This window comes from Sphingopyxis microcysteis, assembly GCF_012274265.1.
GTDB classification, from domain to species: domain Bacteria; phylum Pseudomonadota; class Alphaproteobacteria; order Sphingomonadales; family Sphingomonadaceae; genus Sphingopyxis; species Sphingopyxis microcysteis.
On sequence record NZ_JAANYY010000004.1, the window covers coordinates 334,243 to 390,706 of the forward strand.

At 65.4% G+C, this 56,464-nt stretch carries 56 protein-coding genes (2 of these 56 running past the window's edge); 36 read left to right on the forward strand and 20 right to left on the reverse strand.

What is annotated here, in order from left to right; translation table 11 throughout:
- A protein-coding gene (locus tag G9408_RS13015) for a sensor histidine kinase (RefSeq protein WP_168454414.1) crosses the window boundary here: on the forward strand, positions 1–536 show its end. It extends 736 nt beyond the left edge of the window; 536 of the gene's 1,272 nt are visible here — the last part of the coding sequence; the start codon falls outside the window, past its left edge; its stop codon occupies positions 534–536.
- 33 nt (positions 537–569) lie between these two features.
- On the forward strand, positions 570–2,870 hold the full coding sequence (locus G9408_RS13020) for an FdhF/YdeP family oxidoreductase (RefSeq protein WP_168454415.1): 2,301 nt from the start codon (positions 570–572) through the stop codon (positions 2,868–2,870).
- 122 nt (positions 2,871–2,992) lie between these two features.
- On the opposite strand, the gene mobA is transcribed toward G9408_RS13020, so the two are convergent.
- From mobA to G9408_RS13035, 3 genes are all read right to left on the reverse strand, one after another.
- Positions 2,993–3,508, reverse strand: coding sequence for a molybdenum cofactor guanylyltransferase (gene mobA / locus G9408_RS13025; RefSeq protein ID WP_168454416.1), 516 nt, complete (start codon positions 3,506–3,508; stop codon positions 2,993–2,995).
- Complete coding sequence (fdhD, locus tag G9408_RS13030) at positions 3,505–4,335, reverse strand: formate dehydrogenase accessory sulfurtransferase FdhD (protein WP_408021877.1); 831 nt, start codon at positions 4,333–4,335, stop codon at positions 3,505–3,507. Before fdhD ends, mobA begins: the two co-directional genes overlap by 4 nt.
- Before the next feature lie 121 nt (positions 4,336–4,456).
- Positions 4,457–4,699: a thioredoxin family protein gene (locus G9408_RS13035; RefSeq protein ID WP_168454417.1), complete on the reverse strand. Its 243-nt coding sequence runs from the start codon at positions 4,697–4,699 to the stop codon at positions 4,457–4,459.
- 100 nt (positions 4,700–4,799) lie between these two features.
- Between G9408_RS13035 and G9408_RS13040 the strand changes: the two genes are divergently transcribed.
- Both G9408_RS13040 and G9408_RS13045 read left to right on the forward strand, forming a co-directional pair.
- Positions 4,800–5,348, forward strand: coding sequence for a MarR family winged helix-turn-helix transcriptional regulator (locus G9408_RS13040; protein WP_168454418.1), 549 nt, complete (start codon positions 4,800–4,802; stop codon positions 5,346–5,348).
- A complete protein-coding gene (locus tag G9408_RS13045) occupies positions 5,345–6,007 on the forward strand; it encodes an MOSC domain-containing protein (RefSeq protein WP_168454419.1) in 663 nt (220 codons plus the stop codon). The genes G9408_RS13040 and G9408_RS13045 overlap by 4 nt, the downstream gene beginning before the upstream one ends.
- Here G9408_RS13045 and glpD read toward each other — a convergent pair.
- Complete coding sequence (glpD, locus tag G9408_RS13050; RefSeq protein ID WP_168454420.1) at positions 6,004–7,512, reverse strand: glycerol-3-phosphate dehydrogenase; 1,509 nt, start codon at positions 7,510–7,512, stop codon at positions 6,004–6,006. The genes G9408_RS13045 and glpD overlap by 4 nt on opposite strands.
- 131 nt (positions 7,513–7,643) lie before the next feature.
- On the opposite strand from glpD, the gene G9408_RS13055 reads away from it, so the two are divergent.
- The 15 genes from G9408_RS13055 to G9408_RS13125 all read left to right on the forward strand — a co-directional run bounded on the left by G9408_RS13055 (position 7,644) and on the right by G9408_RS13125 (position 28,088).
- The gene (locus tag G9408_RS13055; protein ID WP_168454421.1) at positions 7,644–9,182 is read left to right on the forward strand and encodes a M20/M25/M40 family metallo-hydrolase; all 1,539 of its coding nucleotides are present in this window, start codon (positions 7,644–7,646) and stop codon (positions 9,180–9,182) included.
- 78 nt (positions 9,183–9,260) lie between these two features.
- A complete protein-coding gene (locus G9408_RS13060) occupies positions 9,261–9,770 on the forward strand; it encodes a MarR family winged helix-turn-helix transcriptional regulator (protein ID WP_168454422.1) in 510 nt (169 codons plus the stop codon).
- A complete protein-coding gene (locus tag G9408_RS13065; RefSeq protein WP_168454423.1) occupies positions 9,767–11,098 on the forward strand; it encodes a S41 family peptidase in 1,332 nt (443 codons plus the stop codon). Before G9408_RS13060 ends, G9408_RS13065 begins: the two co-directional genes overlap by 4 nt.
- Positions 11,099–11,267: 169 nt before the next feature.
- Positions 11,268–12,671 (forward strand): glucose-6-phosphate dehydrogenase, encoded by a 1,404-nt coding sequence (gene zwf / locus G9408_RS13070; RefSeq protein WP_235957827.1) that lies wholly within the window; start codon positions 11,268–11,270, stop codon positions 12,669–12,671.
- Between the two features lie 207 nt (positions 12,672–12,878).
- Entirely contained in the window at positions 12,879–14,723 is a 1,845-nt protein-coding gene (edd, locus tag G9408_RS13075) for a phosphogluconate dehydratase (protein WP_168454425.1), read from the forward strand.
- 122 nt (positions 14,724–14,845) lie between these two features.
- Positions 14,846–15,466 carry a bifunctional 4-hydroxy-2-oxoglutarate aldolase/2-dehydro-3-deoxy-phosphogluconate aldolase gene (gene eda, locus G9408_RS13080; protein WP_168454426.1) on the forward strand — a complete coding sequence of 207 codons (621 nt, stop codon included), beginning with the start codon at positions 14,846–14,848 and terminating at the stop codon, positions 15,464–15,466.
- A gap of 178 nt (positions 15,467–15,644) precedes the next feature.
- Positions 15,645–17,258: an HAD-IB family hydrolase gene (locus G9408_RS13085; protein ID WP_168454427.1), complete on the forward strand. Its 1,614-nt coding sequence runs from the start codon at positions 15,645–15,647 to the stop codon at positions 17,256–17,258.
- A 112-nt stretch (positions 17,259–17,370) separates the two neighbouring features.
- On the forward strand, positions 17,371–19,713 hold the full coding sequence (locus tag G9408_RS13090; protein ID WP_168454428.1) for a glycerol-3-phosphate 1-O-acyltransferase: 2,343 nt from the start codon (positions 17,371–17,373) through the stop codon (positions 19,711–19,713).
- A 113-nt stretch (positions 19,714–19,826) separates the two neighbouring features.
- Positions 19,827–21,398, forward strand: a complete 1,572-nt coding sequence (locus tag G9408_RS13095) for a wax ester/triacylglycerol synthase family O-acyltransferase (protein ID WP_168454429.1) — start codon at positions 19,827–19,829, stop codon at positions 21,396–21,398.
- Between the two features lie 147 nt (positions 21,399–21,545).
- Positions 21,546–22,997, forward strand: coding sequence for a DUF3336 domain-containing protein (locus G9408_RS13100; RefSeq protein WP_168454430.1), 1,452 nt, complete (start codon positions 21,546–21,548; stop codon positions 22,995–22,997).
- Between the two features lie 134 nt (positions 22,998–23,131).
- The gene (locus G9408_RS13105; RefSeq protein WP_168454431.1) at positions 23,132–24,001 is read left to right on the forward strand and encodes an alpha/beta hydrolase; all 870 of its coding nucleotides are present in this window, start codon (positions 23,132–23,134) and stop codon (positions 23,999–24,001) included.
- Positions 24,002–24,113: 112 nt separating this feature from the next.
- Complete coding sequence (locus tag G9408_RS13110) at positions 24,114–25,382, forward strand: hypothetical protein (protein ID WP_168454432.1); 1,269 nt, start codon at positions 24,114–24,116, stop codon at positions 25,380–25,382.
- Between the two features lie 17 nt (positions 25,383–25,399).
- The gene (locus tag G9408_RS13115) at positions 25,400–26,335 is read left to right on the forward strand and encodes an alpha/beta fold hydrolase (protein WP_168454433.1); all 936 of its coding nucleotides are present in this window, start codon (positions 25,400–25,402) and stop codon (positions 26,333–26,335) included.
- 150 nt (positions 26,336–26,485) lie between these two features.
- Positions 26,486–27,487 carry an NAD(P)H-dependent glycerol-3-phosphate dehydrogenase gene (locus tag G9408_RS13120; RefSeq protein ID WP_168454434.1) on the forward strand — a complete coding sequence of 334 codons (1,002 nt, stop codon included), beginning with the start codon at positions 26,486–26,488 and terminating at the stop codon, positions 27,485–27,487.
- 262 nt (positions 27,488–27,749) lie between these two features.
- Entirely contained in the window at positions 27,750–28,088 is a 339-nt protein-coding gene (locus tag G9408_RS13125) for a hypothetical protein (RefSeq protein WP_168454435.1), read from the forward strand.
- A gap of 169 nt (positions 28,089–28,257) precedes the next feature.
- Here G9408_RS13125 and G9408_RS13130 read toward each other — a convergent pair whose 3' ends face one another.
- Positions 28,258–28,881 carry a TlpA family protein disulfide reductase gene (locus tag G9408_RS13130; RefSeq protein ID WP_168454436.1) on the reverse strand — a complete coding sequence of 208 codons (624 nt, stop codon included), beginning with the start codon at positions 28,879–28,881 and terminating at the stop codon, positions 28,258–28,260.
- On the opposite strand from G9408_RS13130, the gene argH reads away from it, so the two are divergent.
- The 4 genes from argH to G9408_RS13150 all read left to right on the forward strand — a co-directional run bounded on the left by argH (position 28,853) and on the right by G9408_RS13150 (position 32,867).
- The gene (argH, locus tag G9408_RS13135) at positions 28,853–30,256 is read left to right on the forward strand and encodes an argininosuccinate lyase (RefSeq protein WP_408021878.1); all 1,404 of its coding nucleotides are present in this window, start codon (positions 28,853–28,855) and stop codon (positions 30,254–30,256) included. The two genes, G9408_RS13130 and argH, sit on opposite strands and share 29 nt — an antisense overlap.
- Complete coding sequence (locus G9408_RS13140; protein ID WP_168454437.1) at positions 30,256–30,507, forward strand: hypothetical protein; 252 nt, start codon at positions 30,256–30,258, stop codon at positions 30,505–30,507. Before argH ends, G9408_RS13140 begins: the two co-directional genes overlap by 1 nt.
- A 179-nt stretch (positions 30,508–30,686) precedes the next feature.
- Positions 30,687–31,946: a diaminopimelate decarboxylase gene (lysA, locus tag G9408_RS13145; RefSeq protein ID WP_168454438.1), complete on the forward strand. Its 1,260-nt coding sequence runs from the start codon at positions 30,687–30,689 to the stop codon at positions 31,944–31,946.
- 141 nt (positions 31,947–32,087) lie between these two features.
- Complete coding sequence (locus G9408_RS13150; RefSeq protein ID WP_168454580.1) at positions 32,088–32,867, forward strand: precorrin-2 dehydrogenase/sirohydrochlorin ferrochelatase family protein; 780 nt, start codon at positions 32,088–32,090, stop codon at positions 32,865–32,867.
- A 20-nt stretch (positions 32,868–32,887) separates the two neighbouring features.
- Here G9408_RS13150 and G9408_RS13155 read toward each other — a convergent pair whose 3' ends face one another.
- Positions 32,888–33,040 carry a hypothetical protein gene (locus G9408_RS13155; protein ID WP_168454439.1) on the reverse strand — a complete coding sequence of 51 codons (153 nt, stop codon included), beginning with the start codon at positions 33,038–33,040 and terminating at the stop codon, positions 32,888–32,890.
- Between the two features lie 97 nt (positions 33,041–33,137).
- The gene (locus G9408_RS13160; RefSeq protein ID WP_168454440.1) at positions 33,138–34,088 is read right to left on the reverse strand and encodes a WD40 repeat domain-containing protein; all 951 of its coding nucleotides are present in this window, start codon (positions 34,086–34,088) and stop codon (positions 33,138–33,140) included.
- A 164-nt stretch (positions 34,089–34,252) separates the two neighbouring features.
- On the opposite strand from G9408_RS13160, the gene G9408_RS13165 reads away from it, so the two are divergent.
- The 3 genes from G9408_RS13165 (at position 34,253) to G9408_RS13175 (ending at position 36,469) form a co-directional block, all read left to right on the forward strand.
- Positions 34,253–34,399 carry a hypothetical protein gene (locus tag G9408_RS13165; protein WP_168454441.1) on the forward strand — a complete coding sequence of 49 codons (147 nt, stop codon included), beginning with the start codon at positions 34,253–34,255 and terminating at the stop codon, positions 34,397–34,399.
- Between the two features lie 70 nt (positions 34,400–34,469).
- The gene (locus G9408_RS13170) at positions 34,470–35,582 is read left to right on the forward strand and encodes a HEAT repeat domain-containing protein (protein WP_168454442.1); all 1,113 of its coding nucleotides are present in this window, start codon (positions 34,470–34,472) and stop codon (positions 35,580–35,582) included.
- Complete coding sequence (locus G9408_RS13175) at positions 35,567–36,469, forward strand: transposase (protein WP_210423362.1); 903 nt, start codon at positions 35,567–35,569, stop codon at positions 36,467–36,469. Before G9408_RS13170 ends, G9408_RS13175 begins: the two co-directional genes overlap by 16 nt.
- 97 nt (positions 36,470–36,566) lie before the next feature.
- Here the strand turns inward: G9408_RS13175 and G9408_RS13180 are convergent, their stop codons facing one another.
- Positions 36,567–39,860: a type ISP restriction/modification enzyme gene (locus G9408_RS13180; protein ID WP_235957790.1), complete on the reverse strand. Its 3,294-nt coding sequence runs from the start codon at positions 39,858–39,860 to the stop codon at positions 36,567–36,569.
- Positions 39,861–39,927: 67 nt separating this feature from the next.
- On the opposite strand from G9408_RS13180, the gene G9408_RS13185 reads away from it, so the two are divergent.
- From G9408_RS13185 to G9408_RS13195, 3 genes are all read left to right on the forward strand, one after another.
- On the forward strand, positions 39,928–40,230 hold the full coding sequence (locus tag G9408_RS13185) for a hypothetical protein (protein WP_168454443.1): 303 nt from the start codon (positions 39,928–39,930) through the stop codon (positions 40,228–40,230).
- A 356-nt stretch (positions 40,231–40,586) separates the two neighbouring features.
- Positions 40,587–42,410 (forward strand): translation elongation factor 4, encoded by a 1,824-nt coding sequence (gene lepA / locus G9408_RS13190; RefSeq protein ID WP_168454444.1) that lies wholly within the window; start codon positions 40,587–40,589, stop codon positions 42,408–42,410.
- A gap of 92 nt (positions 42,411–42,502) precedes the next feature.
- A complete protein-coding gene (locus G9408_RS13195; RefSeq protein ID WP_235957792.1) occupies positions 42,503–43,348 on the forward strand; it encodes an alpha/beta hydrolase family protein in 846 nt (281 codons plus the stop codon).
- Here G9408_RS13195 and G9408_RS13200 read toward each other — a convergent pair.
- Complete coding sequence (locus G9408_RS13200; protein WP_168454445.1) at positions 43,335–43,688, reverse strand: helix-turn-helix domain-containing protein; 354 nt, start codon at positions 43,686–43,688, stop codon at positions 43,335–43,337. The two genes, G9408_RS13195 and G9408_RS13200, sit on opposite strands and share 14 nt — an antisense overlap.
- Positions 43,689–43,843: 155 nt before the next feature.
- On the opposite strand from G9408_RS13200, the gene G9408_RS13205 reads away from it, so the two are divergent.
- Positions 43,844–44,491 (forward strand): GNAT family N-acetyltransferase, encoded by a 648-nt coding sequence (locus G9408_RS13205; protein ID WP_235957794.1) that lies wholly within the window; start codon positions 43,844–43,846, stop codon positions 44,489–44,491.
- Between the two features lie 219 nt (positions 44,492–44,710).
- Here G9408_RS13205 and G9408_RS13210 read toward each other — a convergent pair whose 3' ends face one another.
- The 3 genes from G9408_RS13210 to G9408_RS13220 form a co-directional block, all read right to left on the reverse strand.
- Positions 44,711–44,983 (reverse strand): hypothetical protein, encoded by a 273-nt coding sequence (locus G9408_RS13210; protein ID WP_168454447.1) that lies wholly within the window; start codon positions 44,981–44,983, stop codon positions 44,711–44,713.
- Positions 44,984–45,168: 185 nt separating this feature from the next.
- Complete coding sequence (gene sciP / locus G9408_RS13215; RefSeq protein ID WP_120218304.1) at positions 45,169–45,468, reverse strand: CtrA inhibitor SciP; 300 nt, start codon at positions 45,466–45,468, stop codon at positions 45,169–45,171.
- A 2-nt stretch (positions 45,469–45,470) separates the two neighbouring features.
- Complete coding sequence (locus G9408_RS13220) at positions 45,471–45,851, reverse strand: hypothetical protein (protein WP_168454448.1); 381 nt, start codon at positions 45,849–45,851, stop codon at positions 45,471–45,473.
- 144 nt (positions 45,852–45,995) lie between these two features.
- Between G9408_RS13220 and mnmA the strand changes: the two genes are divergently transcribed.
- The 3 genes from mnmA (at position 45,996) to G9408_RS13235 (ending at position 48,596) form a co-directional block, all read left to right on the forward strand.
- A complete protein-coding gene (gene mnmA, locus G9408_RS13225; RefSeq protein ID WP_408021879.1) occupies positions 45,996–47,135 on the forward strand; it encodes a tRNA 2-thiouridine(34) synthase MnmA in 1,140 nt (379 codons plus the stop codon).
- A 66-nt stretch (positions 47,136–47,201) separates the two neighbouring features.
- Entirely contained in the window at positions 47,202–47,639 is a 438-nt protein-coding gene (locus G9408_RS13230; RefSeq protein ID WP_168454449.1) for a hypothetical protein, read from the forward strand.
- 264 nt (positions 47,640–47,903) lie between these two features.
- Positions 47,904–48,596, forward strand: coding sequence for a DsbA family oxidoreductase (locus tag G9408_RS13235; protein WP_168454450.1), 693 nt, complete (start codon positions 47,904–47,906; stop codon positions 48,594–48,596).
- A gap of 244 nt (positions 48,597–48,840) precedes the next feature.
- On the opposite strand, the gene G9408_RS13240 is transcribed toward G9408_RS13235, so the two are convergent.
- On the reverse strand, positions 48,841–49,521 hold the full coding sequence (locus tag G9408_RS13240) for a hypothetical protein (protein WP_168454451.1): 681 nt from the start codon (positions 49,519–49,521) through the stop codon (positions 48,841–48,843).
- 147 nt (positions 49,522–49,668) lie between these two features.
- Here G9408_RS13240 and G9408_RS13245 point away from each other — a divergent pair, with 147 nt between their 5' ends.
- From G9408_RS13245 to G9408_RS13255, 3 genes are all read left to right on the forward strand, one after another.
- Positions 49,669–49,908 carry a DUF2171 domain-containing protein gene (locus tag G9408_RS13245; RefSeq protein ID WP_168454452.1) on the forward strand — a complete coding sequence of 80 codons (240 nt, stop codon included), beginning with the start codon at positions 49,669–49,671 and terminating at the stop codon, positions 49,906–49,908.
- Between the two features lie 255 nt (positions 49,909–50,163).
- Positions 50,164–50,943 carry a hypothetical protein gene (locus tag G9408_RS13250; protein WP_168454453.1) on the forward strand — a complete coding sequence of 260 codons (780 nt, stop codon included), beginning with the start codon at positions 50,164–50,166 and terminating at the stop codon, positions 50,941–50,943.
- 61 nt (positions 50,944–51,004) lie between these two features.
- Positions 51,005–51,511 carry a hypothetical protein gene (locus tag G9408_RS13255; protein ID WP_210423363.1) on the forward strand — a complete coding sequence of 169 codons (507 nt, stop codon included), beginning with the start codon at positions 51,005–51,007 and terminating at the stop codon, positions 51,509–51,511.
- Between the two features lie 61 nt (positions 51,512–51,572).
- On the opposite strand, the gene G9408_RS13260 is transcribed toward G9408_RS13255, so the two are convergent.
- The 7 genes from G9408_RS13260 to G9408_RS13290 all read right to left on the reverse strand — a co-directional run.
- A complete protein-coding gene (locus G9408_RS13260) occupies positions 51,573–52,283 on the reverse strand; it encodes a hypothetical protein (protein ID WP_168454454.1) in 711 nt (236 codons plus the stop codon).
- Positions 52,284–52,488: 205 nt separating this feature from the next.
- Positions 52,489–52,815, reverse strand: coding sequence for a GIY-YIG nuclease family protein (locus G9408_RS13265; RefSeq protein WP_168454455.1), 327 nt, complete (start codon positions 52,813–52,815; stop codon positions 52,489–52,491).
- A 330-nt stretch (positions 52,816–53,145) separates the two neighbouring features.
- The gene (locus G9408_RS13270; RefSeq protein ID WP_168454456.1) at positions 53,146–53,943 is read right to left on the reverse strand and encodes a hypothetical protein; all 798 of its coding nucleotides are present in this window, start codon (positions 53,941–53,943) and stop codon (positions 53,146–53,148) included.
- 463 nt (positions 53,944–54,406) lie between these two features.
- Positions 54,407–54,637 (reverse strand): hypothetical protein, encoded by a 231-nt coding sequence (locus G9408_RS13275; protein WP_168454457.1) that lies wholly within the window; start codon positions 54,635–54,637, stop codon positions 54,407–54,409.
- 129 nt (positions 54,638–54,766) lie between these two features.
- The gene (locus G9408_RS13280) at positions 54,767–55,831 is read right to left on the reverse strand and encodes a ribonucleotide-diphosphate reductase subunit beta (protein WP_168454458.1); all 1,065 of its coding nucleotides are present in this window, start codon (positions 55,829–55,831) and stop codon (positions 54,767–54,769) included.
- A 3-nt stretch (positions 55,832–55,834) separates the two neighbouring features.
- On the reverse strand, positions 55,835–56,356 hold the full coding sequence (locus G9408_RS13285) for an endonuclease domain-containing protein (RefSeq protein WP_408021880.1): 522 nt from the start codon (positions 56,354–56,356) through the stop codon (positions 55,835–55,837).
- 46 nt (positions 56,357–56,402) lie between these two features.
- Positions 56,403–56,464 carry the end of a ribonucleoside-diphosphate reductase subunit alpha gene (locus G9408_RS13290; RefSeq protein WP_210423364.1) on the reverse strand. 1,879 nt of this gene lie beyond the right edge of the window, so only the last 62 of its 1,941 coding nucleotides appear in the window; its start codon lies off the right edge, out of view; the stop codon is at positions 56,403–56,405.

The following is a 56,464-nucleotide window of genomic DNA, read 5'->3' on the forward strand; positions in this document are numbered from 1 at the left end:
ACTTGCCCGCGCCGGTCCCCGAAGCGCTGCGCCGGATCGAAACCGCGACGATCGACATGACGCAAACGCTCGACCTGCTGCTGGCGCTGGCGCGCGAGGGCGATGCGCTGCCGGTGGAACATGTCCAGCTGCGCCCGGTCGTCGAAAAGGCGATCGCGGCGGCGGCGGTGCGCTATCCGGCGAGCGGGATTGCCGTCACGAATGCGGTGGCAGAGGACGCCGCCGTGATCGTCCAGCCGACATCGTTGCAGCTGGTGCTCAACAATCTGATCGGCAACGCGTTTCAGCACGCCGCCACCGCGAATTTGCAGATCATGTTCAGCGGCGGCGAGCTGACGATCGCCGATGATGGGCCCGGCCTCGGGACGACAACCGACGCGTTCGCGGCGTTCGCGAAAGGTGATGCGAGCGCAGGCAGCGGGCTCGGCCTCGATATTGTCCGGCGATTGTGCGCGGCTGCGGCCATCGGCCTGCGCAGCGATGCGGGCCCGGACGGACGCGGCGCCTGTTTCAAGCTGAATTTCGGCGAGCGATAGGAAAGCGGGCGGCACTGCGCTAATCTGCGTGGCATGACCGACCGGAAACCCCGTTACCGCACCTATACCAGCCCCGCTGGCGGTTGGGGCGCCGCCGCGGCGACGGCAAAGGTGCTGATGGAACAGAGCGTCGTCGGCAAGGGATCGCGCGCACTGCTGGCGATGAACCAGCCCGGCGGGTTCAAATGCCCCAGCTGCGCCTTTCCCGATGCGACCTGCACCAAGAAGCTCGAATTCTGCGAAAATGGCGCCAAGGCGCTCGCGCATGAAGCGACCAAGTTTCGCGTGACGCGCGACTTTTTTGCCCAGCACAGCGTGTCCGATCTGATGCAGCAATCGGACTATTGGCTCGAGATGCAGGGGCGGCTGACCGAACCGATGCGCTATGATGCTGCGAGCGATCATTATGTCCCGGTCGGCTGGGACGATGCCTTTGCGCTCATCGGTCGCCATCTGCGCGCCCTCGACAGCCCGCACCGGGCCGAATTCTACACCTCGGGCCGCACCGCGAACGAGACAGCGTTCCTCTATTCGATCTTTGTGCGCGAGTTCGGGACGAACAATTTTCCCGATTGTTCGAACATGTGCCACGAACCGACCAGCCGCGGCCTGCCGCCCGCGATCGGCATCGGCAAGGGTACGGTGGTCCTCGACGATTTCGAACATGCTGAGGCGATTTTCCTGATCGGCCACAATGCCGGGACCAACGCGCCGCGGATGATGACCCCGCTCGTCGAGGCGCGCAAACGCGGGGTCTCGATCGTCGCGGTCAACCCGATGCCCGAACGCGCGCTGATCAAGTTCACCGAACCGCAGGACATCGTCCAGATGGCGACGCTGGGGTCGACCGCGGTCACCAGCGAGTTCGTTCATATCCGGATCGGCGGCGACCTCGCGCTGCTCAAGGGCATGATGAAGGTGATGTTCGAGCGCGAGGCGGCGGGCGAGGCCATATTCGACCACGCATTCATCGCCGAACATACGTCGGGTTTCGACGCGCTGAAGGCCGACATCGCGGCGCAGAACTGGCCCGATCTGGTCGCTGCGGCGGGGATCAACGAGGCGCAGATCCGGCGCTGCGCCGACATCTACATCGCATCGAGCGCGACGATCATCTGCTACGGCATGGGGGTCACCCAGCATCAGCAGGGGTCGCAGCTGGTGCAGCAGATCGCCAACCTGCTGCTGCTCAAGGGCAATTTCGGCAAGCCGGGCGCGGGAATTTCGCCGATCCGCGGCCATTCGAACGTCCAGGGCGACCGCACGGTGGGGATCGATGAGAAGCCGAGCGCGGCCTATCTCGACAAGGTGCGCGAGGTGTTCGGCTTCGAACCGCCGCGGGCGCACGGCCATCACAGCGTCGAATCGATCGAAGCGATGCTCGACGGCAGCGCCAGGGTGTTCATCGGCCTCGGCGGCAATTTCGTGCGCGCGGTCCCCGACACCGACCGCGCCTATGCCGCAATGCGCCGGCTCGACCTGACCGTCGGAATCGCGACCAAGCTCAACCGCGGCCATCTGGTGCACGGCAAGGACGCGCTGATCCTGCCCGTCATCGCGCGGTCCGAACGGATCGTCACCGCGGCGGGCGAACAGTTCGTCACCATCGAGGATTCGATGTCGAACGTCACCGCCTCGCGCGGCGTCCTCGACCCGGCGAGCGAGCATTTGCTGCCCGAAACCGAAATCGTCTGCCGCATGGCGATGGCGACGCTGCCCGACAGCAAGGTCGATTGGGCGCGCTATATCGACGATTACGGCGCGATCCGCGACAAGATCGCGGCGGTTTATCCCGCGCTTTACGAAGGTTTTGCCGAGCGCATCGAGGCGCCGCAAGGCTTCCACCTCGACATCCCGCCGCGCCGCCGGGTGTGGGCGACCCCGAACGGCAAGGCGAATTTCCTGATCCTGCCCGGGCTGGCGGTCAACGCAGCCATCGACGACCCCGCGATGCTGCGGCTCGCCACCGTGCGTTCGCACGACCAGTTCAATACGACGATCTACAGCTATAACGACCGTTACCGCGGTGTGTATGGCGACCGGATGGTGTTGTTCATGAACGCCGACGACATCGCCGATCGCGGGCTGGAGGCGGGCGCGAAGGTCGCGCTCGAAACCTTCAGCGACGACGGCGCTCGCCGCCGGGTCGAGGGGCTGACGATCATCGACTATCCGATGTCGCGGGGCTCGGTCGCGGGCTATTATCCTGAACTCAACCCGCTGCTCCCGCTCGGCTTTTATGACAGGACCAGCGGTTGCCCGGCGGCCAAGGCGATCCCGGTGCGCGTTGTGGCGATGGCGGCGGTCGACGAGCGCGGCCCGTACGAAATCTGAGCCATTCATCCGTTCGTGTCGAGCGAAGTCGAGACACCGCGAAGTCTTGCGCTGTCCATGCGTGTCTCGACTTCGCTCGACACGAACGGAATCGAAACGGTTCCGATTTTTCCCAATCCGCTCTAGCCCGCTTCGCCCGCGAGCCGCGCCAGATCGTTGGCGCTGTTGATATTGGGCGGCGCCAAATCGGTCGCGACCGCGCGCGCGCCGATGCGCCGGGCAAAGGCGCGCACCGCAAGGTCGCTTTCGTCCTCGAGCATCGCCCGCAGCGGGACCAGCGACGCGACCGGCCACAGCCCGATCACCGGCTGGCTGCCCAGAAACGCCGGAGCGGGTTCGAGCCGCGCGCGGAGGTCGGGCGGCAGGCGCACGCAATCGACCGGGACGGTCAGCAACTGGTCGAACCCCCGCTCCGCCGCATGGGTCAGCGCCCCCGCAATCCCGCCGAGTGGCCCCATGTCGGCGCGCGGCCAATCGGCGATCTCGCCACGCCCGACAACGACCACCGCATCGCAATGCGGGCCGAGCGCCGCCGTCGCATGGTCGAGCAACGTCCGTCTGCCCAGCATCGCGAGCGCCTTGTCCGATCCGAAGCGGCGCGACCGCCCGCCCGCCAGCACCGCGCCGAGCGTCTTCATGCGATCATCCCGTGCGCGTCGCTGACGATCAACGCCGAATCGGTCCGCGCCAGCGCGACCAGCGTCAGCCCCGCCTGCGCGGCGCGCTGTGCCGCCAGGCTCGTCGGTGCCGAGATGGTGACCAGCATCGGACAGCCCGCGCGCACCGTCTTTTCGACCAGCTCGTAACTGCACCGCGCCGACAACAGGATAAAGCCGGTCGCGGGATCGATGCCCGCGCGCGCCATCGCGCCGATCAGCTTGTCGAGCGCATTGTGCCGTCCGACGTCTTCGCGCACCAACCGGATGTCGCCGGTCGGCGAGCAGAAGGCGGCGGCATGGACCGCGCCCGTTGCGCGCGCGAGCGGCTGATGCGCGCCGAGCGCTGCCAACGCGGCTGCGATCGCGCTACGGTCAGTGGCGATCCGCGCGGTGACGAGGGGCAGCGGGCGCAGCACTTCCTCGATATTCTCGATCCCGCACAGCCCACAGCTGCTCTCGCTCACCCGTTTGCGCGCGCGGTCGAGCGCGATCGCGTTGCGCTCGGGCGGCAACCAGATGCGCAGCGCCCAGCCGCCCTCGATCCGATGGACATCGACGCGGTCGATCTGGCCCGGCGTCTCGATCAGGCCTTCGCCGATCGCAAAGCCGATCGCATAGTCCTCGAGGTCGGCGGGGGTCGCCATCATCACCGCATAGGCGATGCCGCCGACCTCGACCGACACCGGCGCCTCGACCGCGATGCTGCGGACCAGCGCCGCGTCGCCCGGCTTGGCCAGTCCCAGCTTACGGACCGGCCTATCGATCATCTGGTGCGGGTGGGTTGCGCGATCATCGTGACTCATCATGCCACGATAGCCGATCGGGCTCAGCCTGTCCCGGTCCGGGCGACCCGTTCGGACGGGACAGGCTGAGATCGACAAGGGGGAGGGGAAACCTTGCCGATATGGCGACGCCGCGTGCGGCGGATCAGCCCCGCTTCACATCGTCCAGCGAGGCGCCGAAATTGATGTGATAGACCTGCCCGTCGACGACCAGCGCGGGCACCGACACGACGCCCGCCGCTTCAGCCTCGCCGATCCGGCCCGGCGCGTTGGCGAAATTGACGATCTCCGCGTTGAAGCGCGCGGGATCGAGCGCGTGGGCCAGACCCTGCTCGGCATCGACGCAGACGGGACAACCGGCGTGGTAAAAAATGGCTTTGGACAACATGGTCATTCTCCTTGCTTCGAATCGGTATCGACTCGATACAATTAGAATGGCGCCATCGCTGCGGCTTGCCAAGATGGTATTTAGTCGATACCAAATTTCCATGGACCGGGCCGCCGACCTTCTGACGCGCTTCAGCCGCATCATTGCCGCCGACGGTTATGACCGCGGGTTACAGCCTGTGCAGTGGCAGGCGCTCTTGTTCCTGCGCTCGGCGAACCGCTTCTCGCGCACGCCAAAGGCGCTGACGGCGTGGCTTGGTCAGACGAAGGGGAGCGTGTCGCAAACGCTCGCGGCGCTCGAGAAAAAGGGGCTCGTCGCGCGGCGCGCCGATCCCGATGACCAGCGCGTGATCCGGCTCGAGCTGACCGGGGCGGGCGCCGAACTCGTCGCGGGGCCACCGCCCGCGTTCGCGGCGCAGATGCTCGGCCATCTGACCGCGGCGCAGCGCGACAGCTTTTCAGGCCTTGTCGAACAGATGCTGCGCGCCGAGCTCGCGCGGTCGGGCGGGCGACCCTTCGGCCTCTGCCGCGATTGCCGTCATTTCGAATCGGGCCCGCGCGGGCCGGGGCTGCACCGCTGCCGCTTGCTCGACGTCGCGCTGAGCGAGGCCGACAGCGCCCTGGTCTGTATCGAACAGGAGGCTGCATGAAGACCGAAATCCTCGCCGTGCTGACGGGCAAGGCGATCCCCTTTCGCGGCGACGAACCGAGCGCGATCGGTAAGCTGCCGGTCGCCGATGCGGTCGCGGTCGATGCGATGGGGCTCGTCGGTGATGAACAGGCCGATCGCAGCGTCCACGGCGGCATCGACAAGGCGATCCACCATTATCCCGCCGACCATTATGACTGGTGGCGCGGCCAGCTTGGCGCAGTGCCGCTGCTCGACGCGGCGGGCGCGTTCGGCGAGAATATCTCGACCACCGGGCTCGACGAAAACAGCGTCTTTCTCGGCGACCGCTTTCGCCTCGGCACCGCGCTCGTCGAGGTGACGCAGGCGCGTCAACCCTGCTGGAAACTCGACCATCGTTTCGGCGCGAAGGGCGTTATGGCGGCGGTGGTCCAGACGCGGCGCTCAGGCTGGTATTACCGCGTGCTCGAACCCGGCACGGTGCGCGCAGGCGATGATCTGGAACTTGTCGAGCGCCCCTGGCCCGACTGGCCGCTCGCATCGCTGTTCGGCCTGCTGATCGGCGGCGAGGCGAAGGACCGCGTCGCCGACCTTCGCGCGCTCCGCGACGTGCCCGCGCTCGCCGAAACGTGGAAGGTCCGCCGCGCCAAGCTCGCCGAACAGTTCGGCGCCGATCTTTAAGGGCGCTCGGTCCTGCTGCTCAACCACGCCGCGAGCTTGGCCACCTCGTCGGCGCTGAAATGCAGCCCCAGCTTGCTGCGCCGCCACAAGATGTCGCCCGCCGTCTGCGCCCATTCCTGATCGACCAGCCACGCCGCCTCGGCGACGCTCAGCCCGTGGGCGATTTCGCCGCCGAGCGCGTCCCAGCCGTCGGCATCGCCCAGCCAGCGGCGCGCGTCGGTGCCATAGGCCTTGACGATGCGATCGACGGTGTCGGCGCTGAGGAAGGGGTGGGCGAGCTTGATTTCCGCCTTCAGCGCCGCCGCGCCGGTGACCGGGAAATCGCCGCCGGGCAGCGGTGCCTTCGCGGTCCAGCGCTTGCCCGTCAGTGCCGCGACATGGCCCGTCAGTTCATCGACCGCGGCTTCGGCGACATGGCGATAGCTGGTGATCTTGCCGCCATAAATGGTGAGCAGCGGCGCGCCTTCGGCGAGGTCGAGGTCGATGCGGTAACCGCGCGTTGCCGCCTCGGGTCGCCCCGACCCGTCCTCGATCAGCGGCCGCACCCCCGAATAGGTCCACACGACGTCGGCGGGGGTGATGGCTTCGCGGAAATAGAGGCTCGCCCCTTCGCACAGATAGGCGATTTCCTCGGCGCTCGCGCGCGCTTCGCTCGCCGGTCCATCATGATCGACGTCGGTCGTGCCGATCAGCGTGAAGTCGCGCTCATAGGGAATGGCGAAAAAGATGCGGCCATCGGGGAGCTGGAAGAAATAGGCATATTCGTGCCGGAACAATCGCCGCACGACGATATGCGACCCGCGCACCAGCCGCATCGCATGATCGGGCTCGGCATCGGCGCGCTTCAGCAGGTCGAGCACCGCCGGCCCCGCGGCGTTGACGATCGCGCGCCCGCTGAAGCGATATTGATGCCCATTGGCGCAGCTCGCCTCGACCACCCACAGCCCGTCCTCGCAGCGCAGCATGTCGGCGCGGGTGCGGGTGCGGACCCGCGCGCCGTGCGCGGCGGCGTCGCGCGCGTTCAGCACCACCAGCCGCGCATCGTCGACCCAGCCGTCCGAATATTCGAAGCCGCGTTCATATTGCGGCTGCAATGCTTCGCCCGCGGCATGGCGGCGGAGGTTGATCGAGCGCGTCGCGGGCAACTTCTTGCGCCCGCCGATATGGTCATAGAGGAACAGCCCGAGCCGCAGCAGCCAGCGCGGACGCAGCCCCGGCCGGTGCGGCAGGACAAAGCGGAGCGGCCAGATGATGTGCGGCGCGATGCCCCACAAGGTTTCGCGCTCTTTCAATGCTTCGCGCACCAGGCCGAACTCATAATGCTCCAGATACCGCAGCCCGCCGTGGATCAGCTTGGTCGATGCCGACGAGGTGCCCTGCGCCAGATCGCCCGCCTCGAGCAGCAATACCCGCGCCCCGCGCCCCGCGGCATCGCGCGCGACCCCGGCGCCGTTGACACCGCCGCCGATGATGATGACGTCATAGGGCTGGGCGCTGTCGGGCATGGCGATCTTCCTAAGACAGACGGGCCGGTCTTGCCAAGCGGCGCGGTCGATGCAGGGGGTCATCGACCAAGCTGGACAGCGGCGCGCTCCGGGGCAAAGGTCGCCGTGGATGAGGGCAGGAGGAGGGGGTCATGCAGCGATTTTCGAAACGGTGGAGCGGGTGCGCTATGGCGATGGCAGGGCTGTTCGCCGCGGCCGCAAGCACCCCGACGGCGGCGCAGCAAGCGATGCTCGATCCGGCGGTGCTGGAGGAATATATCGCCTTCCTGTCGCTGCCCAACGACGCCGCGAACCCCGCCGACGCGCTCGCCAACGCGCGCTTCGTTCAGGCGATGATGCAGCGGCGCGGGATCGCATCCGAACTGCTGTACGACCCCGACCGCAAGGCGCCGCCTGCGGTGTTCGGAGAGGTCAAGACCCCGGGCGCGACGCGCACGATCGTCTTTTACGCCCATTATGACGGCCAGCCGGTGGTGCCCGAACGCTGGGCGCCGGGGCTGTCGCCCTTTCGCCCGACCGCGATCTCGCGCCCGATCGAACAGGGCGGCACGGTGCTGGGTCCATGGTCGCCGGGGGCAGAATTTCCGGCCGGCTGGCGGCTCGCGGCGCGCAGCGCCGCCGACGACAAGGCGGGGGTGATGGTCGCGCTCAACGCTTTTCAGGGCGCTGCCGGCACCGCCGCGCGACTGGGCGTCAATGTGAAATTCTTTTTCGAGGGCGAAGAGGAAAAGGGGTCGCCGAACCTCCGCGCGATCCTGCACGCGCATAGCGAAAAGCTCGAAAGCGACCTCTGGGTCATGGTCGACGGCCCGCGGCATACCGAGGGCTATCGCGCGATGGTGCTGGGGGTGCGCGGCGTCGTCGATGTCGGCATCACCGTTTATGGTGCGAAGCGGCCGCTGCACGCGGGCAATTACGGCAATTGGGCGCCGAACCCGGCGTTGCAGCTCGCGGCGCTGCTCGGCAGCCTGAAGGATCGTGACGGGCGCATCCTGATCCCCGGCTTCTACGACGACGCGGTCCCCGCGACCGCCGCCGAACGCGCCGAAATCGCCAAGGCGCCGTCGATGGACGCGACGCGCCAGAGCCTGGGCATCGCGCGGACGCAGGGCGGCGGCAAGCTGCACGGCGAGCTGGTGCTGCTGCCGGGGATCGAGATCACCGGGCTGCGCGCAGGCGCCACCGACGCGCGCGCCGCCAATGTCATCCCGACCGAAGCCGAGGCGCGGCTCGACATGCGGCTGGTCAAGGGCGACCGCATCGACCGCCAGCTCGCCCGGCTGGTGCGCTTTGTCGAAGCGCAGGGCTATCTGGTCCTCGATCGCACCCCGACCGCAGAGGAGCGGCTGGCGCATCCGCTGATCGCCAAAATCACCTCGGGCTTTGGTTATGAAGCGCAGCGTACCTCGCTCGACGAACCGATGGTGACGCGGGTCAAGCAGCTGCTCGAACGCGTGTCGCCCGACCGACTGGTCGTCGTGCCATCGACCGGCGGCAGCCTGCCGCTGTCGCTGTTCGCGCACGAACTCGGCGCGCCGATGGTGACGATCCCCGTCGTCAACGCCGACAACAACCAGCATGGCGAGAATGAAAATGTCGATCCGGCCTTCCTCGCCGAAGGGATCGTCAACATCCGCGCAATCATGGAGGATGATTTTTCCGTTCGCTGACACGTCGCTGGCATGCTTCAGCCGATCAGCGTCATGAAGGATTGATTGTAACAGCACTTATATATAAGGTCTGTTACAATGTCGAACGATCACCAGTCGCGCGGGCTCGGAACGCTGCTTCGCCACCTCATCGACCTGCTCGATGGCGATGTCGCGGCGGCCTATGCAGCGGCGGGGCTTGCCGATTATCGCCCCCGCTTCACCCCCGTCGTGCGGGCGCTGGACGAGCAGGATCCGCTCTCTGTCGGGGGCATCGCGCAACATGCCGGAATCTCCCACTCGGCGGCGAGCCAGACCGTCGCCGAAATGGTGCGGCGCGGCCTGGTCGAACGATGCAAGGGGCGAGACGGGCGGCAGGCGATGATCCGCAAGTCGGATCGGCTCGTCGCGCTGTTGCCAACGCTGCGGCGCCACTGGGCGACCGCAAATCGGGCCGAAGCCGCGCTGAACGCCGAACTGTCGCACAGCCTGCGCGCGCTTGTTGTCGAGACGATCGAGACGCTGGAGCGCCAGAGCTTTCTGGAGCGGATCGCGGCTGAAAGTGATCAGGGCTACGCGGAAACGCCTTCGAAACGGGGGGATGTATGATCGATTATCGAGCCCTGGTCGCGGCCATGGCGCTCTGCTGCGTAATGGGTCCGCCAGTCGCGGCGCAGGCGCCCGATCCGGCGGCGGCTTCGGGGTCCGCGTGGCAATCGAGCGCGCTCAGCGAGGTCAAGGACCAGATTCGCGCCCATTATGTCTTTCCCGAAATGCGCACGCCGCTCGTCGCTGCGATCGAAGCGCTGGAACAGGGCGGCACGTTGGCGCCGCTGTCGGGAACGGCCTTCGGCGACCGCGTGACGCGCGTGATGCAGGACGTGGCGCACGACAAGCATCTGGCGCTCGTTTTTGATCCGAACTGGGCCGCAAGCTTCGCCAAACAGCAGGATGATCCGGCGGCGGGCGATTTTGATCGCGAGGCGATCCGCGACAATTTCGGCGTCGTCAGCCTCGAGCGACTGACCGGCAACATCCGCTATATGAAGATCGACGGCTTCGGCTGGGTCGATGATGTGACGGGCGAAACCTATGACGCCGCCGCGCGCTTCCTGAAGGCGGGTTCCGCGATCATCATCGACATTCGCGGCAACAGCGGCGGCGATCACAGCGCGGTGCGCTATCTGGTCAGCCACTTCCTGAAGCCCGATACCCCGCTTTACGAATTTCAGTCCACCCGCGAGGCGACCTGGCGATCCTACGCGCTCGACCAGCTTCCGGCCGGACGGATCAACAGCGTTCCTCTCTATGTGCTGATCGACGGTCGCACCGTCTCGGCCGGCGAGGATCTGGCGTATCAGGTGCAGCAATATCAGCTGGGGAAGCTGGTCGGGACGCGCACCGCCGGCGCGGCGAACAACAACGAATATTTCGCCGTCGCGGGCCAGTTTCGCCTCAGTCTTTCGGTCGGTCGTCCCGTGCATCCGGTCAGTCAAAGCAATTGGGAGGGGCGCGGAATCCAGCCCGACATAACGGCCCCCACGGGCGAAGCGCGCGACCGGGCGATCATCGCCGCGACCGAGCAATTGCTGAAGAACGCCGCGGCATCGCCGATCGAGCGCGCCGAATATCGCTGGGCGCTAGAAGACGCCGAAGCGCGGCTGACACCCGCGAGCTACGGCGCGGCGCAGCTGCGCGGCTATACGGGACAATATGGCGACTATCTGGTCAAATTGTCGGGATCGGATTTGTGGCTGCAGGCGGGAAATCGCGATCCGCTTCGCATGGTTCCGCTCAAGGAAAAAGGACAGTTCGGCCTTGCGGGACGCAGCTATCTGCGGGTGCGATTTGCCGAGGGGCGCCTGGAGGTGATGCCGCTGGGCGCTCCCGAGCCGTTGGTCGTTCCGCGCACGTCGCCGGGACAACGGGCCAACTAGCGCGGCGGCGCCGGACCCGGGCGAGGGTTCGACGGACGGCCTACGTATGCGCGTTGCAATCATGACGCGGCTCCGCCATTTCCAGTGATGGATATCCAAGGGGATTGGCGTGAGCGTGAAAGTCGAAACATTGATATTGTTCGGCGCGACGGGCGATTTGGCGCAGCGCATGCTGTTCCCTTCGCTTTACAATCTCCACGTCGATGGCCTGCTTGCCGACGTGCTGACGATCGTCGCGTCGGGGCGGTCGCAGATGGACCGCGCGGCGTGCCACGCGATGGTGCGCAAGGCGCTGACCGATCATCTCGCCGACGATCGCCTCGATGACGCACAGATCAGCGGTTTTCTCGATCGGATCGACTATTGCCCGGTCGATGCGGGCGCGGGCGCCGGTTACGACGATCTTGCGGCGATGCTCGGCGGCCGGATCAGGCGTCCGATCGGCGCCTATCTTTCGACCCCGCCGTCGATGTTCGGCCCGATCGCGCAGGGGCTGAAAAGCGCAGGCATCGCCTGCGCCGAATGCCGCATCGCGATGGAAAAGCCGATCGGCCACGACCTCGCCTCGTCGCGCGACGTCAATGCCCAGGTCGGCGACGCCTTCGCCGAGGACCGCGTGTTCCGCATCGATCATTATCTCGGCAAGGAAACGGTGCAGAATCTGCTCGCGCTGCGCTTTGCCAATATGTTGTTCGAACCGCTGTGGAACGCGCAGGCGATCGACCATGTCCAGATCACCGTCGCCGAAACCGTCGGCCTCGAAGGCCGCGTCTCCTATTATGACGGCGTCGGCGCATTGAAGGACATGGTTCAGAACCATATGCTGCAATTGCTCGCGATCATCGCGATGGAGCCGCCCGCCAGCGTCAGCGCGACCGCGGTGCGCGACGAAAAGGTCAAGCTGCTGCGGAGCCTCCGCAAACTGACCGCCGAGGATGTGAAGGCGCACAGCGTCAAGGGCCAGTACAGCAGCGGTGCGGTCAGTGGCGGCGCGGTGACTGGCTATGCCGACGAGCTCGGCCAGCCGTCGAACACCGAAACCTTCGTCGCGATCAAGGCTTTCATCGACAATTGGCGCTGGAAGGGCGTGCCCTTTTACCTGCGCACCGGCAAACGGATGCCGCAGCGCAAGTCCGAAGTGCTGATCCAGTTCAAGCCCGTGCCGCACAACATCTTCGCACGTGTCGGCGCGGGCAAGCTCGACGCGAACATGATGATCATCAACCTTCAGCCCGAGGAAAATATCCGCGTAAAGGTGATGGCGAAACAGCCTGGGCTCGACCGCGACGGGGTCAAGCTGAAAGAGGTGACGATGGACGTCTCGCTCTCGCACAGCTTTGCCGGCGAGCGGCGGCGGATCGCCTACGAGCGGCTGCTGCTCGACTTCATCGAGGGCGACCAGACCCTGTTCGTCCGCCGCGATGAAGTCGAGGCGCAGTGGCAATGGATCGATTCGATCCGCGACGCGTGGGCGGCGGTCGACATGGCGCCGCAAAGCTACACCGCGGGCAGCTGGGGCCCGTCGAGCGCCATCGCGCTGATCGAACGCGACGGGGCGAGCTGGCATGATTGAGCGGATAAACCCCCTCTCCCCTTGCGGGAGAGGGATGCGCAGACTTGGCAGCTTGCTGCCTAGTCGAAGCTGGGTGAGGGGTATGCGCTCGCACGACGAGCGCGCGAGCCTCCGGCTCGCAACCCCTCATCCAACTACGCCTAGGCGCTTCGCGCCAAGGCTTCGTATCCTTCTCCCACAAGGGGAGAAGGGATCGGGTATCGCAATATGACCACTCTCCACCCCACCATCGCCGCCGTCACCGACCGCATCATCACCCGCAGCGCCCAGCGCCGCGCCGCCTATTTGGGCCTCATGGACCGCCAGCGCGAGGCCGGCACCAACCGCGGCAACCTCTCCTGCGGCAATCTCGCCCACGGTTTCGCCGCGGCGGGCGACGACAAGCCCGTCATCCGCACCGGCGCCGCGATGAACATCGGCATCGTCACCAGTTACAACGACATGCTCTCGGCGCATCAGCCCTATGGCCGCTACCCCGAACAGATCAAACTCTTCGCGCGCGAGGTCGGCGCCACCGCGCAGGTCGCGGGCGGCGTCCCGGCGATGTGCGACGGGGTGACGCAGGGGCAGGCGGGCATGGACCTGTCGCTCTTCAGCCGCGACAATATCGCGCAGGGCACGGTGATCGCCTTGAGCCACGCGATGTTCGAGGGCGCGCTGCTGCTCGGCATCTGCGACAAGATCGTGCCCGGCCTGCTCATCGGTGCCCTGCGCTTCGGCCATCTGCCGCAAATCCTGATCCCCGCGGGGCCGATGCCCTCGGGGCTCGCGAACAAGGAAAAGCAGCGCGTCCGCCAGCTCTATGCGGAAGGGAAGGCAACGCGCGACGAACTGCTCGAAGCCGAAGCCGCGTCCTACCATGGCGCGGGCACCTGTACCTTCTACGGCACCGCCAACTCGAACCAGATGATGATGGAACTGATGGGGCTGCACATCCCCGGCAGCGCCTTCACCAACCCCGGCACCAAGTTGCGCCAGGAACTGACGCGCGCCGCGACGCACCGGGTCGCACAGATCGGCTGGGACGGCGGCGATTATCGCCCGCTGTCGCGCTGCGTCGATGAAAAGGCGATCGTCAATGCCGCGATCGGCCTGCTCGCGACCGGCGGCTCGACCAACCACGCGATCCACCTGCCCGCGATCGCGCGCGCGGCCGGGATCATCATCGACTGGCAGGATTTCGACGAACTCAGCCATGCGGTGCCGCTGCTCGCGCGCGTCTATCCGAACGGCGCGGGCGACGTGAACAATTTCCATGCGGCGGGCGGCATTGGTTATGTCGTGCGCGAATTGCTGGGCGCCGGGTTGCTTCACGGTGATGTGCTGACAGTGGGCGGTACGATGGCCGATTATGGCAATGAACCGGTGCTGGCAGGTGATACCCTGCAATGGCAGGCTGCCCCTGCGACCAGCCGCGACGACACGATGCTGCGCCCGGTCGCCGCGCCTTTCTCGCCCGACGGCGGCATGCGCCTGCTTGCGGGCAACCTTGGCCGCGCGATCATCAAGACCAGCGCGGTCGCCGAAGATCGCTGGACGATCGAGGCGCCGTGCCGGATCTTCGACAATCAGGACGCGGTGCTGGCGGCGTTCAAGGCGGGCGAACTGGAACGCGACGTCGTGGTCGTCGTCCGCTTCCAGGGGCCGCGCGCCAATGGCATGCCCGAGCTGCACAAGCTGACCCCAGCACTCGGCGTACTCCAGGACCGCGGTTTCCGTGTCGCCTTGCTCACCGATGGCCGCATGTCGGGGGCGAGCGGCAAGGTGCCCGCGGTCATCCACCTCTCGCCCGAAGCCTTGCCCGGCGCTGACGGGGTCAGCGGCCCGCTGGCCTATCTCGCCGACGGCGACGTCGTGCGTGTCTGCGCGGTGAAGGGCGAGGTGCTGGCGCTGGTCGATCCCGCGATCTGGGCCGCGCGCTCACCCGCCGTCGCTCCGCCGCCCGCGCTCGGCGTCGGGCGCGAGCTGTTTGCGCTGTTTCGCCACCACGCCGACGAAGCCGAAAAGGGCGGGTCGGCGATGCTGGCGGCGATGGAGGCGGTTACGGGCTAGCCCCTGATCCGTTCGTGCTGAGCTTGTCGAAGCACCGTCCTTTTCTTTCGACGCCGCAAAGAAAGAACGGCCCTTCGACAAGCTCAGGGCGAACGGAGCTTAGAGTTTCGAACGGAGTATTTATGCCAGACCAATCCATCGACCAGATCATGACATTAGCCCCCGTCATCCCGGTGATCGTCATCGACCGGGTCGAGGATGCGGTGCCGATGGCCGAGGCGCTGGTTGCGGGCGGCCTGCCCGTGCTCGAAGTCACGCTGCGCACCCCCGCCGCGCTCGACGCGATCGCCGCGATGAAGGCGGTCAAGGGCGCGGTTGTCGGCGCGGGGACCGTGCTCAACCCCGCGATGCTCACCGCCGCGATCCACGCGGGCGCTGAATTCATCGTCTCGCCCGGGCTCACCGATAATCTGGGCAAGGCGGCGGTCGCGAGCGGCATCCCCTTCCTGCCCGGCACCGCCAATGCGGGTGACATCATGCGCGGCATGGACCTCGGCCTCGACCGCTTCAAATTCTTCCCTGCCGCGACCAGCGGCGGCATCCCGGCGCTGAAGGCGCTCGCCGGGCCTTTCGGTCAGGCGCGCTTTTGCCCGACCGGCGGGATCGCGCTGGCGACCGCCCCCGACTGGCTCGCGCTCGACGCGGTGCGCTGCGTCGGCGGCAGCTGGGTGGTCCCGGCGGGCCCGCTCGACCCGGCGCGGGTCGAGGCGCTGGCGCGCGAAGCGGCGGCGCTTTGCCAATAGCCCGTCATCCCGGCGAAGGCCGGGATCTCACCCTATCGTCGCTACGCACCGGCGAGACCCCGGCCTTCGCCGGGGTGACGAAATATGGGGCAGGCCGCGCCACTTCCCCGCCATTGATAAACGCCATCTTTACTGCCATCGTGCAGGGAAAGGCGGCAATATAGCCGCTGGTGGGGAGATGCGCGTGCCAAGACCGCAGCCGCATTTGGAAGAAGTGCTCGCGTCCGAACCCGGATCGCATATCGCCGCATTGTTCGATTTCGACGGCACCATCATCTCGGGCTACTCCGCCACCGCGATGCTGCGCGAGAAATTCCAGCGCCGTCAGATGTCGGTTGAGGAAATTGCCGAGACCGCACAGGTCATCGCCCAGCACAGCCTGGGCACGATCGGCTTTTCGGGGCTGATGTCGGGCGCCGCCAAATTCATGAAGGGCGTCGACGAGGAAAGCTTCATCGAGTTCGGCGAAGAACTCTATAAAAAGCACATCGCCCGCAAAATCTATCCCGAAACCCGCGCGATCATCGAGGCGCATCAGGCGAAGGGCCACCGCGTCGCGATCATCTCGTCGGCGACGATCTACCAGATCGAGCCGACCGCGCGCGACCTTGGCATCACCGACATCAAATGCTCGGCCTATGAGATCGAGGACGGGGTGTTCACCGGCGAGATCATCCGGCCGCTCTGTTTCGGCGAAGGCAAGGTGCTTGCCGCCGAGGAACTGGCCGCCGAATATGGCCTCGATCTCGATCAGAGCTTTTTCTATTCGGACAGCGACGACGACATCGAATTGCTCGAGCGCGTCGGCAAGCCGCGCCCGCTCAACCCGAATTTGAAACTAAAAGCCATCGCCGAGGAAAATGGCTGGCCGGTGCAGCGCTTTGCGAGCCGCGGCACGCCGTCGTGGGTCGACTATACGCGCACCATCTACGCCACCGGCTCGCTGGTCGGCGCCTTTGCCGCGGGGCTGCCGATCTGGGCGCTCACCCGTTCGCAGCGCGAGGCGGCGAATTTCTCGATCGGGCTGTTCGGCGATTTCGCCACCGCGATCACCGGGGTCGAACTCGAGGTCGAGGACGAGAAGCATCTCTGGTCATCGCGCCCCTGCGTCTTCATCTTCAACCACCAGAGCAAGGCCGATGTGATGATCCTCGCCAAGCTCATCCGCCGCGACATGGGAGGGGTGGGCAAGAAAGAGATCAAGGACATCCCCATCCTGGGGAAGCTGATGGAATGGGGCGGCACGGTCTTCGTCGACCGCGCGGACGGCAAGAGCGCGATCAAGGCGATGGAGCCGCTGGTCGATGCGATCCGCGTCGAGGGCAAGTCGATCTGCATCTCGCCCGAAGGCACGCGCAGCCTGACGCCCAAGCTCGAGCCGTTCAAGAAGGGCGCGTTCCACCTCGCGATGCAGGCGGGCGTCCCCATCGTCCCGATCGTGATCCATAACGCCACCGACGTCGCGCCGAAGAACGAGTTTGTGATGCGCCCGGCAACGGTGCGCGTCACCGTGTTGCCGCCGGTCGATACATCGGGGTGGTCGCCGCGGACGATCAACAACCATGTCCGCGACGTGCGCAACATGTTCCTGCGCACCTTGGGCCAGCCCGAGGAAAGCGTCGCCGAATCGGTGGCAAAGGAACCGGCGCCGGAGGCTGCGGCTTCCGAGGAAAAGGCGGCAAAGCCGAAGTCCAAAAAGGCAGCGGCGAAAAAACCCGCCGCAAAGAAAAAGGCAGCGCCGACAAAGGCGGCCACCAAGAAAGCCTCCCCGCGAAAGGGAAGGGCGGCCTAGCGCATGTCCCACATCGTCATTGCGAGCGTAGCGAAGCAATCCAGGGCGGGGTACGCCACGCTGGATTGCCGCGTCGCTTCGCTCCTCGCAATGACGGAGGGATTTTAGCGACATGGCCGACGGCAGCCCCCGCCCGCCCATCGCGACCGCGGACGCCGCCGACCGCCTCTACATCATCGACGCGCGCCACGGCGTCGAACGCCAGCTGCTGCTCGATTGGGTCCACGCCACCGCGGGCGACGACGACCCCCAATGGGCCAGCCTTGCGATCGAGGACGACGATCAGGCGCTACCGCTCGAAACGCTGCGCGCGCGGCTCGGCGGGCTGCCGTCGCGGCAGGTCGTGCCGCTGCGCGTCGCGTGGCGCATTCCAGGGTTCGACAAGGACCGCGCGCTCAAATTCCGCCATATCTTGTTCGGCGACCCGCGCCATCCCGGCTCGCTGCGCGCGCGGTTGATCCTGCTCCGCGACCGCCGCCGCGCGCAGATTTTGGTGGGCGAGGCGGCGACGCTCGATGCGCTGCGCGACCGCTTCACCGCGCAGACCGGCGGCGGCGACGGCGCCGGCTGCGACAGCGCCGAATTCGCCGCCTTCGTCGCGCGGCAGGCGTCGCTCGCGCTCGACGTCGCCGAACGCGGCATTCGGGGAACAAGATACAAGGTGCCGCGCTTCGTCGCCGACGGTCTGCGCACCAGCCCGAAATTCCGCGCCGCGCTCGCCGATCTCGCCGAAGCGACGGGGCGCCCCGTCGCCGACCTGTTCCGCGAAGCGCGCCCGTTGATGAAGGAAGTGATCGCGCGGCCCAGCGCGATCTTCCTCGACCTCCGCGCCCGGCTCGACCGGATGATGTTCGGCGGCTACGCGCCCGAGATGGAGGTCGACGCCGCCGAACTCGCGCGGCTGCGCGCGATCCTGCGCGAACATCCGACCGCGATCCTGTTCACCCACAAAACCTATATCGACGGCGCGACCCCCAGCCGCCTCACTTACGAAAACGACATGCCGATGCTGCATAGCTTCGGCGGCGCCAATCTCGACTTCGCGATCATGGGCGAATTTTTCCGCTGCTCGGGGATGATCTTCATCCGCCGCAGCTTTCAGGATCAGCCGGTCTACAAGCTCGTGCTGCGCCACTATATCGCCTGGCTGCTCGCCAAGCGTTTTCCTCTGAGCTGGGCGTTCGAGGGCACCCGCTCGCGCCTCGGCAAGCTGATGCCGCCCAAATATGGCCTGATGAAATATGTTCTCGACGCCGCGCACGCGACGGGCACGCGCGGGGTGCATTTTGTGCCCTTCGTCACCAGCTTCGACCTCATTCGCGATGTCGAGGAATATGCCGCCGAACAGACGGGACGGAACAAGAAGCCCGAAAGCCTGTCGTGGTTCATCGGCTATATGAAAAGCCTGAAGGAACCCTCGGGCCGCATTCGGCTCGACATCGGCAATCCCGTGGTCATCGACAGCGCGCCGGGCGCCGACGACAAGCGCGCACTGGAACGCATCGCCTTTGCCGTCGCGGTCGAGGCAAATCGCGTGACCCCGCTCACCGTCACTTCGGTCATGTGCCTGATCCTCCTTGGCATGGCGCCGCGCGGCGCGACCTCGGCCGAACTGCTTGGCGCGATCGGCGCGGTGACCGACTGGGCGCGCGCGCGCGACATCAGGCTCAGCAGCGACCTTGCGAGCGGCGACGATGCGGCGCTTTCGGCCACCGTCGACACCCTCGTCGCCAGCGGACTGCTCACGCGCTACGAAGCGGGCAGCGAAAACATCTATTCGATCGACCCCGCCAAACATCCGATGGCAAGCTATTACCGCAACATCATCGCGCATCACTTCCTCGACCGCGCGATGATCGAACTCGCGCTGTTCGAGCTGCGCGACGCCGACAGCGGCGATGCGACTGCGGCGTTCTGGGCGAAGGTCGATCGCCTCCGCGACCTGTTCAAATTCGAATTCTTCTATCCGCCGCGCGACGAGCATATGGCCGCGCTGCGCGCCGAGCTCGAACGCATCGACCCCGTCTGGGACCGCCGCCTCGCCAGCGGCGACCGCGGCATCGCGCAGCTGCTCCGTCGCTGCCAGCCGGTCGTCGGCCACGCGATCCTGCTGCCGTTCGCCGAGGCCTATTCGGTCGTCGCCGACCTGCTCGCGCGGGCAAGGCCGGGCGATGCGGTCGACGAAAAGGCCTTGCTCGACGCCGCGCTGACCGAGGGCAAGCAGGCGTATCTGCTGCGCCGGATCAGCAGCGAGGCGGCGATCGGCAAATTGCTGTTCGCCAACGGCCTGTCGCTGATGCGCCACATGGGGCTGGCCGAGGAAGCGACCCCCGATATTCTTGCCCAGCGCCGCGCGCTGCTCGCGGAACTGCGCGGGCTGGCAAACGTGATGGAAACGATGCGGCTGTCGACAGTGGCGCTCGCGGACCGGTTGGTGGGGACGAACGATGTTTAAACTGCCACCCTATTTTCGTCATCCCGGCGAAGGCCGGCATCTCGCCGTGGCAGTAAAACGCGAGGGAGAGATCCCGGCCTTCGCCGGGATGACGATCTTCGTTGGAGGATAACATGCTCAAACAGCTCAGCGCACAGGACGCCCAGTTCCTCTACACCCAGACCGCGAACAACCTCACGCACATCATGGGCGTCTATATCTACGACCCCTCGACCGCGCCGGGCGGTTTCGTGAGGTTCAAGGACATCATCCGCCACGTCGAAAGCCGCGTCCACACCTCGCCCTTGTTCAAACGCCGCCTCCACCGCCTGCCGTTCGACATGGACCATCCCTATTGGGTCGAGGACGAGCATTTCGATATCGAGGCGCATATGAGCCACGCGCGACTGCCCGAACCCGGCGACTGGCGGCAATTCTGCATCGCCACCGCGCGCTATTTTTCCAAACCAATGGATATGAACCGCCCGCTGTGGGACATTTACATCATCGAGGGGCTCGACCGCATCCCGGGGATTCCGAAGGGCAGCTTTGCGATGCTCCATCGCGTCCACCACGCGGCGGTCGACGGCGCCTCGGGCGCACACGCCTTCATCGCGATGAGCGACATCGATGCGCACGGCACGCCCGCGATTCCCGAACCGCCCCCGGTCGAGGATCTCGGCGATCCGCCGTCGAGCGCCGAAGCGCTGTCGCGCGCCTGGTCGGCGTCGCTGCAATCGCCGGTCAAGTTCATGAACGCGCTGATGAAGATGTCGCCCGCGATCATCTCGTCGGCGCGCAAGGCGATCGAGGGCGGGATGACCGCGGGGGTTCCCGAAACGCGCTTCAACACTGCTGTCGGCCCGCACAAGATGTTCGACGGCACCTCGGTCGCGCTGTCCGACGTCGCGCTGGTGCGCCAGAAGGTGCCGGGCGCGACGGTCAACGATGTGGTGCTGACCACGGTGGGCGGCGCGCTGCGCAAATATCTGGCGAAGCACAAGGAATTGCCCAAGGAAAGCCTGGTCGCGGTCGCCCCGATCAACCTGCGCGGCAAGGACAAGGGCGCCGGCAAGGCCTCGACCCCCGGCAATCAGGTGTCGGCGATGAGCGTCCCGGTCCGCACCGACATCGCCGACCCGCTCGCGCGCCTCGCTGCGATCCGTGACTATACGGTCGAGGCGAAGGAGGCGAAGGCAGGCGTCAGCGCGCGGATCATGACCGACCTGTCGCAACATATTCCGGGCGCGACGATGGCCGCGGTGGCGCGGCTGGTGACCAGTGAGCGCTTTGCGGTGCGCGGCACCAACCTCTTCATCTCGAACGTCCCCGGCGCGCAGGTGCCGCTCTATCTGGCGGGCGCGCAGCTGGTGATGCAGCACGGCATGGCGCCGCTCGCGAACAATATGGGGCTGTTCGTCGCGACCCCCAGCTATAACGGCCGCATCGCCTTTTCGATCATCTGCGAACGCGCGATCATGCCCGACATCGCCTTTTTCCGGGAGTGCATCGACGAAAGTTTCGCCGAGTTGATGGCGGCGACGCCCAAGCCCGAAAAGCCGAAAGCCGATACGGCAACGCCGAAACCGGCGACCAAGGCGGCACCAAAATCCAAGGCCGCCAAACCGGTCGCCAAACCAAAGGCGAAGCCGAAACCGACGGCGAAAGGACGCAAGAAGGCTTCTTCTTCGTCATCCCGGACTTGATCCGGGATCCATGACGCCGCCGCTGCAATGGATCCCGGATCAAGTCCGGGATGACGGAAGTGGGGGAGTTCGATGTCAAAACAGTTGCCAAAGGCAACGCAACCGGCAAGACTCGCAAAAAATAACCATGTTCTGCAGGACGACTAGATGCTTTTCACCCCGACGCTCAGCGCCGACCGCGATCTCGTGACCGCGTCCGATTACACCGCCTGGGCCAAGGCCGCGCGCGAGCACGACAAGAAATCGGGGATGCAGGCGTGGCGCGACGCCGACGAAAGCAAGCATTTCGATTACAAGGCGATCCGCGCCCGGCTCGAAAAATTGCGCAAGCTGTCGGCGGCGGGCGACGTCAAGGGGCTGCTGTTCGTCCTTAACGAAGGCATCCACGGCAATATCGACGGCATGGGCCACGAACGCCTGTATCAAAAGGCGCGGTTCGGCACCAAGAAGCTGATCGAGGATTATGTCGCCGAGGTCGTCGCCTCGCTCGACAAGATCGCCGCCGCGCGCAGCATCGGCAAAGAGGAAAAGCGCGATTTCTTCCGCCGCGCCCAGCATTGCTATGGCCGCTCGGCGCTATTGCTCTCGGGCTCGGGCAGTTTCCTGTTTTTCCACATCGGGGTCGTGAAGGCGCTCTGGTCCGAAGGCGTCTTGCCCGCGATCATGTCGGGCGCCAGCGGCGGTTCGATCGTCGCGGCGGTCGTCTGCACCCGCAAGGACAGCGACATCGGCGCCTTCCTCGAAAGCGATCGCCTCGCCAACCCCGACCGCGACAGCGACGGGCGTCGCCTCGCCTCCGACGAGGTGCGCGACCGGCTCGCCGACCTGATCCCCGACCTGACCTTTCAGGAAGCGTTTGAGATCAGCGGCCGCCACCTCAACGTCTCGGTCGCGCCCGCCGAAAAGCATCAGAACGGCCGCCTGCTCAATGCGATCACCGCCCCCAATGTGTTGATCCGCGAAGCCGTACTCGCCTCGTGCGCGGTCCCCGGCGTCTTTCCACCGGTGATGCTGATGGCGCGCGACGACAGCGGCGCGCGCGTGCCCTATCAGCCCGACCGGCGCTGGGTCGATGGGTCGGTCACCCACGACATCCCGACCAAGCGGCTCGAACGCCTCTACGGGGTCAACCATCATATCGTCAGCCAGGCGAACCCGATCGCGTTGCCCTTCGCGACCGACACGCGCAAGCAGATGGCGCCGATCGAGGCGATCCAGCATGCGTCGATGGCGACCTTCAAGGCGTGGCTCAACGCCAATATGATCATCTTCCAGAAACCGCTCGAATGGGTGCCGCCGCTCAACAGCATCGCCAATATGGCGCGGTCGGTGATCAATCAGGAATATACCGGCGACATCAACATCATCCGCCCGCCCAAATTCTGGTCGCCGACGAAAATCCTGTCCGACCTGGCGCAGGACGACATCGACGAGCTGATCGACACCGGCGAACGCACCGCCTGGCCCAAGGTCGAAATGGTCCGCACCCAGACCGCGATCAGCCGCGCGCTCGAAGGCATTTTGGCGCGCATCGACCGCGCGGGCGACGACGGTCCCGGCCACCGCAGCACCGCCGCGCTGAAGAAAGCGGTGCGGTAACGCGATGCGCCATAGACATCGCCCCACCTCTCTCCCGTTCGTGCTGAGCTTGTCGAAGCGCCGTCCTTCCTTCGGCGCCGCTGAAGAAAAGAGCCGCCCTTCGACAGGCTCAGGGCGAGCGGAGTAGATTTGATATGACGACGCACATGGTCCAGCTGCCCGCGGGATCGGTCGGCGCCGGGGCAAAACTCCATGTCACCCATTGGCTGCCCGCAGCCCGGCCCAAAGCCATTGTGCTGCTCGCGCATGGCTATGCCGAGCACGCCGGGCGCTATGCGCATGTCGCCGAGCGGCTGACCGACGCGGGCTATGCCGTCTATGCGATCGACCATTGGGGCCACGGCCAATCGGACGGGGAGGGTGGCTATGTCCCGCGTTTCTCGGCCTTCACCGACGGCCTGAGCGAGTTGCTGACGCTCGTCGAGGTCAACCATGGCGAGACCGCACGCCTGCTACTCGGCCACAGCATGGGCGGGCTCATTTCGACCTTGTTCCTGATCGAGCGGCAGCAGGCGTTCGTCGCCGCCGCGCTCTCCGGCCCCGCGATCGTCCCCGCCGCGCCGCCCTCGCGCTTCACCGTCTGGATCAGCCGCTTCCTGTCGCGCTTCCTCCCGCGCCTCGGCGTGCTGTCCTTGGACGCCAACGGGGTGAGCCGCGATCCCGCGGTCGTCGCCGCCTATCTCGCCGACCCCCTCGTTTACGCCGGCAAGATCGGCGCGCGGCTGGGGCGCGAGTTCATGGACGCGATGGCCGCAGCGCAGGCGGGCGCCCCCCGCATCACCCTGCCGATCCTGCTCCAGCACGGCAGCGCCGACAGCCTCGCGTCGCCCGCGGGCTCACAATATCTGTTCGACCATGTCGCCTCGACCGACAAGACCCTCAAACTCTACCCCGGCCTGTTCCACGAAATTTACAACGAGCCGGAACAAGATGCGGTGCTGGACGATTTGATCGCCTGGTTCGACGCGCAAGTGGCGTCTGATTTTCGTTCACCGCCTGAATAACCAGACAATCGCTGCGAGCGCTATCAATACATCGCTTTAAACAATTGACCGCCCATCCCGATATCAGCAAATAGCCGCGGGCTTTGCAAAAAATATAATGGGGGAGTGGGGTATGAACCGAGCGATGTGGCTTTTGGCGCCTGCGATGTTGATCGCGCAGCCCGCGTCGGCGCGCGACGCAGACACCAAGGCGGAAGAGGCGCAGGAAATCGCCGAAGATGCCGCGCGTGACCTTAAAGACAGTCGCTTTTACAATAAGCCGGGGGCCAGCCGTGCGGACTATGACGCCGACTGGCAAACCTGTCGCCTGATCGCGCGCGGGTCGAAAACCCCCGCCGGATCGGTGCCAATCTATGATCCGGCGATGTACAATCCCGCGATCTCGCCGCTTGCGGCGGGCATCGGTAGCGGGATCGGCGCGGCGATCGGTGCCGCGATCGTCGAAGGCCAGATGCGCCGCGCCAACCGGCGCAACTGCCTGCTGATCAAGGGCTGGCGCCTTGTCGAGCTCCCCGCGGCGGAGTCCGCAAAGGTCGCCGCAATGTCGGATACCGACCGGCAAAGCTATTTCGCGACTATGGTCGGCGCCCAGACGGTCGATGGCGACATTACCGAAATGACCAGCTTCACGCCGGTCACCGATGCCAAGTTGAACATGACCGGCACGCCGACCGGGCCCGCTTCGCTGTTCCTGGGCAAGAAAGTCGACCCCCGAACCCCGCTGACCCTTGCCGACAATGAAGGTGCGCTGGTGCTGGCTTTTCGGCGTAACGATGCCGGAAGCGCGGGGCGTTCCGGCCGCGTCCAGATCCGCCGCTTCGACCGCGAAAATGGCGACCTTTTCTACCAGCCGCGCGACTGGAAGAAAAAGGGCGACCACACCACCTATAACAGCGAATTTGTCAGCAAGGACAAGAAGGCGGCGTATGAACTGCACGTCGCGAAGCTGACGCCGGGCTGGTATGTCTTGCAAACCGATGCCGTGGGGACGGTGCTGCCCAACACCACCAATTGTTTTGGCGCCCCCGCGTTCGAGGTCAAGGCGGGCGAATATGGCTATCTGACCGACGCATCGCCGTTTCTGGACGCCGCACTGGCGACGGGCGGTCGCCATACTGGCATGGGTTATGCGCGCAATTTCGACGAAGCCAAGGCTGCCATGATGGGTTTCCAACCGGAAGCCGCCGCGCGCATGGTCGAAGTCAGAATCGAAAATGGCGCGACCTACAGCTGTGCCGGACAGGTGATGACGCGGATGGATTTCCCCGGGGTGACCGACGTCGTTCCGGGCCCCATTGCCAAGACCGAGCCCAGCGTCGGCGAGCCGCAGGACGTTCTGCCGACATCGGCGGCGTCGGACGGCTTGCCATCAGCCGAATAGCTGGCACAGTCATCGCCATGAAAACCCTCCTCATCCTCCTCTTCGCGCCCATCATCGCGCTGACGCTGATGTATTTCGTTTTCCCCGGTCGCCTCGTCGCGCTCGGGCGTGCGTTGCTGCGTCAGCGCGGGCGGATGGTGCAGAAAAGCGTGGTGGTTGACGGCCGCAACTGGCCCTATCTGGAGGGCGGCGACCCCGCCAAACCTTTGCTCCTGCTCGTCCACGGCTTTGCCGGCGACAAGGACAATTGGTCGATGATCGCGCCCTACCTCACGCGCGATTATCATGTCATCGCCCCCGACCTGCCGGGCTTCGGCGAGAATGAGCGCAACCCCGACCTCGCCTATGACCTCGGCGCGCAGACCGCGCGGCTCAAGCAATTTGCCGACACGCTCGGGCTCGACCGCCCGCATGTCGGCGGCAACAGCATGGGCGGCTGGATCGCGCTGCGCTATGCGATCGACTATCCCGACGCGCTCGCCAGCCTGATCCTGCTCAACAATGCCGGGGTCAACGGCGCCAACGAAAGCGATCTCCAGAAACAGGCGGCGGACGAGACCTATAATCCGCTCGTCCTCGCGGGCCTCGAGGATGCCGACCGGCTGGTAAGCATGGTCGTCCACAAACCGCCCTATATCCCCGCGCGGCTCAAACCCGTGCTCTACGCCGACGCGCTCAAATATCGCGACCAGCTCGACACCATATTCTGGGTCATCGCCACCGAGGGCCGCGACCAGCCGCTCAACGACCGGCTGGGCGAGGTCAAGGTGCCGACCCTGATCATCTGGGGCCGCCACGACCGCCTGCTCGACGTCAGCTGCGTCGCCGTCCTCGAAGCAGGGATCGCGGGCAGCCGCAGCCATATCTTCGAACATGTCGGCCATGTCCCGATGATCGAGGATCCGAAGGCGACCGCGGCGGTGATGAAGGCGTTTTTGGCGGATCATTGCTGATCGTCGCCCCCGCGAAGGCGGGGGCCGCTGGCGTTTTGCCCAGCAGCGAGGTCGAAGGCCGCCAACGGCCCCCGCCGTCGCGGGGGCGACGCCATGCTTGCCAACCCGCCATAACCCCGCCACTCTCCCCCAAAAATAGGGGAGAGACATATGCGCCTGAAGGTCGGCCTGCTCGGTGGGGGCAGCTGGGGGACGACGGTCGCGGCGGTGGTGTCGCGCAACGCGCCGATCACCCTGTGGGCGCGCGATGCCGAGACGGTCGAGGGCATCAACCGCGACCATGAGAACCGCAAATATCTGCCCGGCATCAAGCTGCCGTCGGCGCTCGGCGCAACGCAGGACATGGCCGAAGTCGTCGCGGGCGCCGACGTCCTGATCATGGGTGTCCCCTCGCACAGCTTCCGCGCCGTGCTCGAAGAGGCACGCCAGCACCTCCGCCCATGGGTGCCGGTGATCAGCCTGACCAAGGGCCTCGAACTCGCCTCGGGCCAACGAATGACCCAGCTCATTGAGGAAGTGCTCCCCGGCCACCCCGTCGGCGTCCTCACCGGCCCCAACCTCGCGCGCGAGATCATGACCGGGCAGGCGGCGGCGAGCGTCTTGTCGATGGAGGACGAGATCGTCGTCCGCGCGCTCCAGCCGGTGTTCCATTCGGGGCTGTTCCGCGTTTACACCAACACCGACCTGCTCGGCTGCGAACTCGGCGGGGTGCTCAAGAATATCATCGCGATCGCGGTCGGCATGGGCGACGGGCTCGGGGCAGGCGACAACACCCGCTCGGCGCTGATGACGCGCGGGCTGGCCGAGATCACCCGGCTCGGCGTCGCGATGGGCGGGCGCCCCGAAACCTTTGCCGGGCTGACCGGCATGGGCGACCTCATCGCCACCTGCACCAGCCCCTTGAGCCGCAATCGCCACGTCGGGGTCGAACTCGGCAAGGGCCGCCCGATCGAGGAGATCATCGCGGGCATGAACATGGTCGCCGAAGGCGTCAAAAGCGCCCCCACCGTCATCGCGCTCGCCGAACAGCACGGCATCGCGATGCCGATCGCGCGCGACGTGTTCGACGTGACGCAGGGCAAACGCAGCGCGCAGGACGTGTTCCGCGGCCTGCTGCGCTCGGCGGTGGGGGATGAGGCACATCCGGGATAATCGATCGTTATTCACCGTTCGTCCTGAGGAGGGGCTGAGCCCGTCGAAGACCCGTCTCGAAGGACTGCAGCGCTGCATCCGCGTCCTTCGAGACGCCATTTCGACAAGCTCAATGGCTCCTCAGGACAAACGGCAATTGGTCCGCCTCCCGGATTCCACCGCCAGCCGTGCTTTATCCCCGCCGAGCCGGGAAGAAATCCGCCGCCTGCTTCGTTGACTCCCCTGACCGCCCGGCAACGGACGGACAATCAGGAGATGGACGATGAAAAAATGGACCACCCTTGCAGTCATTCTGGCGCTTCCCGCCACCGCCGCCATTGCGGCCGTGCCTTATCATTCGATGCCGCCGGGTTTCGAACCGCCGCCGATCCGCGAGCGCCCGATCGCGGGCGTCGTCAACCAGCAATGGTATAATTACAAAACCGACATTCTCGAGGCCGAGAAGGAGCTGACCAGCGACCTTCGCCGCGCCACCGACCGCGAGGACCGCTGGGATGCGTGGGACGAATGGGAAACCGAAGTCATCGACGCCGACAAGGATTATGTGAAGGAAATGCGCAAGAAAGGTTATCGCGTCGGCCGCGTGACCGTCGGCGGTTAAGTTTCCCCGGAGCAGCTTCCGGGTCGCAAGGGAAGGGCGGGCGTCATGGGGCGTCCGCCCTTTTCTTCTTCACCGTCGCCCCCGCGAAGGCGGGGGCCGCTGTCGTTTTACGCAGCGATGTCGGGTCAGGTCGCTTGCGGCCCCCGCCTTCGCGGGGGCGACGGTGATTTTATGTCTTGCCCTCCGCCAGCAACGCCTTCGCCTCATCCCCCTGCCAATCGATCGCCCCGACCACGCGCCAGATCTCGCGCCCCTCGGCATCGTAAAAGATGCTCGTCGGCAACGCGCTGTTGGCGGCATCGAGCAACCCGTTCTCGGGATCGAGATAAGGCTGGAGCGCCTTCAGCCCCGCCTTCTGGAACCACGGATCGACGACTGCGGCGCCCTGCAGGTCCTGCGCCACCGCGATCACCGCCATCGCCTCGCCGCTCTCTGCCGCCAGCGCATCCAGCGTCGGCATTTCCGCGACGCACGGCGCGCACCAGGTCGCCCACAGATTGACCAACAGCGGCTTGCCCTTGAACGCCGCCAGCGTCACTGCTGCATCGTCGGGACCGGTAAAGGCCGCGGTCGGCGCCGCTTTGCCCTTGTGGCTCCTATCGACGATATATTCGAACTGGCCGACGCCCTTCGCTTGGCCTGCCGAAACATTTGCTTGGCCTTGCCCCGCTTGCTCCGCGCCCGCCTTTTCCCTATCGCAGCCCGCGACTGATCCGGCCAGCAGCAGGCCAAGGATTGCAACGGACGGGCTTGGAACGCGGCGGATGGCGAATACTCCGGACAGTAACAGCATGTGGGGCGGCCGCTTCGGTGGCGGACCCGCGGCGATCATGCAAGAGATTAACGCCTCGATCCCGATCGACAAGCGCCTGTGGGAAGAGGATATCGCCGCCAGCCGTGCCCATGCCGCGATGCTCGGCGCCGCCGGGATCATCGGCGCCGACGATGCGGTCCAGATCGACCGCGGCCTCGCGCAGATCGCCAGTGAATTTGCCGCGAACGGCGTCCCCGTCGATCTCGCGCTCGAAGACATCCACATGACCGTCGAGGCACGGCTGAAGGAACTGGTCGGCGACGCCGCCGGGCGCCTCCACACCGCGCGCTCGCGCAACGATCAAGTGGCGACCGATTTCCGCCTGTGGACGCGCACCGCGTGCGAGCGCATCGACGCGGGGCTCGCCGCGATGCAGACGGCGCTGCTGGCGCGCGCCGACGAACATGCCGACAGCATCATGCCCGGCTTCACGCATCTGCAAGTCGCGCAGCCGGTGACACTCGGCCACCATCTGCTCGCCTATGTCGAGATGCTGGGCCGCGACCGTGGCCGCTTTGCCGACGCGCGCCGCCGCCTCAACGAATCGCCGCTCGGCGCCGCCGCGCTCGCGGGCACCGGCTTCCCGGTCGATCGCCACGCCACCGCCGCCGCATTGGGCTTCGACCGCCCGATGGCGAACAGCATCGACGCGGTGTCCGACCGCGACTTCGCGCTCGAATTCTGCGCGTCGGCGTCGATCGCCGCGATCCATCTGTCGCGCCTCGCCGAAGAAATCGTGATCTGGGCCAGCCAGCCCTTCGGCTTCATCAGCCTGCCCGATGCCTGGTCGACGGGTAGCTCGATCATGCCGCAAAAGCGCAACCCCGATGCCGCCGAGCTGGTACGCGGGCGCGCGGGCTTGCTGCTCGGCGCGTTCCAGCGGCTCGCGGTGATCGTGAAGGGGCTGCCGCTCACCTATTCAAAGGATCTGCAGGACGACAAGGAAACCGTCTTCGGCGCCTTCGACGCGCTCGCGCTGTCGCTCGCCGCGATGAGCGGCATGGTCGAAACGCTGACCTTTCGCACCGACCGCATGCGCGCGCTCGCCGCCTCGGGCTATTCGACCGCGACCGACCTTGCCGACTGGCTGGTGCGCGAAAACGGATTGCCGTTTCGCGAGGCGCATCATGTCGTCGGCGCCTGCGTCAAGCGCGCCGAGGAACTGGGCGTCGAATTGTCCGCGCTGCCCGCCGCCGATGCCGCCGCGATCCACGCCGCGGTCACCCCCGACGTGCTCGCGGCGCTGACGGTCGAGGCGTCGGTCGCCAGCCGCACCAGCTATGGCGGGACCGCCCCGGAACGGGTAAGGCAGGCGATCGCTGCGGCCCGCGCCGCGCTGGAAGGATCGAATTGATGGCGACGAAGCGCCTCATCATCGCAACATTGGCTGCATCGGCGCTGCTCGGCGCCTGCGGCAGCAAGGAAGATCTGAAACCGGTGGCGGGCCAGCCCGCGCCGGTCGTCCCCGTCGGCGCCACGCGCGCCCCGACCACGGAGGAGCTCACGACGCCTGACGCGCAGGCCCGCCCCGCGCGCAGCGACGAACTTCTCAAACGGTCCGAACAACGCGAACCCGATGATTTCGACTTGCCGCCTCCGGGCTGAGGGTGAGTGAAAGATCGGGCCACGAACCACCGTTCGTCCTGAGGAGCCATTGAGCTTGCCGAAATGGCGTCTCGAAGGAAGGCTGCGAAAACATCCTTCGAGACGGGTCTTCGCCAGGCTCAGCCCCTCCTCAGGACGAACGGCTTAACGTAATCAAGACAGAGCTTTAGGACTTTCCAATGGATCAATTTGCCCTTCGTGACGGCGTCCTCCACGCCGAAGACATTCCGCTGCCGCGCCTTGCCGAAGAAATCGGCACCCCCGTCTATGTCTATTCGCGCGCGATGCTCGAAGCGCATGCGCGCGAATTCCGCGACGCGCTGAAGGACGTGCCGAAGAAGCACCTCGCCTTTGCAATCAAGAGCAACCCCAACCTCGGCGTGCTGCGCGTGCTGGCGCGGCAGGGCTATGGCGCCGACGTCGTGTCGGGCGGCGAACTCGAACGCGCGATTGCCGCGGGCATGGCGCCCGACGACATCGTCTTTTCAGGCGTGGGCAAGACGCGCGCCGAGCTCGCGCTGGGGCTCGATCGCGGCATCGGCCAGTTCAATATCGAACATGAGGCCGAAGGCGTCGCGCTCGCCGAAATCGCGCTCCAGAAGGAAATGACCGCGCGCGCGGTGCTGCGCGTCAATCCCGACGTCGACGCCGGTACCCACGCGAAAATTTCGACCGGCAAGGCCGACAACAAATTCGGCGTCGGCATCGACGTCGCGCCCGCGATGTTCGACCGCCTCGCCGCGCTGCCCGGGCTCCAGATGCGCGGCATCGCGGTCCATATCGGCAGCCAGCTGACCAGCCTCGACCCGCTCGAAGCCGCGTTCGAGCGGCTCGGTCGCCTGATCGCCGACCTGCGCGCCGCGGGGCACAGCATCACCCACGTCGATCTCGGCGGCGGGCTCGGCGTGTCGTACAAGCCCGAGGATAATCCGCCCAGCATGGCCGCTTATGGCGCGATGGTCGCGCGAGTGACGAAGGATTGGGACGTCACCTTGATGTTCGAACCCGGCCGCGTGATCGCGGGCAACACCGGGGTGCTGTTGACCGAGGTTCTGTGGGTCAAGCCGGGCGCGACCAACCCCTTTGTCATCGTCGACGCCGCGATGAACGACCTCGCGCGCCCGGCGCTCTACGACGCCTATCACGACTTCGTTGCGGTACAGCCGACCGGCGAAAAGATGACCGCGTCGATCGTCGGCCCGGTATGCGAAACCGGCGACACCTTCGCGCGCGACCGCGTGACCGACGCGGTCGAACCCGGCGACCTCGCGGTGTTCCGCACCGCGGGTGCCTATGGCGCGACGATGGCGTCGACCTACAACAGCCGCAGTCTGGTTCCCGAGGTTCTCGTTGACGGCGACCGCTACGTCGTCGTCGCCGACCGCATCGCCGCCGGCACGATCATGGCGGCGGAACGCGTGCCGGACTGGATTGATTGAGCCAGCCTGGTTGCGTGAATACGCAGCGACGCTATCTTTTCTTCGTCACCCCGGACTTGATCCGGGGTCCATGGCCCAACGGCGCGACAGGGGTCAGGGATGCCGGATCAAGTCCGGCATGACGAGAAAAAGGGCAAATTCATGCACCAACTCCCGATCTTCCTGAACCTCACCGGCCGCACCGCCGTGCTGGTGGGCGAGGGGGAGGCCGCTGCCGCCAAGGCCCGCCTGATCGAACGCGCCGGCGGGCGCATCGTCCCCGCGTGGGAGCCGGGCGCCACCATCGCCTTCGTCGCGCTCGACGACCAAACCGCCGCGCGCGCCGCCGCCGATCAGCTTCGCGCCCGTGGCCTGCTCGTCAACGTCGTCGACCGGCCGGAGCTGTGCGATTTCACCACCCCCGCGATCGTCGACCGCGCCCCCGTCACTATCGCAATCGGCACCGGCGGCGCCTCGGCGGGGCTCGCGAAAGCCGTCCGCCAACGCATCGAATCTCTGCTGCCCGCCCGCCTCGGCGCACTCGCGACCGCGCTCCATGCCGCGCGCGACGCGATGAAGGCGCGCTGGCCCGCCGCCGCCGACCGCCGCCGCGCCATCGACGCCGCACTTGCCAGCGGCGGCGCGCTCGACCCGCTCGACGACCGAGCGGGAGACAAGGTTTCGGTCTGGCTGGCGAGCGACGCCGCGCCGCAGGCGTCGCGCCTCGAAACGATCCACCTGACCAGCGCCGACCCCGACGACCTCACCCTCCGCGCCGCGCGCCTGCTCGGCGAGGCCGACCATATCTTCCACCCCGCGACGGTCCCCCCCGCGATCCTCACCCGCGCCCGCGCCGACGCAGTGCGGCATGTTGTCGACGCGCCACCACCGGATGCCCCGACGGGTTTGTCGCTGTGGCTGGACATGCCGCAAGACTGCTAGCGATCGAAAGCAGACCATCATTACATCGTCATCCCGGCGAAGGCCGGGATCTCGCCGGTGCGGTTCGACGATAAGGTGAGATCCCGGCCTTCGCCGGGATGACGGAAGATGAGAGGTCGGGAACGACCGAAGTCGGCAGTTCCCCGGCGAAAGCCGGGGTCCAGAGCGGCCATCACGCAATGTTTGTTTTCAACGCCCTGGGCCCCGGCTTTCGCCGGGGAACAGTATGGCCGCTTCCCACCCCAAATCTGCCCACCCGATAAACCGCCCTCAGGGCGCGATCGCCAGCCCGTCGCCCTGCTTCCCCGCCGCGATCCGGCGCAGCACCTTGCCGCTCGCCACATCGACCTCGGCGACCTTGTCGACCCCCGTCTCGGCGGCATAGAGCCGCTTCGAATCGGCGCTGAACAGCAAGGTTACCTGCCGCGCCGCGTCGCCCTCCGACACCTGGATCGTCCGCACCGGCGCGCGCGTTTCGGCGTCGAACAGGCTGATCGTCCCCTTGCCGATGTTGCTCGTCGCGATCAGCCTGCCGTCGGGGCTGGCCAGCACCCGGATCGCGACCGGATCGACCGGCAGCTCGGCAACCTTCTCACCGGTCGCCACATCCCACACCGTCACCCGCGGCGCATCGAGATCGCCGACCCACAGCTCGCGCCCGCCCTTTGCCAGCGCCAGCCCCTCGGGCTTGCCGCCGATCACCAGATCGCGCAGCTTCGTCCCGGCATTCAGGTCGAGCACGCTCACCGTCCCCGACCCGATATTGGCGGTATAGGCGGTGCGGTTGTCGGGCGCGACGACGACCATATGCGTCCCCTTCTGCCCGGTCGAAATTGACGTCACCGTCCCATCAGGCGCGACCACCGCCACCGACTCGCTGCCCTCGGTCGTCGCGACCAGCCGCCCGTCGGCGAGCCACAGCAGCCCGTGCGGCCGCTGGTTCGGGCTGAGGTCGATCGTCTTCAGCTTGCGCCGCGCCGCAACATCGAACACGTCGATCGTCGTCCCGCCATAAGCGACCACCGCCGCTTGGCTGCCGTCGGGCGACACCGCGATCTCGTGCGGCATCTTGCCCGTCGGCAGCCGCGCCAGCTCCGCGCCCGACGCCAGCGCCACCAGGCTCAGCGTATCTTCGCCCTTGTTGCCGATCAGCAAGGTTTCGGCGGCGACGGGCCCCGCCAGCAGCAGGGCGGCAAGGGCGGTGGCAATCGTGCGGCGCATGGCAAATCTCCCGGTTCGTTTCCGCCATCCTATGCCGCCGTCGCGCGCGGGCAAGCCGCCTTCGACCAGCGACATTACGACAAGTTAACTGGCGCACGGGGCGCGGCTTCCTAACCCTGCACCCCGGCGGCAGGTCGCGCCGCCGGTCACCACAGGAGAAACATATGGGTCTGCCAGCCATCGACATCGACGCGCTGCCCTTGCTCGACACCGCGGTCGGGTTGTTCGGCTCGCTCGTCAGCGAAAGCGCCTCGTCGGGGCCGTCGGTGTTCGAGATCGCGGTCACCATCGCGCTGATCATCCACGACTGACGAAGCGGCGGGAAGGGGCAGCGGGGCGCCGCCCGTCCTTTCCCGCGCATCGCCCTTTGCTCCAGCCAAGATGCCCGCCCGCGCCTCGCGCCACGATCACTTCCCCCGCGCCGACCTCGCGCGCCGCACCGCGATCCGCTGCGCGGTGAGCGAACTCGCCGCCGCATGGACCGCGATCGACACCGCCCCCGACGGCCTGCTCGCCGCCATCGATGCGCAGGCGGACGCCCCCGCCGACGCCGCGATCGCCGCGCTGCTCCCGTGGCTCACCGATCCAGACTGGCTCGCCGCCCGCCTCGCCAGCGCGCTCGCGCTGCTGCGCGCAGACCCCTTCGCGCGCCCGCCGCTCCGTGCCTTCGGGGGCGGCGAGAGCGGCGCCCCAGGTGGCCTCGTGCTCGCCGATCGCGGCGGCATCCGCCTGACCCTCCGCCTGTGGCCTGCCGCGGCGCGCCCGGCGCCGCCCGCCGCGCCCGCGATCTTCGTCCCCGGCCGCGCCGCGCTTCACATCCTCGTCAGCGGCGGTGCGCAGCTCTGCGAGCACCGCGTCGCGGTCACCCCCGCCGAGGAAGTCGGCGCCTTCACCGCGCGCGCCGCCGCGCCCTGCCACACCACCGCGCCGCGCCCGCTGCACCGCGGCGAGACGCTCCACCTCGACACCGCGCGGCAAAGCTTCTCGCTCATCCCCGGCGGCCGCGACACGCTTTTCCTCGAACTCACCGTCCAGCCGCCGTCGCGCCTGCCGATCCGCAGCTACGACCCCGCCACCGGCCGCCTCCTCCACGTCAGCGCGTCCCGCCGCGACAGCAGCTTTCGCGCCATGGCGCTGACCCTGCTCCGCCACCTTGGCCGCGCCGACGCCGCGCCGCTGTTCGACGCCGAAACCCACAGCAGCGATTTCGCCGCGCGCTGGCACGCGATGCGCGAACTGATCGCGCTAGCCCCCGCTGCCGCCCGCGCTCCGCTCACCCGCATGGCGGCGCACGACCCCCACCCGGAGGTGCGCGCCGCTGCAGAAGCCACGCTGGCGCTCTTATCTCCCTTACCGCTTGCGGGAGGGGGTGTCACGAGGCACGTGACTCGTGACACGGGAGGGCCTGTTACTCCCAACGCGGCGGAACATGCCCCACCCAAACCCTCCCCCAAGGGGGAGGGCTTAAAGGAAGCCCCATGCCCCGCGCCATAACCCCGCCCCCCGGCCCCCCGCTCACCCTGACCGAAGTCACCGCCACCCTCGACCAGCACGGCGTCGACCTCGCCGACGAAGCCAGCATCGCGCGCTGCGCTACCCTCCTCGCGGGGCTGCAACGCAACCGCGCGTTCCTCGCCGACCGCGTCATCGCCGCGCTGAAGGCCAGCTACGCCGACCAACTCGAAATCAACCGCTATTCGGCGCAGGTCTTCCTCCTCCACCGCAGCCCGCGCGGTTTCTACCTCCGCGCCAACCTCTGGCCCGCCGCAGGCGACGCCGTCACCACCGCGAGCGGCCCCGCGGCCTTCTCCTACGGCGTCGCGCACGACCATAATTTCAGCTTTCTCACCGTCGGCTATTTCGGTCCCGGCTATGTCAGCGACTATTATGAAGTTGATCCGGAAACGGTCGACGGGCGCCGCGGCGAACCGCTGGCCCTCAAATTCGTCGAGCGTAGCCAGCTAAGCGAAGGCAAAATGATGCTCTACCGCGCCCACCGCGACATCCACCGCCAGCTCCCGCCCGAAAGCCTGTCGGTCAGCCTCAACATCATGGACGAGGGCGACCATGTCCCCTGGCGCGACCAATATATCGTCGATCTCGGCCGGCAAGCGCAGGGACGCGGCACGATCGCCAAACGCCCGACGCTGACGAGCAGCGAAATGCTACTGCGCTGCGCGGTGCACCTCAGCGACGACGCCCACGACATCGCCGCCCACTTCGCCAAGGCGCACCCCGTCCCCCGCGTCCGCGCCAACGCGATCGCCGCGCTCGCAGCGGTGGCGGAGGAGGGCGAGGGCAGGGCGGCGGTGCTGGAACGCGGGCTGCGCGATGCGGACGCGCGGGTGCGGGATGATTGTCGGCGGTGGCTGGCAGAATGATCCTCCCTGTGGCGAAGCCATGGGGAGGTGGGAGCGCAAAGCGCTGACGGAGGGGCAGGGGCGGTAAGGCGCGGCGGCGAGCGTCCGCCCTCGCGCCTTACCCCGCCTCGTCGTTCGCCAACCGCGATGCCGGGATCAGCGGCCCGTCGCACACGCGCTTCAGCAGGTCGGCCTGCGCCGGTTCCAGCTCGACGAGCAACCCCAGCACGTTCAGCACGTTAATCAACTCGCTTGTATATTCGCTCAGCCAATGGTCGGGCTGAATATCGCCCAGCGGCGACGGCTTGCGGCGGTCGCCGATCTGCGGCCGCTCGCGGTCCTTCTTGCGGTAACTGAACCACTGGCGCAGCACCTGCTTGCCCGACACTTCATAGGCCCAGACGGCGGGCGGCACATGGTCGATAAAGCCGGTGCCGATTTTCAGCTGCTGCAATTCGGGATCATAATCGATGCTGTCGGGAAAACCCTCGGGTGTCGCGGGAATCGCGCCATCCTTTGGGATCGTCGGGCGGCGCCCCTCGGGCATGCGCGGCGGTCCCGCCGGGTGCCCGTCGGCAAAACGCTCGCCGAAACTGTGCAGCCATATCACCTCGCGCCCCAGCTTGGCCGCCTCGGCGAACAGCGCCGCATCGGCGGTCAGCGGCACGCGCAGGCCGGGGCGTACCAGATCATCGCGGAAGGTTTCGACATAGGCCGGGTGCGCGAGCAGCGCCGCGACATAGGCAAAGACATCGACCGGATCGACCGGCGCGCCGTGGGCTCGCGCGAGTTCGGCAAGTATGTCCGGCGCGATATTGGCGTCGGTCGCGGCGGCGTCTTTCCAGAGGGCGAAGACGCGGCCGCCGAAAGAACCGCGATAATGACTGAGGTCTGGAATAAGCGACGTGAAAGAGAGTCCGGGACCGCCCGTGGGACTGTGGGACATTAATGCCGTGAGATAAACTTGGCTGCTGCTATGGTTCTTCCAAATACTTGGATTAGGCTGATTGATGAGCCGCGCGTCAGGAATCATGAACTGTCGATCAAACGAGCGATAGCCGATCAAAATCGGGGTTACCAAATGCGGAATTTCGCCTCGTGCGATCATTGCGCCGATTGCTTCCGTCGGCTCTTGGTGCGGCGCTAATCCACTGGCAGGCTTGTCGATATGGCGATCACCGGCGAGACCGTTTCGCAAATGCGGATGGAACAAGTCGCGCCGTTTTTCAGCGTTCGGCTCTCGCACCAATTTATCCCACCGGTTATATAGAGAAGCGGCGTCTGGTGCGATGATCCAAGTCCGACCGGGCATGACGCCCGAACCACAGTCTCCGATGATGGAGTCTAACGGAACCATATCTGCCCATCCGCCAGAAAATTCCGGAAGAAACGGAGCTCGCCAACCTTTTGCTCCAGAATCCCATCCAACTGAATCGAGGGTTATGCGAGATAGTTCAGCGAACTTTTCGTCGCGAGATCCCTTGCCCAAGGCACGATATTTCACACTTGCTGGAACGTCAGAGCAGTTTGCAGGAGAGCGAGAAGCCAGAACGATGCAAACAGGTTGCTGAACGTCTTGGAAAATGCGCGTTGCCACTTCCGGCTGATGGCCTTCCGGCGAGCAATCCACTACCCAGATTTCGTCGCACTTGCTCCGCAAGTCGGACCGCATCATCTGAAAACCGGGGCCGTTCAGGAAACCGGCCGTAGTAATGTAGCACACGATCCCCGACAGATGCTCCTCGACCGGCGGCTGCAGGTCGCGACCGCCCGCGCCTTGTTCGAACACCTTCCACGCCGCCCAGCGCCAGAAATAGATATAGAGGTTGCGTAAATGCTTGGCGTGCGCGCCGACACCCCACGCGGCGGGGGGCTGCCAGTCGTTCAGCGGCGCGGCGCGGTTGCCCGACCCGCTTTCGACCCAGCTGCCCTTGCCCTTGGCCTTTTCCTTATATGGCGGATTGCCGATCACCACCGTGATCGGCTGCGACCGCTTGATCTCGTTCGCTTCGCGCCGCGACCGCGACAATTCGCGATAAATGCCGGTGCCGCTTTCGAACTCGGCGTGCGGATCGCCCAGCGTGTCGGTTACGAACAGCCGCGGGCTGCCCGCCGCACCATATTCGATCATCTCGGCCAGCATCCGCAATTGCGCGACGGCAAAGGCACCGAATTGCAGCTCGAATCCGATCAGCCTTTGCGCGATCGCGGTCATCGCCGGGCCAACCGCGCCCGCGCCTTGATCGTTCTCGATCGTCGCCGCAATCTGGCGCATCACGCCCAGCAGGAATGTGCCCGATCCCATCGCCGGATCGGCGACATGCACTTCGGGTCCGGCCAACCCCTGCGGCACCGCAAAGCGTGCCGACGATTTTAGTGCCTCGTCGCACAATCGCACCATCGTCTGCACGACCTCGGGTGGGGTGTAATAACTTCCCGTCTTCTTGCGCAGGCTGTTGTCGTAAACCTCCAGAAAATGCTCATAGAAATAGAGCCAGGCCTCGGGATCGCCCTTGGACACCTTCGACCAGTCAACCACGTCCAGCACGCGCAGCATCGTGTCGAGCGAGGTGACCAGCACCGGCCCCTGCTGGTCGGTGAGCAGGCGCAGCGCGACGCCGATCAGCGTGTTGGTTTCGCCCAGTTCGCGCGCAACATCAGCAAAACCTTCGGATAGTTTCAGCCCGCGCGATTTCGCCATCAACAGCCCGAACGTCACCGCCTGTGCATAGCCGTCGGCGAATTGCTCGTCGTTCGCTTCGGGGAACAACAGCCCGCGCCAATCGTCGCGCAGCTCGATCAGCGGCTGGCTGCCCCGCTCCATCTGTTCGATGACTTCGTCGCGCAGAAAGCGGCTGAGCCGCGCGGCGATGGCGGCGAGCTGGCGCGCATTGCGCGGCGCGATCGGTTCCCACGTCAGGAAATCGTGAACCAGCGTCAGCAGGCTTGCGGGTGCCTCGACCGCGCCGCCGTCGCTTTCAATATCGCCGGTCAATCGGACGACACCGCCTTGCAGCTCGCCGTCACGCCACAGCGAAAAACCATTGCCGTCGGTATAGATCAGGTTCGGCAGTGCCTTCAGCCGGTCCCACTGCGCCTTGTCATGCTTGTCCTTGAACTTGCGCGGGTCGGCGCCCTTGCCAGGTGCCTTGACTTCGACAAAGCCGATCAGCGCATTGTTCACCGTGACCGCATAGTCGGGCCGGGTTTTCAGGTCGGCGAGCGATGATTCACCGACCATGTGCATTTTCGCGGCGGGTGCGGCTTCGGCGGCAAGCGCAGTGAACAGGGTTTCGAGCGGTGCGCGCAGTTGATCTTCGGGCTGGCCGCTCGCGGCCGGATTGGCCAGCTTCGCTTTCGCTGCCGCGCCGAAATCGCCCACAGCTTTTTTGATGCGATCGGCTTGCGTCATTCGTCCCCCTGCGTCACAAGCTATTGGCACAGACGCGGCGGCGCGGGCAACCGCCAAAGGAACGGAAATGGCAGAAGAAATCGTTGATCTTTTCCCAGGTGCACCGCGCCAGATGGGCTTTGATCTCGGCGATGCGCCAAAGCCTCGCTCCTATGAGCCGGATCGCGAAGAGGTGCGCCGCGAACTGCACGACGTGCTGGCCACTGCCAAGGGCGCGACCGACCGCTGCCCGTGGGATCGCCGGACCTTCCAGTATCACAAGACCGTCTTTCCGCAGATGGCGAACTGGCTTCCCGAGGATGAGCGCGATCAGCTCCGCTTCGAATTCGCCGAAGAGGTCGAGCGGCTGGAAAAACTGTTGGCCGCCTGATCCCTCCGCGCCCTCCGCGTCTCCGCGCGAAAAACCCCTTTCCTACATTATCTCGCCATGCCAGCATCTTGCCGCTGGCTCTTTAACTCGTTGAAATCTGCTGCCCGATCGCCTCGCGCCGAACGTCGCGGGTGCGCGCGACCTTTGCGATGTTTCGTCCGTGCGCGGGGTGGGTCACCTTCGCGACCTTTGGCGCCGTCGCGAACGGCCGGGACGGGATGCGCCATTGGGCTGAACTTTCCTGAACTTTGGATCGCTAAAGCCACAAAGGACACAATCCCGACGTGCGCACGCGGGGCTTTTGTGGCTTTAAGACCTTGCTGACAGCGCCGCAAACCCCTGCTAGGGCGCCGCGCATGACCACGCCCTTGTCCCACATCCGCAATTTTTCGATCATCGCGCACATCGACCATGGCAAGTCGACGCTCGCCGACCGGCTGATCCAGTTCACCGGCGGCCTGACCGCGCGCGAGATGTCGGCGCAAGTCCTTGATAATATGGATATCGAGAAAGAGCGCGGGATCACGATCAAGGCGCAGACGGTGCGCCTGAAATATACCGCGAAGGACGGCGAGACCTACGAGCTCAACCTCATGGACACGCCCGGCCACGTCGACTTCGCCTATGAAGTGTCGCGCAGCCTTGCGGCGTGCGAGGGCGCGTTGCTCGTCGTCGACGCGGCGCAGGGGGTCGAGGCGCAGACGCTCGCCAACGTCTATCAGTCGATCGAGCACGATCATGAAATCGTGCCGGTGATCAACAAGATCGACCTGCCCGCCGCCGATGTCGACAAGGTGAAGGCCGAGATCGAGGACATCATCGGGCTGCCCGCCGACGACGCGGTGCTCGCCTCGGCGAAGTCGGGGATCGGGATCGAGGAATGCCTCGAGGCGATCGTCACCAAGATCCCGCCGCCAAAGGGCGACGCCGCGGCGCCCTTGCTCGCGATGCTCGTCGACAGCTGGTACGACCCCTATCTCGGCGTCGTGATTTTGGTCCGCGTGGTGGATGGCGTGCTGAAAAAAGGCCAGCAGATCAAGTTCATGCAGGCGGGCACCACCCATCTGATCGACCGCGTCGGCTGTTTCACGCCGAAGCGCGAGGAGCTGACCGAGATCGGCCCGGGCGAGATCGGCTTCATCACCGCGCAGATCAAGGACGTCGCGCAGGCGCGCGTCGGCGATACGGTGACCGACGCCAAGAAACCCGCCGCGGCGCCGCTGCCGGGGTTCAAGGAAGTCCAGCCGGTCGTCTTCTGCGGCCTGTTTCCGACCGACGCGAACGACTTCGAGAAGCTGCGCGAGAGCATCCAGAAGCTGCGGCTGAACGATGCGAGCTTCTCGTTCGAGATGGAAAGCTCGGCGGCGCTCGGCTTCGGCTTCCGCTGCGGCTTCCTTGGCCTCTTGCACCTCGAGATCATCCAGGAGCGCCTCTCCCGCGAATATGACCTCGACCTCATCACCACCGCGCCGTCGGTGGTCTATAAGCTGAAGCTCAGCCACACCAAGAATGAGGCGGCGAAGGAGATCGAGCTCCACAACCCCGCCGACATGCCCGACCCCAACCGCATCGACGAGATCGAGGAGCCGTGGATCGAGGCGGTGATCTACGTCCCCGACGATTATCTGGGTCCGATCCTGAAACTGTGCCAGGACCGCCGCGGCATCCAGAAGAACCTGACCTATGTCGGCGGCCGCGCGCAGATCACTTACGAACTGCCATTGAACGAAGTGGTGTTCGACTTCTACGACCGGCTGAAGAGCATTTCGCGCGGCTATGCGTCGTTCGACTATCACCAGATCGGCCACCGCCCCGGCGACCTCGTCAAGATGAGCATCCTCGTCAACAACGAGCCCGTCGATGCGCTGTCGATGATCGTCCACCGCGGTTCGGCGGAAAGCCGCGGCCGCGGCATGTGCGAGCGGCTCAAAGACCTGATCCCGCGCCACATGTTCAAGATCCCGATCCAGGCGGCGATCGGCGGCAAGGTGATCGCCCGCGAAACCATCGCCGCGCTGCGCAAGGACGTCACCGCCAAATGCTATGGCGGCGACGCGACCCGCAAGAAGAAGCTCCTCGAAAAACAGAAAGAGGGCAAAAAGCGGATGCGCGAATATGGCAATGTGAACATCCCGCAGGAGGCGTTCATCGCCGCGCTGCGGATGGGCGACGACGCCTGATCGGGGCGGCGAAAGCGGGTGTCGCGGCGCTGGCGCTGCTGCTCGCCGCCTGCGTTCCCGCATCGGTCGGGCAAGCGAGTGAGGATGCGGCGTTGAACGACAAGCCGATCATGGCCTGGCCCGACCTTTTGACCCGCGCGAAGCCCGCGCCCGACGCGACGATCCGCTATGGCGAGGATCCGCTCCAGATCGTCGATGTCTGGGTGCCGAAGGGGCAGGGGCCGCACCCCGCGGTGCTCATGATCCACGGCGGCTGCTGGCAGACGTCGGTCGCCGAGCGCGACATCATGAACTGGATCGCGGACGACTTGCGGTCGCACGGTGTTGGCGTGTGGAACATCGAATATCGCGGCGTCGACCGCGGCGGCGGGATGCCGGGAACCTATGACGACGTCGCTCGCGCCGCCGATCTGTTCGTCGCCGATGGCGCAAAGCACGGGTTCGACACCGGCGGCACCCGCATTGCGATCGGGCATAGCGCGGGCGGCCATCTGGCGCTGTGGCTGGCGCGGCGTCCGGCGCTGGCGGCGGGCGATGCGCTGCGCGGCGCCGACCCGATCCGCATCGATCTGGCGATCAGCCAGGGCGGCTTGCCCGACCTGCGCGCCGGGGCGGCCAGCATCGGCCATGCCTGCGGCGCCGACGCCCCCGCCGCGATGGCGCGCGGCGACTATGCCCGCACCTCGCCCCCCGAAATGCCGGTCGGCAAGGCGCGCGAGATGCAGTTCAACAATGACCGCGACCATGTGACCCCGCCCGCGACCGGTGCCGCCTACAGCGCCGCGATGGCAAAGCGCGGCGTGACCGTGCCAATGGAGGTAACGCCGGGCGAGGGGCATGTCGAACTGATCGCGCCCGACAGCGCCAGCTGGGCCAAACAGCGCGCCGCGATCCTGACGGCGCTGGGGCGACCAGCCGCCGCGCCTACATCTCGATAACGATCCGTACCTTCGACGGATTGGTGCCGGCGACGCGGGCAATCTCGGCCCGGGTCCGCGCGACCAGGTCGGCGAGATTCTGTCGTCCCGCTATGCCGTCATCGCTCAGCAGATCGGCGGTCGACACGCCGAACAATTGCGACAGCGACTGCAAACGCGCCGCCTTTGGCCGCGATCGATCCTGCTCCCAATGGCAGATCGCGGTGATGCTTATTCCCAATCGATCGGCGACCTCGGTCTTGCTCAGTCCCTGCATCCGTCGCAGCCGCGCCAGTCGGGCGCCAAGCGTTTCGATCGCAGGAGCGCCTTCGATCAGGCTGTCGATCGGTGAATGGATCAAAAAACGGTCCCTTGTCGGCTTGCTTTGACGGTCCCCATCATAGAAGTTCACACGCCCAACCGCTTTCAACATCTCACTGATCGGGTGCTGCCCCATCGCACTGGATTTGCCAGCGGTGCGCGCCGCCTCTATCAGTAATGGATCGGGAGGCAGCGATGACCGTCACGGATGGACAGGCGCCACGACGCGCAAAGGCGATCGCGGACATCGCGGTGCACAGCGCGCTGAACGATGGCACGGTCATTTGCCTGCGAACCATCACGCCCGACGATGAACAGCTACTGCGCGACGGGATCGCCCAATTGTCCGCTGAATCGCGCTATCTGCGCTTTTTTTCGCCGGTGGCGGTCCTGCCCGATGCGGTGATCGAACGGCTGGTCGACGTCGATGGCCACGACCATATCGCGTGGGGCGCGATCTGCACCGAATGCGAAGGGCAACCGGCGATCGGCGCGGTTCATGCGGTGCGCTATGGCGACGGTGGCCGCGCGGGCGAGTTTTCGGTGGCGGTGGTCGATGCATTCCAGGGGCAGGGGTTGGCGCGGATGATGACCGCGGCGCTGCTCGTCCATTGTCTGGCGGAAGGGCTGTCGGTGCTCGACGTGCATATGCTGTCGGAAAACGCCGCGGCGAAGCGACTGGTAAAGTCGCTGGGCGCCGAATGGACCGGCGAGTCGGCCGGTGTCGCCGAATATCGGCTCGATGTCGCAGCGGGCCTTGCCGCGCTGCGCGCCGATACCGACGCGCCGGGGGTGCAGGACGTCCTGCAGGCGCTGGAAGGCAATTCGGGGGCTTCGAACTAGTCCCTCCCACCGCCGGGGGTCGCTACCGGCGGTGGGAAGGTAGGCCGTGGCGCAAAACAAGATGCGTTCCGGCCACACCGCTCTCATAGCCGCGATCGGATTACAAAGTGGTGACCCGCGTCACATGACGCCAAAAGCGCGAAAATTACCGTCGCACACGACAAAGGGCGCCGGAATCGATCCGGCGCCCTTCGCGCTGCCCTTTAGGGAAGGCAGGCCTTACTTCTTGGCCGGGTCCGCGCCGACTTCCGACGGGGCGATCTCGCCATTGTCGTCCATGGCGTTGGCCTTTTCTTCGCCAGCGGCTTCGACGGCATCGGCCTTGTCTTCCATGGCTTCCTTGGCCGGACCTTCGGGCATGGCGTCGGCCTGATCGTCGATCACGTCGGCCTGCGCTTCGGCCTGATCTTCGACCTTGTCGGCAGCGGGGCTCTGGCAGGCGCCGAGGGCGAGGGCCGAGGTGACGGCGAGGGCAATGAACATCTTACGCATAATCGAGTGACTCCCAAAGTTGACTCCGGGGCTTAACGCGGGGTGAACAATAGGGTTGCAACGAAAACGTCAAATTGCAGAAATGCTGTGGATTTGTCGCGCCTCGCAGACTGGTCACGGTCGAAGCGGACAAAAAAAGAGGGCGCCAAAGCGCCCTCTTTCGCCTGATTTTTGCGCGACCGCGGTCAGAAGCGCTGCTGACGCTCGTACAGATCGCGGTAATGCTGGATGCGCGTGACGCGCAGCCCTGGCATGCCGCTGCGATCGATCGAGCGTTGCCAGCCGGCAAACTCCTCGAGCGTCAGGCTGTAGCGCTCGCACGCTTCGTCGACGCTGAGCAGACCGCCATTGACCGCGGCGACCACCTCGGCCTTGCGACGCACGACCCAGCGCGTCGTCGACGGCGGCGGCAGCGAGTCGATGGTCAGCGGTTCGCCGAGGGGGCCGATGACCTGAGCCGGCCGGATTTTCTGATTCTCGATCATATTCATTCCATGGTTTCGACGTCGGGGGGGAATGTGTCCGACGCATTTGTCTCTAAAACAGAGGGACTCAACATCGGCTGAAATCCTCTGGTAAACAGGCCGTTCATAGTTTCGGACAGAGCGTTCGCTCCGTCCGACAGGTCGAAGAAACGAACGACACGCAGCGCTTTTCGTTCCGGCGCGCGGCGCGATCCGCCGAGCGTGTGGCGCAGCGCGTTAAGTGTTTCCGCATGCGCCCGGCGACTCGCATCCGCCTGCAACAACCGCACGGTCGGCTGCGCTGCCTGCCGCGCGCTCGACACGGCCAGGATGATGTCAAAGCCGGGCTTCGACAGTCTGGCCGCACCGGCAAGGCGCGGGAATTCGGACGGTGCGACATTCATGATGCTGGTCTAGCGCGGACCGCCTAAGGTCACGTAAATGCCCATTTCATGCCTTGTTAGCGAAGCTTAACCCCCGTCAATATCTTGACAGCTGCGGCGGAAAAGCTGGATTTTTTGGGTTGGCGTCCCTAGATGGCGCGCATCATGGCAACGATGATTTCTCCCGTCGGACTGGCTCAGGCCGACTTTCAACTGGCAGCGCCGTTGAAGGATCGCCGAATCGTGGTTGCGATGTCGGGCGGAGTCGATTCGAGCGTCGTCGCCGCGCTGGCGGCGCGGTCGGGGGCCGAGGTCATCGGCGTCACGCTGCAATTATATGACCATGGCGCGAAGGCGAAACGCGTCGGTGCCTGCTGCGCGGGGCAGGATATTCGCGACGCGCGGGCGGTTGCCGATCGCCTGGGCTTTGCGCATCACGTCTATGACCATGAAAGCCGCTTTCGCGACACGGTGATCGATCAGTTCGCCGACGAATATCTGGCCGGTCGGACGCCGATTCCGTGCGTGCGCTGCAACATGGGGGTCAAGTTCACCGACCTGTTCGCGCTGGCAAGGGAGCTCGGCGCCGATTGTCTGGCGACCGGCCATTATGTCCGCCGCATGATCGGGCCGAACGGCGCCGAACTACACCGCGCGGTCGATCCGGCGCGCGACCAGAGCTATTTTCTGTTCGCGACGACGCAGGCGCAGCTCGACTTCCTGCGCTTCCCCTTGGGCGGGCTGGAAAAGAGCGTCGTGCGCGAGATCGCGCGCGATCTGGGGCTGGGGGTCGCGGGGAAACCCGATAGTCAGGACATCTGTTTCGTTCCCGACGGCGATTACGCAACGCTGGTCCGCAAGCTGCGTCCTGAAGCCGATGACCAGGGCGAGATCGTGCATGTCGACGGCACCGTATTGGGCGCGCACAAGGGGCTTATCCACTATACCGTCGGCCAGCGGCGCGGGATCGACATCGGCGGACAGGCGGAGCCGCTCTATGTCGTGCGGCTGGATGCAGCGGCAAAGCAGGTGATTGTCGGTCCGCGCCGCGCGCTCGCGGTCGCAGCGGCGCGGCTGGGCGAAGCAAACTGGCTGGGCGATGTCGATGGCCGCACGGTATTGGCCAAGGTGCGCAGCATGGCGCAGCCGGTACCGGCGCGGATGGTCGGCGACCGGCTGATCTTTGCTGCGCCCGAATTTGGGGTCGCGCCGGGACAGGCCGCGGTGCTTTACGACGCTGCCGACGCAAGCCGCGTGCTGGGTGGTGGCTGGATCGAAGAGACTTTTGCCGCCGACGCAACCTAAGCCCGCGCAACCATTGACATTCCCGCCTGTTGGTCCAGCTTGGACGACAGGAATGGGGAGACGATCATGACCAACTGGATCTGGCGCGGCGCGGTGCTGCTGTGGGCCGCCTTTTTTGCCATCGTAGGTTTGCGCGGCGTCATCGACCCGGCGAGCTATTCGGAGACCTTCAACTTCTCTATCACCGGGGTGGCGATCAACACGCTGCGCGCCGACCTGTCGGCCTTTTTCATCGTGGCGTCGGGTGCGGCGGTGCTGGGCGCCCTGGTGCCGGGGTGGGTACGCGCCTTGCTGGTGCCGGCGGCGCTATTTGGCACCGCGCTCGCCGGTCGTCTGATTGGCGCGGCCATGGGCGATCCGACCAATTGGGGCATTATTCAGGGCATGATCGTCGAGGCTTTGACGGTCGTGCTGATGCTGGCGAGCTGGTGGGCCTTGTCGCGGCCCGCCGAAGCGCCGGTCGCGACGGCCGATGGCGGCGGCCTGGACGAGGCATCGCGCTGATCGGTGACCGCGAATCCGGGTCGGTTGTTGTGTTTTCGGCCATTCTATGAGCTAATGCCCACCGGGTTGCTTCTTTTCCCTTTCACGGTGGACGAAGCGTATGGCAGTCGATGATGAGAAGCGAGCACCGTCGGACAGGCGATCGGCGGACAGGCGCGTTGCCGAGGATCCAGGCTACAAGGGGCCAGAGCGGCGCAAGGCCGACCGGCGCTCCGGCAAGGATCGCCGATCGTTCGATTGACCGCGCGGCACGGGAGAGTTTCTTTGGCTGAACCGAATGTGCCGCGGCTGAACGTCGATATCGTGTCCGATGTCATGTGCCCCTGGTGCATCATCGGTTGGCTGAAGTTCCAGCATGTGATGGCGCATTTCGCCGGGCGACTCGATTTTCGCGTCCAATGGCATCCGTTCGAACTCAACCCCGATATGCCGCCCGAGGGCGAGGATGCCGCCGCGCACGTCATGCGCAAATATGGCATTACCGCCGAACAGAGCCGCGCCAACAGCGGCAAGCTGGCGGGCGTCGCGGCCGACCTTGGTTTTCAGTTCAACCGGGGACCGGGCTTCCGGATGCGCAACAGTTTCGACGCCCACCGTCTGCTGACTTGGGCCGGGGCGCTGGAAGAACCTGAGCAAGCGGCGGCGACCGGGGTGCAGACCGCGCTGAAGCTGGCGCTGTTCGCGGCCCATTTCACCGACAATCGCGATGTCAGCGACCATGCGGTGCTTGCCGACGTCGCCGCCTCGGTCGGGCTCGATCGCGCCCGTGCCGCGGCGATCCTCGCTTCGGGCGAGTTCGGCGAGATGGTCCGCGCCGAAGAGGCCTATTGGGCCGACCAGAATATCACCGGCGTTCCCGCCTTCATCCTGGGTGGTCGCATGATGATTCCCGGCGCGCAGGATCCGGAGGTGTTCATCCGGGTAATCGAGAACAAGATCCTCGCCGCGGCGGCCTGACCGCGTCGCCGAAGTGTGCCGAACGATTAGCGCTTTGAACGCAGGATGTCGGCGAGCGCGATCGGGCCGATCGTCAGCGCAAAGCTGATCATCATGAAGGCAAAGACGAGGACGGGCGTCTGCATAAGCGGGTGGGTCATTGATCGGCTCCCTTGAAATGGCGATGTCCCGCCATCACCGCATTGCCGGTCAGCGTCGTTGATCTGCGTCAAATCGCCTTTGCGCCAGCGCGCCGCCCCAGCTGCTAATCGTCGGTGTTGTCCGGCGCGGGCGGCAATTCCCCGCGCAGCGGCGGGTTCGGGCCGACGAGCTGGCGGGCGATGTCGGCGGCGATCAGCTGGGCCACCGGATCATCGCGCCGGGCGTCATATTCGTCGCGGCGCGCGGTCAGATAGGCGGTGCGGTCGCTGGCGGGCAGCGCGGCGGCTTCGGCATAGAGGCGCACCACCTGTAGCCAGGGGGCGTCATCGGTCAGCACATCCTCGGCCCAGCGGCTGAACGGCCCGCCCGCGGGCGTCCAGCCGCGTTCTGATTGGCGGAGAAAGAACAGCACCCGCGAACCCCTGGGGACCATATACCGGATACAGCCGCCGGTCTGTGACAGCGGGTGGGCATGTTCCAGATCGTACGGATGGCTGAGGATCGCCAGCGGAGCCGGGGCCAGCGCGATCGGCAGGCTCGTCGGTGCGGCGGCGCGGTCGCCCTTGATCGCCGCCACCGGCGTGATGTCGATCCGCATCGTTTCGGGATCGTCGATGGCATCGATCGCGGTACCGCCATCGACGGTCGCGAGCAGGATCATGTCGGCGCCTTCGACCAGTTCCATGTTCGTCGGGATCCGGTAACCACCGGCGACCGAGCAGGCCGCAGCGGGAAGCGGCGCGGCGACTAGCGCGGCGGCAGCGAGCGAGAGCAGGATACGCATCGACCGAGCGTAGAACATGGCGGCGCGCGCAGGAAGCCCGGCGTTGCTTTCGGGCGGCTCGTCGGCGCCGCCGGATCGATGGCGGCTGCCGGACGTTCGGGTACCAGACTTTGCGGGTGGTCCCGCAAGGCGGCAAGGAGAATGACGATGGCTGAGCATGACCATAGCGCAATCAAGGAACATATGAATGTCATCGGCGCCGATGGCGTCCATGTCGGCACCGTCGACCATCTCGACGGCGAACGGATCAAGCTGACCAAAGGCGACAGCGGCGACGGCAGGCATCATTTCCTGCCCGCCGGACTGGTCGCGGCGGTGGAGGGAGACACGGTGCGCCTGTCGGCAACCGGCGCCACTGCGGTCGACCTGTTCGAAGAGGCCGAATAACTGGCGCACCGGGCTTACGTATCAGGCGCCATGGCTCGCCCCGGCATTCGGGGCGGGCCAATTTTTGCGCCGCCGCGCCCGTTGCCGCCGGGGCGGGATTTTGCGCAAGGTCAAAGACTCGCGCCCGATTTTACGGTACTGGAGTCGCACAGTCGGCGCGGCCGTGAACGGCCCGCCGGCGGGGTCGTTCGGGCTGCGCGACAGGCCACAAACGCCGCGCCATCCCCCATGTGGCAATGCAACAGGGGAAATAGCATGAAGCATTTTTCGACGAAGAGCATCGCGGCGCTGGCCGCGGCGTCGATGCTGGTAACGCCGGTGCTGGCGAAGCAGGCGCCGGGGTTGCAGGATCTGGTCGGTGCGCGCGGGTCGAGCGGCGAAACGCAGCTGGAAATGCGCGGCTATACGCATATCGAAACGCACAACGACGGCGACCGCAAGCACAGCTATTGGTGGAACCGCGACAGCAAGCAATGCGCGCATGTCGTGACGTGGGACGGCAAATATCAGTCGGTCGAAACGGCATCGCGGTCCGACTGCAATCAGGGCGGTGGCGGCGGCGACAATGCCGGGGCCGCGGTTGCTGCGGTCGCGGGCATCGCGCTGATCGCGGCGCTGGCGAGCAAGAAACACCATAAGGACAAGGAGTATGACGCGCAGGGAACGGGCGAGTTCGACCGCGGATACCGCGACGGCCTGTATAACGCGCCCTACCATAATTACGGTCGGTCCGACGCCTATTCGAGCGGCTATCAGGCCGGGGTGAACGAGCGGAGTTCGAACCTGGGCCATCATTATGGCGGCGGCGGTTATGCCGAGGTCGGGCAATATATGGACCTGAACGGCGCGCGCGCGTCGAGCGCTGACGATGCAATGCGCAGCCGCGGCTTTACCAATGTCGACAGCTTCAAATCGGGCAACACCGCGTACAGCGTGTGGAACCGCCGCGCGAGCCGCCAGTGCGTCCAGATGACGGTCGCCGACGGCCGCGTTTACGACATCCGCGACATCGGCACCCACCCGCGCTGCCGATAGGCGGCGGTGCGATCGCGACGGACGGCTGGCGCCCGGCGGCAAGGCTGCTATGGGCGGGGCGATGAAGCCTGTGGGATCGCGAAGGGTGGTGCTCGCCCGGTTGAAGGCCAAGCCGTTGCTGGCGGGGCAATTGCTGTGCGCGCTGGCCGCCGCGGTGCTGGCGCTGCGGCAAGCGTTGCCGGTGTGGGACGATGGCGCGGCCGCGGTGGTGCGCGCGGTGCTGTTCGGCAATCTGCTGGTCAGCGCCGGGATAGCCGCGGCGCTGGTCGGAGTCGCCGCCTTTCACCGCGCGTGGCGCTGGCGCGATGCCTATATCTGGCACGATGGCGCGATGCTGTATCGCGGCGGCGGCGAGCGCTGGCCGCTGGCGCTGATCCAGGACGTGGTTGTCGCGCGAAGCGAGCTGGGCATCGCGTCGCTGCGGCTGGTGGTCGACGATGACAGCGAGGTGACGCGCGAGCTGGTGAAGCTGTACCTGCTCGAGGATGCGCCCGAGGCGGTGCGCGGCGGGGTGATGTTCGCGGTCGCCGGGGTGCGCGGATTTCCGGGCGGGTCGGCGCTGAATTAGGCGGGGTGCGCCCCAAAGTTCAGCAAAGTTCAGCCCAACGACGCGGCGCGTTGGTCAAAGTTCAGGAAAGTTCAGCCTCATCCCACGCCGCCACCACGGGCGGGGTCGCGGGCGGCACGAGCGCCTCGTCCGCGTCGTCGCGGTACCAGCGCGGCAGCTCGCCATCGCAGAGATCGGCAACCTCGAGCGCCACCGCGAGATCGTCGGGCGCCATCAGCGCCGCGGGCGCGGCCGGCGGTTCGGGGTGGAGGTGGACCAGCGCCTCGGCAACCGGGGTCGCGGCGGGGGCATGCGCAGCGGCGCCCTCACGGAAGCGGTCGGGGCCATAGGCGCGGAGCAGGAACATCAGCAGCCGGTCGCTCTGGCGCAGGCGGCGGCCGACGCGGTTGCCCTCGCGGTCGAACACCGGCTCTTCGCTGCCGACGATCGCGCGTTCGAACGCGGCGTCGAGCAATTTCTTGGACGCCGCATCGATCGCCGCCGACCAGGCGCGATCGAACGCTTCGGCGCCCGGCGAGCGGCGCAGGCGATAGGCGGAGGATTCGGACATGCCGACGCGCTGCGCCGCAGTGGCAACCGAGCCGCTGTCGGCCAGCGCCTCGACAAAGGCGCGCTGCTTGTCGGGCGACCAGCCGTCATGGCGGCGCTTTTTCAGCACCGGCACCCAGTCATAAGCGGCAGGGTCGTGGCCGTGCGCGTCGCGCGCGGGGGTGGATCCGGGGACGGCGGCAGGGGCCGCGTCGGGCGAAAGGATGGGGGCGATGTGGCTCATCTGCCAGTTTGGAGCATATGGGAATAATGTAGGAAAGAGGTTTTTGGGGTGGGGTGTGCGAAATAGGATTTGGTGGGGTGTGGGTGCACGCGGGCGTCCGCGTTTTGGGTTCGCACGAAGCCACGAAGCCACAAAGATTCACCCCGCTTTCGTCACCCCGGACTAGATCCGGGGTCCATTCCAGCGCCGCCGCATGGATCCCGGATCAAGTCCGGGATGACGATGGAAGGGGGGGCAACCCCAATTCCTCGGCTAAGTCGCGCCATTCGGGGTTTGTCACCTCGATTAGCTCGATCTTCCACCGGCGCTGCCAATTCTTGATCTGCTTCTCACGCGCGATCGCGACGTGCATCGTCCCGGCAAGTTCGAACCAGACGAGCGTTTTGACGCCATAAAGTTTGGTGAAGCCGTCGAAGCTGCCATCGCGGTGCTGGCAGATCCGCTGGATCAGGTGCGAGGTGACGCCGGTATAGAGCGTGCCGTGCCGCGCGCTGGCGGTGATATAGACGCAGGGTTGGAAGTCGGCATGCATGGGGTGGAGGCTAGGGCGGCGATGGACCCCGGATCAAGTCCGGGGTGACGAAGATGGGATCGGAACGGATGCTTCTCTTCACATCGTCATGCCGGACTTGATCCGGCATCCATCCGGCGCAGGGCAATTGGGGGTTAAGTAAACTGTCACCGTAATTCGTCACCGTAATTCCGATGTTCGCGGTGGCGCGCGTGGGTAGCCGGATGGAGCCGGTTCCGGCGTGTTGAGGATTGTCCAATCCCCGCCATGTCGGATTTGGCTTGAGGCTCAAGTGACATGACGAGGTGACAAAAGTGTGTTTTCAGATGTTCGCGATTTGATCGAGATAGGCTATTTTTTCCGGCTCATTCTAGCAATCTCGGTGGTAATCTTATCAATCAGCTCTTGTTTTGAGCCAAACAGTAGCACTCTTTGCTGATTTAGATCGAACTCGATCGGAGTTGCTAGCCCGCCCACTATTATGACCTGCTTTTCTAGCATTTGAGCTATCGCTAGCTCGTAAAAGACATTAGCATTGCGGCCCGATATATTGGCGATAACAAAATCTGCTCCAATTATGGATTCAATAATATATTTCAACAAGTTAGACGATACATATTGCTCGTCGCCTCTTATGCATCTCAGATCAAGTAGCTGGCATGCTTCTTTTATTGTGTTATAGTCGTCCCCATAGTCACTGGAGAATGGCGTAATAACAAATACATCATGCCGAGATTCGGATATAATCCGATCTATTTCTTCTCTATTTATGCCTAGATCTGACAGAAAACGTGACCTGTATACGACATCTTTTGTAGAGTCGTACCTCATATCTGAGGAAACGGGCGGCTGGTTTGCTACAGATTGAACGACGAGTTCGTTTATGCGCTCAAATCCTCCAGGGTTTCTGTAGGCTTCTTCAAGAAGATTTTTTATCTGCCTGTCAATATATTCACGATCAGGGGCAAGGGAGCGTCGCGCTATCTCGTTGTGTTCAAATTGAATCTTCTGATTTATTGCATCTCGCCTAACGAAATATAGAATTGCGAACGAGATAACGGCAACCAGCAATGAGAGTATTGCAGCAGCAAAAATGAATATGTATTCGCTATTTGTCATTGCAATGACCTGCTCATTATTATCAGGCACCCAGCCATTATTGATAGCATTAAAAACCAACTTGCTCCAATTGATGCTGAGATTTTTACGAAGGAACTTGTACTTTCCCAATTCAATCTATTAGATATAACTATCTGTTGAAAATATATCTGAATAAAACAAAAAATAATTGTAAGGAGGCAAATTGCAATGGAGGCGCCGAGATTGTTGGCATCCAAGAATGTTAAACCGAGGCAGCAGGTGAACAGACCTGACGTTGCATCAATAGGTATCTCCGCTGCGGATGTTGCCCATCCAATTGAAGATTTATCATGGGCCAGCAATGCTTTGAATAAAGCGATGATGATAACGGCCAAAAAGCCGACAGGTATGATCCAATATCCAATCGACATACAACCGACTTCTCGTCCCCCTAGTAGGCCGCGATCATTGTCGTAGAAGCTAGTTTGAAAGCTAGTCTCGTCCCTGTATAGTATAATCTACTACTGCAAGGTCAAACCGAAAACCCGCCCGCATTGCGCCGGTTCGAGCTCGCGGCCAGCACTTTCTTGCCCTGCGGGGTCAGCGCCCATTTGGCGCCCTGTTTCACCACCAGCCCCAGCGTGACGAGTTCGTCGCGCACGGAATCGGTGGGGAGCTGGGGGCGGCGGTTTGACAGGCCTTCCAGCGTCGCGCGCTGCGGCTGGCTGAGGATGAGGAGTTTTTCTTTTTTCTTTTCGGTCATTTTGGTCTCTGACTATTGCGTTGCGCGGGGGTGCGGCGTTGCTCGCCCTCCCCGCTGCAACTAGCGGCCCTTCGACAAGCTCAGGACCGCAAGTTTCGCTGCCCCTCCCGCAAGCGGGAGGGGTTTATATCATTCGGCGGCGATCCCCGCCTTCGCGAACATATCCTCGCCGTCGGTTTCGGCGGCGGGGGCCGCGGCGCCGTCGTCGTTCGCCTTGGCTTTCTTGCGGTTGTCGAAGCTCGACCAGACGGTGTTCCAGTCGCCGCGCGTCGCGCCCTTGCTGTATTCGGTCGCGCGGGTTTCGAAGAAGTTCGCGTGCTCGACGCCGTTCAGGAGCGGGGCGAGCCAGGGGAGGGGGTGTTCGTCGATCATGTAGATCGGCTGGAACCCCAGCTGGCCGAGGCGCCAGTCGGCGATGTAGCGGATGTAGCGCTTGATTTCCTTGGGCGTCATGCCGGGGACGGGGCCTTGTTCGAAGGCGAGGTCGATGAACGCATCCTCGAGCCGCACCGTTTTCTGGCAGGTGTCGATGATGTCTTCCTTCACCGCCTTGGTCAGACAGCCGCGTTCCTTCACGAAGGTGTGGAACAGCTTGATGATGCCTTCGCAGTGCAGGCTTTCGTCGCGGATCGACCAGCTGACGATCTGGCCCATGCCCTTCATCTTGTTGAAGCGCGGGAAGTTCATCAGCATCGCGAAGCTGGCGAACAGCTGAAGCCCCTCGGTAAAGCCGCCGAACATCGCGAGCGTGCGCGCGATGTCTTCGTCGCTTTCGACGCCGAAGGTGCCCATATAGTCGTGCTTGGCGCGCATCTCGTCATATTCGAGGAACATGCCGTACTCGCTTTCGGGCATGCCGATCGTGTCGAGCAGGTGGCTGTACGCCGCGATATGCACCGTCTCCATGTTGCTGAACGCGGTCAGCATCATCTTGATCTCGGTCGGCTTGAACACGCGGCCGTATTTTTCGTGGTAGCAATCCTGCACCTCGATATCGGCTTGGGTGAAGAAGCGGAAAATCTGGGTGAGCAGATTGCGTTCATGGTCGCTGATCTTCTGCGCCCAGTCGCGGCAATCCTCGCCCAGCGGCACTTCCTCGGGAACCCAGTGGATCTGCTGCTGGCGCTTCCAGAAATCGAACGCCCAGGGATATTCGAAGGGCTTGTAGGTCTTGCGGGCTTCTAGAAGGGGCATTGTTCAACTCCAGTCGCAAATTCGGTCCAGTTTCCCTCTCCCCTTGTGGGAGAGGGAGGGGCCCAAGGCGTCAGCCTTGGGAGGGTGAGGGGTGTCGGCCTCGTTCCCCCTCATCCGGCCCTGCGGGCCACCTTCTCCCACCAGAGGAGAAGGGAGGGTGGACGCGATCGAGGTCAATACGCCCTCCAGATTCGTCATCACATCGTTATTCCAGAAGCGGATCACCCTGTAACCCTCGCCTTCGATAAAGCGTGTCCGCGCTTCATCCCGGGCGACCGCTTCGCCATGCTGTCCTCCGTCGATTTCGATCACCAGCCGCGCGGCGTGCGATGCGAAATCGGCGAAATAGGGCCCGAGAGCTTGCTGGCGGCGGAACTTTGCGAGAGGGAAGGCCTCTCGCAAGGCGCGCCACATGCGCTTCTCGGCATCGGTGGCTTCGCGGCGGAGCGTGCGCGCTCTTTCGGTCGTCCACCGGGGGAGGTCGGCTTTGCGGCCTCGCCCCCTCACCCTCCCATCGCCGCTCACGCGGCGACGGGCCCCTCCCTCTCCCACAAGGGGAGAGGGGTTTCATTTACTGACAAGCCAGACACTCGTCATAATCGGTAGTTTGCAGCTCGAACTTCGGGGCTTCGG

Coding starts and splice junctions, on each gene's coding strand:
- G9408_RS13020 (WP_168454415.1), top strand. CDS start 570: ATGACCGACCGGAAACCCCGTTACCGCACCTATACCAGCCCCGCTGGC.
- mobA (WP_168454416.1), bottom strand. CDS start 3,508: ATGAAGACGCTCGGCGCGGTGCTGGCGGGCGGGCGGTCGCGCCGCTTC.
- fdhD (WP_408021877.1), bottom strand. CDS start 4,335: ATGATGAGTCACGATGATCGCGCAACCCACCCGCACCAGATGATCGAT.
- G9408_RS13035 (WP_168454417.1), bottom strand. CDS start 4,699: ATGTTGTCCAAAGCCATTTTTTACCACGCCGGTTGTCCCGTCTGCGTC.
- G9408_RS13040 (WP_168454418.1), top strand. CDS start 4,800: ATGGACCGGGCCGCCGACCTTCTGACGCGCTTCAGCCGCATCATTGCC.
- G9408_RS13045 (WP_168454419.1), top strand. CDS start 5,345: ATGAAGACCGAAATCCTCGCCGTGCTGACGGGCAAGGCGATCCCCTTT.
- glpD (WP_168454420.1), bottom strand. CDS start 7,512: ATGCCCGACAGCGCCCAGCCCTATGACGTCATCATCATCGGCGGCGGT.
- G9408_RS13055 (WP_168454421.1), top strand. CDS start 7,644: ATGCAGCGATTTTCGAAACGGTGGAGCGGGTGCGCTATGGCGATGGCA.
- G9408_RS13060 (WP_168454422.1), top strand. CDS start 9,261: ATGTCGAACGATCACCAGTCGCGCGGGCTCGGAACGCTGCTTCGCCAC.
- G9408_RS13065 (WP_168454423.1), top strand. CDS start 9,767: ATGATCGATTATCGAGCCCTGGTCGCGGCCATGGCGCTCTGCTGCGTA.
- zwf (WP_235957827.1), top strand. CDS start 11,268: ATGCTGTTCCCTTCGCTTTACAATCTCCACGTCGATGGCCTGCTTGCC.
- edd (WP_168454425.1), top strand. CDS start 12,879: ATGACCACTCTCCACCCCACCATCGCCGCCGTCACCGACCGCATCATC.
- eda (WP_168454426.1), top strand. CDS start 14,846: ATGCCAGACCAATCCATCGACCAGATCATGACATTAGCCCCCGTCATC.
- G9408_RS13085 (WP_168454427.1), top strand. CDS start 15,645: ATGCGCGTGCCAAGACCGCAGCCGCATTTGGAAGAAGTGCTCGCGTCC.
- G9408_RS13090 (WP_168454428.1), top strand. CDS start 17,371: ATGGCCGACGGCAGCCCCCGCCCGCCCATCGCGACCGCGGACGCCGCC.
- G9408_RS13095 (WP_168454429.1), top strand. CDS start 19,827: ATGCTCAAACAGCTCAGCGCACAGGACGCCCAGTTCCTCTACACCCAG.
- G9408_RS13100 (WP_168454430.1), top strand. CDS start 21,546: ATGCTTTTCACCCCGACGCTCAGCGCCGACCGCGATCTCGTGACCGCG.
- G9408_RS13105 (WP_168454431.1), top strand. CDS start 23,132: ATGACGACGCACATGGTCCAGCTGCCCGCGGGATCGGTCGGCGCCGGG.
- G9408_RS13110 (WP_168454432.1), top strand. CDS start 24,114: ATGAACCGAGCGATGTGGCTTTTGGCGCCTGCGATGTTGATCGCGCAG.
- G9408_RS13115 (WP_168454433.1), top strand. CDS start 25,400: ATGAAAACCCTCCTCATCCTCCTCTTCGCGCCCATCATCGCGCTGACG.
- G9408_RS13120 (WP_168454434.1), top strand. CDS start 26,486: ATGCGCCTGAAGGTCGGCCTGCTCGGTGGGGGCAGCTGGGGGACGACG.
- G9408_RS13125 (WP_168454435.1), top strand. CDS start 27,750: ATGAAAAAATGGACCACCCTTGCAGTCATTCTGGCGCTTCCCGCCACC.
- argH (WP_408021878.1), top strand. CDS start 28,853: ATGGCGAATACTCCGGACAGTAACAGCATGTGGGGCGGCCGCTTCGGT.
- G9408_RS13130 (WP_168454436.1), bottom strand. CDS start 28,881: ATGCTGTTACTGTCCGGAGTATTCGCCATCCGCCGCGTTCCAAGCCCG.
- G9408_RS13140 (WP_168454437.1), top strand. CDS start 30,256: ATGGCGACGAAGCGCCTCATCATCGCAACATTGGCTGCATCGGCGCTG.
- lysA (WP_168454438.1), top strand. CDS start 30,687: ATGGATCAATTTGCCCTTCGTGACGGCGTCCTCCACGCCGAAGACATT.
- G9408_RS13150 (WP_168454580.1), top strand. CDS start 32,088: ATGCACCAACTCCCGATCTTCCTGAACCTCACCGGCCGCACCGCCGTG.
- G9408_RS13155 (WP_168454439.1), bottom strand. CDS start 33,040: ATGGCCGCTCTGGACCCCGGCTTTCGCCGGGGAACTGCCGACTTCGGT.
- G9408_RS13160 (WP_168454440.1), bottom strand. CDS start 34,088: ATGCGCCGCACGATTGCCACCGCCCTTGCCGCCCTGCTGCTGGCGGGG.
- G9408_RS13165 (WP_168454441.1), top strand. CDS start 34,253: ATGGGTCTGCCAGCCATCGACATCGACGCGCTGCCCTTGCTCGACACC.
- G9408_RS13170 (WP_168454442.1), top strand. CDS start 34,470: ATGCCCGCCCGCGCCTCGCGCCACGATCACTTCCCCCGCGCCGACCTC.
- G9408_RS13175 (WP_210423362.1), top strand. CDS start 35,567: ATGCCCCGCGCCATAACCCCGCCCCCCGGCCCCCCGCTCACCCTGACC.
- G9408_RS13180 (WP_235957790.1), bottom strand. CDS start 39,860: ATGACGCAAGCCGATCGCATCAAAAAAGCTGTGGGCGATTTCGGCGCG.
- G9408_RS13185 (WP_168454443.1), top strand. CDS start 39,928: ATGGCAGAAGAAATCGTTGATCTTTTCCCAGGTGCACCGCGCCAGATG.
- lepA (WP_168454444.1), top strand. CDS start 40,587: ATGACCACGCCCTTGTCCCACATCCGCAATTTTTCGATCATCGCGCAC.
- G9408_RS13205 (WP_235957794.1), top strand. CDS start 43,844: ATGACCGTCACGGATGGACAGGCGCCACGACGCGCAAAGGCGATCGCG.
- G9408_RS13210 (WP_168454447.1), bottom strand. CDS start 44,983: ATGCGTAAGATGTTCATTGCCCTCGCCGTCACCTCGGCCCTCGCCCTC.
- sciP (WP_120218304.1), bottom strand. CDS start 45,468: ATGATCGAGAATCAGAAAATCCGGCCGGCTCAGGTCATCGGCCCCCTC.
- G9408_RS13220 (WP_168454448.1), bottom strand. CDS start 45,851: ATGAATGTCGCACCGTCCGAATTCCCGCGCCTTGCCGGTGCGGCCAGA.
- mnmA (WP_408021879.1), top strand. CDS start 45,996: ATGGCAACGATGATTTCTCCCGTCGGACTGGCTCAGGCCGACTTTCAA.
- G9408_RS13230 (WP_168454449.1), top strand. CDS start 47,202: ATGACCAACTGGATCTGGCGCGGCGCGGTGCTGCTGTGGGCCGCCTTT.
- G9408_RS13240 (WP_168454451.1), bottom strand. CDS start 49,521: ATGCGTATCCTGCTCTCGCTCGCTGCCGCCGCGCTAGTCGCCGCGCCG.
- G9408_RS13245 (WP_168454452.1), top strand. CDS start 49,669: ATGGCTGAGCATGACCATAGCGCAATCAAGGAACATATGAATGTCATC.
- G9408_RS13250 (WP_168454453.1), top strand. CDS start 50,164: ATGAAGCATTTTTCGACGAAGAGCATCGCGGCGCTGGCCGCGGCGTCG.
- G9408_RS13255 (WP_210423363.1), top strand. CDS start 51,005: ATGAAGCCTGTGGGATCGCGAAGGGTGGTGCTCGCCCGGTTGAAGGCC.
- G9408_RS13260 (WP_168454454.1), bottom strand. CDS start 52,283: ATGAGCCACATCGCCCCCATCCTTTCGCCCGACGCGGCCCCTGCCGCC.
- G9408_RS13265 (WP_168454455.1), bottom strand. CDS start 52,815: ATGCATGCCGACTTCCAACCCTGCGTCTATATCACCGCCAGCGCGCGG.
- G9408_RS13275 (WP_168454457.1), bottom strand. CDS start 54,637: ATGACCGAAAAGAAAAAAGAAAAACTCCTCATCCTCAGCCAGCCGCAG.
- G9408_RS13280 (WP_168454458.1), bottom strand. CDS start 55,831: ATGCCCCTTCTAGAAGCCCGCAAGACCTACAAGCCCTTCGAATATCCC.